This is a genomic window from Pseudomonas sp. 01L34 (genome assembly GCF_056400265.1).
The window spans coordinates 506,167-560,861 of the sequence record NZ_JBFTSX010000005.1 but is presented as its reverse complement, the minus strand read 5'-3'; the positions used below and the strand labels follow the sequence as shown (position 1 = coordinate 560,861).

Sequence of the window (54,695 nt, the reverse complement as noted above, 5' to 3'; positions counted from 1 at the left end):
AAGGTGAGAGGGCTGGCGGAGGGGGGTGTTCTGTTATCAAGGGCATCGTTGAAGTGATGCAGAGTTCAATACCGGTTGTATCAATGAGGGTTTAAGTGACGTTTTTCGGCAGGTGGCAAGGTGAACGATCGCATCTGGACGGGCATGCTGTCGTCCTGACATCATGTAGCTCTCAGAATGCAGGGAAGCTCATCATGTCAGTAAAACGTCCTATAGGAATCATCCTCGCTCTCGGGCTCGCATTCCTTGTCATTAAGGGCATTGCTAACAGTCCATCGTCCGTCCCTAGCAAGCCTACAGCAGAACCTGATTACCCAATCAGTACCGCCACGTACGCGCAAGTGAATGCCGATGTAGGTTGCAAGAGCAAATTTAGCGACGAGAAGAAAGACGATATCTTCGATGCCAAATACAAGAACCACTGGATGACTTGGCAGGGAGAAGCAGTGATCCTTGAGGCCGATAAAGTCGCTCTAAACGTCGACGGTATTGGAACCCAAGACGTCAGCGTTTCCTTCATGCGTAAAGGAGATGGCTACGATCTTGCGAAGGGCAGCGTGATGAAAGTTCGATTCTTGATGAAGTCGATGGGAGGTTGCTTCCTTCCGTTTGGTGGCATTCAAGCGTTGCTTACGAAGTAGTTCACCGATGCGTCGACCTACTTTAGTCACCTGGGGTTGGCAGCTTCGATAGTGCTGCCCATTGCCTATAAGAGTCGAATGTGAACGTTTGCGTGCTGGCGTTATCGAGAAGTCTTATACCTTCTAGGCGATGGTTCAGAAGCTCATTCCCACTCAACATGGCGCCGCCACTCACCAGCACCCTAGTCAGTACGACCGCTGCCAGTTTCATGTATTCATGAGGCGTCGTTTGTAGGCCATGTATCTAGACAGTCGCTGGCTTCGGCCCCTAACAGAAGAGCGTGAAGCGCCTCTTTCGCTGCCCACGCCTCTGTCAGCCCACCGATATGCACCGAGCTATCGCCACATATTGATCGAGCGGTGACCATTCCTCGGCTGACGCTATAGCTCGCCTGATACGTCTTTCCCTTGAATATGACTTCGACCTTACTCTTCGTCTTCATCATCGTCGTCATCATTTGATGAAGCGGTCCCTGAAGTTGTCCCGCTGTTTTCATCGATGTACGACTGGCACCCTTCGTTGAAAGAGGCAGATGGAGTGCTGCAAGACGACTCATCGTCTACATCGTTCTGCTCAGCCCAGTCATACCCCGCTTGATGCCCTGAACAGTCGCCCTTGCATTGATAGCCATCGAACGTAGCAGCGGTAGCTGTTGTGCTGCCCAGTACTGATACCAGTAGCGTCTTTGCAAATAACATCTTCATGATGGTGAGCCTCCTTGTGCGTCACCCGATCCTACTCCTTCAGCGTGTCCTGTCTTCACTCATTCACCCTGAAGATGCTTCCTGATGGATTTGTATTGGACTGACGGGGCATGGGATTCTGTGGAAAGCGACTCTAACCACTATCAGGATGAAGACATGACAACGCCTCACGCATGGAAGCTTTCGATAGCGGATGCCTACGCCAATCGATACGGAGACGTGGCACAGGATTTCCTGACACTAGTGGTTGAGCCAGCACTAGCCGCCTTAGATAAGAAGGCTGTCGAACTTGCCAACGATCCAGACTCAGCAGTTGCCGCGTTCCAAGGATTCGACCACGCCAATCTGATTGTCAAAACGACGATGGCGCTCTGCCTGGGTATTCAGTCCGTGTGGGAACAGCAATTGTCTAGGTACTTGAGGAACTGTGCCCAATCCTTGGAGTTAGGCGATGACATTCAAGAGCGCTTAGAAAAGGTCACATGGGGCGTCTCCATGAACAGCTTGTTCCTCGACATACGCGGCCTCGACTTTCAACGCTTCGATTCCTACAAGCGCCTTGACCTTCTCCAGACGCTTGGCAACGTATGCCGTCACGGCGAAGGCAAGTCGGCGATGAAGCTGCGTAAGGAATACACCGAACTGTGGCCGCATTGGGCAGATACCAGCAAGCACCCAGAAATACCGTTGATCTACCGTGCCCCGGTGACTGGCATTCGAATTCCGGTTTCACTTCTTCGAGATTTGGTTAACGCCGTGGTGCTGTTTTGGATGGACATGCAGCGCCTTGGGTTGGAGTCTCTGAGTGACCAGCCAGCGGTGGATACCGAGATTGCACGGCTACAAGAGCGTCGGATTCCCTTGCTTGCCATCACGTCACACCTTCCCCAGGAGCTGGAAATCAATCCTCCTTGAATCCCGGCAAGCCTTGAGCAGCACGCCATTCCCTCACTACACGCGTAACGTCTTCTGCTGATCCGCTTGACCCGTCCTCTGGGTAGTAGATGAGATCGGTGCCGTCTGGGTGACCAGTCATTTCGCAGAATTGGTCTAGCAGGACATCTAACACGTCATCAGTTTCTGCTTTGTTTTCAGCCAGCAGCTTGTGCATGAAGCTGATGAATTCGTCTTCGGTGTAGTCGGTGATATCGTTTTTCATTACCAGTGTCATCCGTTTCTATGAATGTCGATGTGGTGCTTGGGGGTCACGACGTTCAGGTTATCGACATCGTAGACTTTCCCACCCTTGGCTACTTCGTCTGCATGGTGCAGCTCGAATGATCCACGCTTTCCCGCTCGGTCTCTGTAACGTGCCTTCGGTGCTTTGCCTTCCCGCATACGGTCAACGTTATTGTCTGTGAATTGTTCCACTAGTCCAGTGCTGGCTACCGCCTTCCAGAGTGCCTGCCTGAAACTGTCGAAGGTGCCGAAGCTTTTGCCTCGTAGTTGGTTAGCAATTTCAGTTGGTATCGGTGCACCGAGTCCAGAGGTAGCTCCAGCAAGCCAGATGCCTGTCACATCCTTTCCTTGTCCCGTAACGGTGCCGGGATCAAGCCGGACATTCATCACGATATACAGGGGCTGAATGCCAGAGCCATCAGGGAAAACGAGAATAAAATCCTTGTAAGTGTCGGGGTATATAGGGCTGACGATGATGTTATCTGCCTGTTCTGTAGGCGGATAAATCCAAATCTGAGGTGCTTGGGGTGCACCTTCTAGCGGAGGAATCCCCGACGTGCTGGACGGGTCAATGGCTGGCGTCCATATAAGTGTTACACCATCGCCAAAGTCCGCCACTCGCTGTGAGCCTTGCTCGTTGAATTGCACCACCGGAATCATCTCCCAGTCGGTGCGCTTCTGGGTGTTGTACCCGTAGCCCTTCAAGGTGCCATCCGCCTGCTGTTCGACATGTATCCGAACCCGTGTGCGGCCTTTCTTGAGGGATTGAAGTTGTTCCTCTGTGTACAGGCTGCTATCACCCAAGCTGGACGGCCACAGCAGTGCAACAAAACCAGCCAACGCACCAGCAGCAACGCCGGTAGTGAGAACCCCGCCAGCAGCACCAGCACCAGCACCAGCGCTCGCACCCGTTGCAGCACTTCCACCAGCTACAGCAGCGCCAGCAGTACACAAGCCACCGCAAGACACGCCAGCAGCCGTAGCAGCTCCGCCCAAGAGAAGCGTTCCGAGTGTTGCCGGTATCGCACCGCTAACTTTCTTGAGGGGGATGTTCCCGTCTGCATCCGTTTCACGACCACCAAGAATGGCGAACTCACCATAGTTGGCCACCTTCTCGACAGGGATAAACCCTGCTGGTTTCTTGTGGTCAATCACGCCGTCTGGAAGGTCACAGCTCTTTGCGAACACACAGCCTACGGCGTTGGGCTTGTCTTCTAGCTTCGGAGGGAGGTCTTTGTATTCAGCCCAACGCTGGGCATTAATATCAACAGGCTCTACGCCGTTGTTGGGGCTAGTCGCATTGGGCAAAGCTGGTTTGGGCACATAACCGGACATGCAGCTTCCTTTCGTCCTTGGGGAATTCCAGCCTGTAGCTGGGCAGCATCGACCTTACCGGGAAGCTCAAGCGCTGGCTGTAGGGCAAATCCCAAAAGCCATACCGAAAATTCCCTGATCCATTTCATTTGCTGGGGTGTGGAGGATATCGGGTTGGAGCCGGGCGTTGAATGATGGCAAATGGCCGCACACCTCAACACTATAGAAATCGAATTCGGCTTGATAGCATCACCGAAACGCGAACGTCGCTCGGGGTTAATGATCAACGCATGAAGAATGTGAACCCACATCAAGCGGCCATACAGCCCCACCTGCTGGCTTGCCTCTACAACAAACTGAATACCTTCCAGTCAGTAGCTGATTGCCTTAACTCCAAAGGCTTGCGTACCGCTCGTGGTAGCGAGTTCACACCTACGGCAGTGCGTCGCCTCATGCTTGCCTTCAACGTCTCGCTCTGAAGCTGTGGGAACTTCAAGCGGGCTAGCTTTATTTTGAGATTTATCAGGTTTCTATATCGACTCTGTGCGTTTTGTTAAGCGCCTGGGCCATGCCGACCGCTTTCCAGAATGCAGGGGGGGTACCTTCCAAACTCGGAGCCATTATTTTTGGCGGGATTTTGGGAAATTCAGTCAGAAGTGCTATCCCTATTTTCGCGGGATTTGGAAATTTAACCCGGAATACTCCCTACCATCATTCAACTGTCTTCGCAGGCCACCCTTCCAAGAACCGCTCAGCTCTAGGTCTGAAAGAAGCACCGCTAGCCCTGCTCTGCGGCACGAGGGATTAGACTTGAGTGCAATAAAAACGAACACTAAGATTTAATTAAAATAGAAGCCTGGGTAGGATTGACCGAATAGACATAGCCAAAAATCCCATCCTTCTTATTTTCGCTAGTCGCATTTTTATAATTCACTAAAAACTCACTGAATCGCGAATCACTAATCAAAACTAAATTAGATGATAGATCAATATTGAATGCCGTGATACTTTCGGCCGGACCTTTAAGCTTATTCTTATTAAGTACAAGCCCCGATCTATCCGCACTCTCTTGTATCATGGAAAGCGCAAAATCTGCCTTCTCTAAACTTTGCGTTGAAATAATAATATTATCCACATAAACACTAACCTTTATACCGTCAGTATTATCTAAATTTTGTATTACTTTTCCAAGCCTGCTTTTATGAAGACACAACGAAGCTATGATCGTAGATTGAACAAAGCCAAAGGGCAATGCAAAGACCTGACCTGAATCCACCGGTATTGAAACAGTTGATTCCATTGCGATACTTCTTGCTTTATCGTATCCAAAATACGGCTTTAATTCACGAGTTATTCTGCTTCGATTAATACTATTGAAAAACTTTCGAAGATCGGCATGAATAAAAAACCTACCTCCAAGATGATACTTTATGGCATCAACATGACCACCACTCCTTAAATGATAGTAGTTCTCAGGAGGGCGCCACTTGAATTCAATTAGACCTTTGAAAAGTTTACCCTCAGCAACAGTTTCTGAAGTTGGGATGTAAACCCAAGTATCAGATTTCAACCGGAACCTGCTGGTCCATTTATGAGAGTTCTGCATCGGATGGATGCTCGAAATAGTTAAAAGCCACGCTCAAAAGCGGGAGAGCTACTGACACAAGGATCAAAATGGCCGTAACCAGTTCGATGACCTTGGTAGCAAACTCAATACGCTTCTGAGCTTGGCCGTAATCAAATTTCTTCATGATCACGTACCTCATCTAAATTCCTGGCTGACCGAGCGCAAAGCGCATGGCTTTACAACCAACGAGGAGACCAATGAAAACACGTAACGAGTCGTCAAGGATTTCCCAGAGATCACATAGTGACGCGATGAGGGACACGCCGCGAGGCAGCCTGTCGCCAGGAAGATTGGATCCTATCACCTGCCATGCGTAGGCTGCAACGCCGCAGCATTGATGCATACTTGCGGATGTAACGCATCGCTCGAACCGCTTCAGCCCCTTATCAGGGCATGAGGGTATTGGAGCCACCGAAACCCAGCTGGCAGGCCGCTCGAAGGGATAAAGTGGTCGCTGGCACCAACCTCAGGAAGAACGCCCATAGCGCCGCACAGAGGCATCAGATGGTAGTACAATCGAGTAGTACAATCGAAAAACAAAAAAGCCCCGTAACTCATTGAATTACGGGGCTTTTCTATGTATGGCGGAGAGATAGGGATTCGAACCCTAGGTACCGGTGAAGGTACAACGGATTTCGAATCCGTCCCATTCGGCCACTCTGGCATCTCTCCAACGGCGCGCATCATAACAGCACAATCGCCGGAAGCGAACCCCCTTTAGCGATTTTTTTCCGTGCTATCAGATGCTTGCGTCGATTAAAGCGGTACGCCCAGACGGTTGGCGACTTCTTCGTAGGCTTCGATGACGTCACCGAGGCCCTGACGGAAGCGGTCCTTGTCCATTTTCTTCTTGGTGGCCTTGTCCCACAGACGGCAGCCGTCCGGGCTGAATTCGTCGCCCAGAACGATGGAGCCGTCGGAGGACACGCCAAATTCGAGTTTGAAGTCGACCAGCAGCAGGCCGGCGTCGTCGAACAGTTTGCTCAGTACTTCGTTGACCTTGAGCGACAGTTCTTTCATGCGAACCAGTTGCTCGGCGGTGCCCCAACCGAATGCCACGACGTGGGATTCGTTGATGAACGGGTCGCCTTTGGCGTCGTCCTTCAGGAACAGTTCGAAGGTGTAAGGGTTGAGCTTCATACCCTCTTCAACACCCAGGCGCTTGACCAGGCTGCCGGCGGCGTAGTTACGCACAACGCATTCGACCGGGATCATGTCGAGTTTTTTCACCAGGCATTCGTTGTCGCCCAGCAGTTTGTCGAATTGAGTCGGCACGCCGGCTGCTTCGAGTTTCTGCATGATGAAGGCGTTGAACTTGTTGTTCACCATGCCTTTGCGGTCGAGCTGCTCGATACGCTTGCCGTCGAACGCCGAGGTGTCGTTGCGAAACAGCAGGATCAAGCGGTCAGCGTCGTCGGTCTTGTAAACCGATTTGGCTTTGCCGCGGTAGAGTTCTTCACGTTTTTCCATGATGGGCTCCGCTTGCTAAGTAGGTGGGCTAGGCGATGTGTCGCCAGTCGAGCCCTGAATCTTGATCGGCCAGTTGCAGCCAGTCCGGGTCGCACCCGAGGGTGTCGACAAAACATTGCCGGGCCAGCTGCGGCAGGTTGTTCTTGCTGCTCAGATGGGCCAGGACCAGGTGTTGCAGGCCTTGCCAGCCCAACTCGGCCACCAGGAATGCCGCCTGATGGTTGTTCAAATGTCCCAATTCACCGCCCACCCGCTGCTTGAGAAAGTACGGGTAGTGACCGCGAGCCAGCATGTCACGGCAATGGTTGGCCTCGATCATCAACGCATCGAGGTCCCGATAGCCGTCCAGCACCTTGTTGCAGTATGAGCCCAGGTCGGTCAACAGGCCGAAACGCCGCTGACCGTCGCTGAAAACATACTGCGTCGGCTCCTGTGCATCATGGGCCACGGCAATGACGCCGATGCTCAGAGGGCCGATTTGCAGTTGCTCGCCGCCAGCCAGAAAGCCTGCGGGTTCAATCGGTTTGCGCATCCCGCGCAGGGTCCCGCGACTGAGGTAGACAGGCAGATTGTAACGCCGAGACAGTAAACCCACGCCATGCACGTGATCGGCATGTTCGTGGGTCACAAGTATCGCGCTCAACTGCGCAGGGTTCACCCCAAGGCGCAGCAGGCGTTTTTCGGTTTCCCGCAAGGAGAAACCACAATCCACCAGCACATACGTGTCATCGCTGGCTACCAGCGTGCCGTTCCCTTGGCTACCGCTGCCGAGAACGGCAAAACGCATGCGATCAGCCCAGGTTGTCCTGAATCACGGTCAACACTTTGCGCGCCACGTCTGCTGGCGCCACGGTGTTGATGTTTTTCTCGACGGTAACTTGTACGTTCTCGCCGACCTTGCTCAGGCGAACCTGATAACGCTCGGCACGGGCTTCAACTTCTTCCTTGTTCGGCTTGCTGCCGAACAGGCTGCCGAAGAAACCTGGCTGCTCATCCTTCTTCTCGGCCTTTTCGGCGAGGTTGATGTAGTACAGGCCCAGGCTGCGGTTGATGTCTTCAACACGCCATTCGCCCTGTTCCAGCGCACGACCGACGCTCGACCAGGCACGATCCAGGTCGGTACCGACGTTGAGCACCGGGTTGCCACTGCCATCCTCGGTCAGGCTGACACGGCTTGGCGTATCGAAATCACGCGAGGCCAGCATGGAGACCGAACCGCCCTTCTCCGAAGTACGGCTCATGCTCGCGAGCATGTCGTCGACCAATGCTGCGTCCAGGCCGGTATTGACCGAACGATTGGTGAAGTCGACGTTGGCGGTGCTGCCGGCAGGACGCTCGGCGCTGACCACATAGACTTCACTGGTGTTGCGCTGCACGCCTGGCTCGATACGCACCCGTACGCGGGTTTCGCTGTCGGCGCCGACACCGGCCGCGCTCAGGCGCTTGGCCATGGCTGCGGACAGTTCGTCGGAATGCTGCCAAGTGGTAGTGAACTCACCGGTTTGCGGGCGCTGTTCGTCCAGACGGAAACCGTTGTCCTGGAAGAACTGCACGGCCACTGGCCAGACTTCGGCCGGTGGGTTCTGAGCCATGATCCAACGCGAATCGCCGCTCTTCTGCAAGGAGTAGGCGCTGATATCAGCCGCTGCCGACAGCGGCTGCGGACGAGGCACGACATATTCGCCCTTGGCGGTATCGTCGGCCACATTGCGCGGGATCGGCAACAGTGGATCCAGACGCTTGGAGGTGCTGACGTTCGGTGGCAGTTGCATCGGTGCAGTCTGTTGCGCTTCCAGGTAATCGCTACCACGGTCACGGAAGTAACCTTCCGGGCCCCAGATCCATCCGCAGCCACTGGTGCTGGAGATAATCAAGGCAAGTGCGGAAAGTCCGGCCATTCGCTTCATGCGTAGTACTTCCTCAATTAAACCAGGACGCCGGACTGGCGCATGGCCTGCCGCAGCGGTTCGTGACAGGCAGCACTGAGCCAGGTGAGCGGCAGACGGATACCGTCCGGCATCAGGCCCATTTCATGCAGCGCCCATTTCACGGGGATAGGGTTGGATTCGATAAACAGGGTTTTATTGAGTGGCATCAGCTTTTCGTGGATCGCCCGGGCTTTGACGGCATCACCGGCCATCGCAGCGGCGCACAGCTCGCTCATGGCGCGCGGCGCAACGTTGGCGGTCACCGAAATGTTGCCCTTGCCACCGAGCAGCATCAGCTCGACCGCGGTCGCATCGTCACCGGAATAGACCAGGAAGTCGCTGCTCACGCCGGCCAGGATGTCCTTGGCGCGCTGCAGGTCGCCCGTGGCTTCCTTGATGCCGATGATGTTCTTCACGGTCGACAGGCGGATTACCGTCTCGGCCTGCATGTCGCACGCGGTACGACCCGGCACATTGTAAAGAATCTGCGGGATATCGACCGCTTCGGCGATGGCGCGGAAGTGCAGGTACAGGCCTTCTTGCGTCGGCTTGTTGTAATAAGGGGTTACCAGCAGGCACGCATCGGCGCCAGCGTTCTTCGCGTTGGTCGTCAGTTCGATCGCTTCACGCGTCGAATTGGCGCCCGTACCGGCGATCACCGGAATACGCCCTGCAACCTGGGCAACCACGCGACGAATCACTTCGATGTGCTCGTTCACGTCAAGCGTGGCCGACTCACCCGTAGTGCCGACCGCCACGATGGCGTTGGTGCCCTCTTGCAGGTGGAAGTCCACCAGTTTGCTCAGGCTGTCCCAGTCGAGACGACCCTGTGCATCCATGGGTGTGACCAGTGCCACCATACTGCCCGCAATCATGCAACCGCTCCTGCCGGAAAAAGAGAGCGGTAATGGTACTGGCGCCAAGATGCTTGTACAAGCGAAGTACTGCGCTGCCGCCATTCCCCTTGGCGCTGCTTTTCGCTACCCTTCAGACTTTGATCGGTACTGATAAGCTCGTACGCCGGTTTCCAGCCTCCATTTTCGGCATCACAAGCCCCGATCCAGCGTTGCCACCCCTCGCTCTTGCCATACTGGAGCACGTTGCAACCTTCGGCTGGGGGTTTGTGAATTCGCATCCGCAGGCTCGTCCCGGCAAAAAAGCCCATAAACAGTATCGACCGCTCATCGCTTTAGGAATGCTGCATGTCCACCCCCACAGTTCGCGAACAATTCCTTGTCATCAGTGCCCTCGGCGCCAACCCCATGGAGCTGACTAACGTCCTGTGCCGCGCCAGCCATGAAAACCGCTGCGCCGTGGTCACCTCTCGCCTGACGCGTCATGGCGAATGCAGCGCGCTGATCCTTGAGATCTCCGGCAGCTGGGACGCCCTGGCGCGCCTCGAAGGCAGTCTGCCAGTACTGGCCAAACGACACGCTTTCACTGTCAACGTGGTGCGCAGCGCAGCCCTGGAGAACCGTCCCCAGGCCTTGCCGTACGTCGCCTACGTCAGCTCGGCCTACCGCCCGGACATCATCAACGAGCTGTGCCAGTTCTTCATGGACCACAACGTCGAGCTGGAGAATCTGACCTGCGACACCTATCAGGCTCCGCAGACCGGCGGCACCATGCTCAACGCCACGTTTACCGTGACCTTGCCGGCCGGCACCCAGATCAGCTGGCTGCGCGACCAGTTCCTGGATTTCGCCGACGCCATGAACCTGGACGCACTGATTGAACCGTGGCGCCCACAAAACCCAATGTAAGGAAGCTTTCATGGCCGTAGCCATCGACCAACCGGTTGCCGACTTCGAAGCACCCGCCACCAGCGGGCAGACCGTCAGCCTCGCGGCCCTCAAAGGCAAGCAAGTGGTGATTTACTTCTACCCGAAGGACAGCACGCCGGGCTGCACCACCGAAGGCCAGGGTTTTCGCGACCAGTACGCGGCGTTCAAGGCGGCCAACACCGAGGTGTTCGGCCTATCTCGCGACAGCCTGAAGTCTCACGAAAACTTCAAGTGCAAGCAGGAGTTCCCCTTCGAGCTGATCAGCGACAAGGACGAAGCCATCTGTCAGCTGTTCGACGTGATCAAGCTTAAAAAGCTCTACGGCAAGGAATATATGGGTGTTGATCGCAGCACGTTCCTGATCGACAAGGATGGCGTGCTGCGTCAGGAATGGCGCGGCGTGAAGGTGCCGGGGCATGTGGATGCGGTTTTGGCGGCTGCTCAGGCGCTGAACAAGGCCTGATTTTTTGGGCGTCTATTCGGACGCCTTCGCGGGCAAGCCCGCTCCCATAGGGATGGTATGAACCCTGTGGGAGCGGGCTTGCCCGCAAAGAGGCCCTCAAATCGACGATCAAAGCAGCGGCGACACCTCCGGCTCCTTGCGCGGCCAGGCATCCAGCACGGCTTTGAACAACGTCGCCAGGGGAATCGCAAAGAACACGCCCCAAAAGCCCCACAACCCGCCAAACAGCAGCACCGCGCAGATGATCGCCACCGGGTGCAGGTTGACCGCCTCCGAGAACAGCAGCGGCACCAGCACGTTACCGTCCAGCGTCTGGATGATCCCGTAGACCGCCATCAAATAGATGAACTGATCGCTCCAGCCCCATTGGAACAGCGCAATCAGCAGCACCGGCACGGTCACCACCACCGCCCCGACATAGGGCACCACTACCGACACACCCACCAACAACGCCAGCAGCGCCGCATAGTTGAGCCCCAGCGCCACGAAAGCGATGTAGGTCACGCCCCCACAAATGAAGATTTCGATGACCTTACCACGAATGTAATTGGCAATCTGCCGGTTCATTTCCTGGGCGACTCGAGTGATCAGCGCTCGCTCCCGCGGCAGGTAACCACGCACCCACTGGCCGATCATCTCCCGGTCCTTGAGGAAGAAGAACACCAGGATCGGCACCAGCACCAGGTAGATCATGATGTTCACCAGCAGCGGCAAGCTCGACAACGAGAACGTCAGCGCCCACTGGCCGAATTTGCCGATCTCGCCCCGCGCCACTTCGATTGCCTGTAGCACTTGCTCATCCGACACCAGATGCGGATAACGCTCGGGCAGCAGCAATAGCAGTGATTGCCACTTGGCGAGCATGCCGGGCAATTCGTTGAACAGCGTGATCAACTGATGCCAAAGCAATGGCACCACGACGAGGATGAATACCAGCAGCCCCCCCATGAACAACGCGAAGACCAGCCCCACCGCCGCGGCCCCCGGCAGACGCAGGCGCTCGAGGATCACCACCAACCCCTGCATCAGATACGCCAGCACCATCCCGGCCAGCACTGGCGCAAGCATTCCACCCAGGGTGAGTACGGCGGTAAATGCCAGAAACAGCAGCACCGCCAGCACCACGGCCTCTTCATCCGAGAAATAGCGCTGAATCCAGTCGCGTAACACTTTGAACATCAATAATCCTTAGGAACGAACGCCGCAGGTTTCAGGCTTTTTTCAACCAATAGCGGTAAACGCCCGCCTCATCTTCTTCACGAAGCAGCGTATGACCGGCCAATCGGGCAAAGGTGCGAAAATCGCGCTGAGAGCCCGCATCGGTGGCAATCACCTTGAGCACCGCCCCGCTGGCCAGTCGGTTGAGTTCCATCTTGGCCTTGAGCAACGGCAGCGGACAATTCAGACCGCTGGCGTCCAGCTCGGCGTCGTGGGTTACAGCGTCAGTCATCGAATCACTCCGGGGCAGGGGTTGAGTCGCTTAGAATATCTGGTCCCAAGCGTAGTGTCCGGCTACAGTAACGTCTTTGTCGACTAAGGCTTTGTGCATGACTTTTTTGCGCCCTACCCTGCTGACGCTCGCTTGCCTGCTCGCCTCACCGGGCTTCGCCGACGACTTGCCGTCACTCGGTGACGCCAGTTCTGCCATCGTCTCGCCGCAACAGGAATACCAACTGGGCCGTGCGTGGCTGGCGATGCTGCGCAGCCAGGTGTCGCAACTCAACGATCCGCAACTCAAGGATTACGTCGAGTCCAGCGTCTACCGGCTTGTGGAGACCAGCCAGGTCAATGACCGGCGCCTGGAGTTCATCCTGATCAACAGCCCACTGCTCAACGCTTTCGCCGCGCCGGGTGGGATCGTCGGCGTCAACGGGGGCTTGTTCCTCAACGCCCAGACCGAAGGCGAATATGCCTCGGTCCTGGCCCACGAACTGGCCCACTTGTCGCAGCGTCACTTCGCCCGTGGTGTCGAAGCCTCGCAACGCATGCAAGTTCCTATGATGGCTGCATTGCTGGCCGGGATCGTGATTGCCGCTGCCGGCGCAGGCGATGCCGGGATCGCAACCATTGCCGGCACCCAGGCGGCGGCGATGCAGGAACAACGACGGTTCTCGCGCCAGAACGAACAGGAAGCCGACCGTATCGGCATCATGAATCTGGAGAAGGCCGGTTACGATCCGCGCTCGATGCCGACCATGTTCGAACGGCTGATGCGCCAGTACCGCTACGATGCCAAGCCGCCGGAATTCCTGCTGACTCACCCGGTGACCGAATCGCGTATCGCCGACACCCGCAACCGTGCCGAACAGGCCAAACCGGGCGGTATCGAAGACAGCATGCGTTATCAGCTGATTCGTGCACGCGTGCAGCTGATCTATGAAGAAACCCCAGGCTTGGGTGCCAAGCGCTTCCGCGCCCAACTCGATGAAAACCCGAAAAACGACGTCGCGCGCTATGGCCTGGCAATCGCCCAGATCAAGGGCGGCCAGCTGAATGAAGCTCGCGAGAACCTCAAGCAGCTGCTGACCAAGTCGCCGAACGAGATCATCTACAACCTGGCGCAGGTCGATCTGGACATCACCAATAATCGTCTGCCCGATGCTCAGTCACGGGTTGACCGGATGCTGACTCAGTATCCGGGCAACTACCCACTGAATCAGGTGCGTGTCGATCTGCTGCTCAAGCAGAATCGAGCAGCCGATGCGGAAAAAGCGCTGGAGAACCTGCTCAAGACCCGCCCCGAAGATCCGGACGTCTGGTACCTGGTGGCCGAGACTCGCGGCCTGTCGGGCAACATCATCGGCCTGCATCAAGCTCGTGCAGAGTACTTCGCACTGATCGGCGATTATCGCCAGGCGATCCAGCAACTGGACTTCGCCAAACGCAAGGCGGGCAGCAACTTCCCGCTGTCATCGCGGATCGACGCACGGCAACGCGAGCTGATGGAGCAGGAACGCATGGTCAAGGACATGATGGGCTGACCGCTTCGAGGTCAAAATTCAGGTACAAAAAACCGCCTCTTTCGAGGCGGTTTTTTATTCAGCCGACAACCGGTTTATTCAGCCAGCTTGAAGGTGATGAAGCTGGCGCGACCCTGGCGCAGAACCCGCATCGACACCGAGCGGTTCTTCGGCAACGCCTTGGCAATCTCGGTGAACTCCTTGGTGGAGCCGATCGCCTGGTTGTTCAGGTGAGTGATCACATCACCAGGCTGCAAGCCGATCAGGGCAGCAGGACCGTCCTGCACGTCCTTGATTACCACACCACCTTTAAGGTCGTAGGCTTTCTTCTGCTCATCGGTCAATTCGGCCACGGAAACACCCAGGCGATTGCTGCTGCGCTCCGCGCCAGATTTAGGCTGGGCGTCCAGCTCTTTGCCTTCTTCAGGGATAGCGCCGACGGTCAGCTCGACATTCTTGCGTTTGCCTTCGCGGATCACCTCAAGATTGGCTTTCGAGCCTGCCTTCAGCGCACCCACCAAGTGCGGCAGATCGGCGGACATGACGATCGGTTGACCGTTCATGCTCAGGATCACGTCGCCCACTTGCAGGCCACCCTTGGCAGCCGGACCGTCATCCTGGATCTGAGCCACCAGCGCACCGGCCGGTTTCTCAAGACCGAACGACTCGGCCAGATCTTTGCTCACTTCCTGGATCACCACACCCAACCAGCCACGGCTGACTTTACCGCCGCTTTTCAGCTGATTGGAAACGTCCATCGCCACATCGATAGGGATCGCGAACGACACGCCCATGAAGCCGCCGGAACGGGTGTAGATCTGCGAGTTGATGCCGACCACTTCACCGGCCAGGTTGAACAGCGGACCACCGGAGTTACCCGGGTTGATCGGCACGTCGGTCTGGATGAACGGCACATAGTTTTCGTTCGGCAGGCTGCGACCAATGGCACTGACGATGCCTTGGGTCACTGTGTGATCAAAGCCGAACGGCGAGCCGATGGCCACGACCCACTGACCGGCCTTCAGGTCCTGCGATTTGCCGAGCTTCAGAACCGGCAGGTTCTTGCCTTCGATTTTCAGCAAGGCGACGTCGGAACGCGGATCGGTACCGATCAGCTTGGCTTTCAACTCACTGCGATCGGCGAGGCGCACGAGAATCTCGTCGGCATCGGCGATCACATGGTTGTTTGTCAGGATGTAGCCGTCAGGCGAAATGATGAAACCCGATCCCAGGGACTGCGCTTCGCGCTGGCGATCGCCACGAGGTGAGCGTGGCTGCTGCGGCATACCACGTTCAAAGAACTCGCGCAGCATCGGCGGCAAGCCTTCAAGATCAGGCATTTGCTCGCTGGACACTTTGCGTTCCGGCAACTTCTGGGTAGTACTGATATTCACCACCGCGGGCGAGGCCTGCTCGACCAGTTGCGTGAAGTCAGGCAAGTCGGCCGCTTGCGCAGTGACCGCCTGACCGAGCACCAGCACGGTGGCAAAAATGGAGAGATAAGACTTCAAGCGTGGTATCGACATACGGCTCCCGTTACGACGAGCATGGTTAAGCGATATGGAGCAAGGAACACCGGAAACGATACGCCGGTATTTTTGTTCCGGGAACAACAAACAAGGCCAGAGCCGAGGGGCTCTGACCTATAAAAAATTTTCGGGATATTTGCAAATGAAAATGCTCGGCAAAACATTTCGAGGCCTCAACGACGGGGTAGCCATTGCCAACCTCCCGCACCCTACAGCCCCGATTGATGAGCATGACTGATCAGCTCACTGCTTGTTGGTAGCCGCGGCATCGTTGCGCATGGACAGCGCAATCCGTTCGGCGGTACCAATCGGTATTTCACCGACCACGGTCACCATTATTTCGCCTTGCGGAGTGGTCAAGCGACGGGACACAGCGACTGTTGGCCCCAGCTGGGTACGGGTGTCGGTGACTGTTGCCCCATTCAATGGCTCAAGGAACACCGAGAATCGGGCCAGACCGTCGTCGAACATCAGACTGTTGACCTGGACTTTGGTATCCGGATCCTTGTGAGAGTTACTGCTGGTCAGTTCGAAACCTGGCGGCAACCAGTCAGAATGCCAGACCTGCGCAGTCTTGACGGCGGACGCCTTGTCACTGTCCAGGTTAATGGGCTTGCACTCGGAACCTGCCTGCAAATCGCTGTCGGAAGGCACCTCGGCAGTATCCAGCCGGGTGAACTGGAACCGTTCCAGCAGTTGCCCTTTGTCATTGAGCAACAATGACTTCAACGGCAAGCCTGTTTCCTTGTCCAGATGCAGTTCAAAACCATAGCGGTGCTGATCGCGAGGTGTCAACGAGACGATCACCGCCGAACGCCCGGCCACGCGCGACTTGCCGATGACGGCAAGGTCATACCAATTCTTTAGCTTTTGTGGATCGAGTGCACGAGCAGCGGAGTTGGGTGAGTCCCCCAGCCCTGCCATCAGGGTGCCGCTGACGCATTGAGTATGCCCATCAATGCGCACGACTTCCTGGGCCGAACCGTCGAGCTGAAGTAAACGCTCTTGGACTTTGCCATCCTGGACGCGATGCCAGATGTTATGGGTAGAAAAACTACCGTTACGCTCGTAGACGAAAGTACCGTGAAAGCTCTGCGTTTGCTCCGCCTGTCCCAGACGCTTCAGCCAGTCCTGGGCTTCATCGGCATGGGCTGGAACAATAAACCAGCCACTGAGCAGAAGCGTAAGTAGAGGTATGGCGCGCATGATCCTCCTTAACGGTTTTCCAGGCTTGCTGCACGAGCGTAAGGCAGAGCGCTCTCAGTACCTTTCAGTGCAGCCTGTTGAGCATGTTGGCGCAAGTAACCTGGCAGACGCTGATCGTGCCAGCCTGGCTGACCTTGCAATACACCGTTGGCCATAGGGCCAGTGGCGTCCGAACTCTCATTGTAGCCTGCCAATACAGCGGGACCCTTGACCTGAGGAGTGGTCAGACTTGGCTGATTAGAATGCTGAGCCAGTTCGACACCTGCGATCTCGTCCTGGTTGTACAGACGTACACCTGCCAGCACGGCAATGGTCACCGAAGCAGCGACTGCCAGACGACCCAGGCTGCGCCATGGACCACGAGAGGTTTTTGCCGGTACGGCTTCGTCAGCCAGCGCAGCAGAAACTGCTGCAGCGATGTCCAGACGAGGGAGCAGCAGGTCCTTGTGCATGACTGCCCGAGCGATCTGGTAACGAGCCCAGGTTTCGCGGGTTTCAACATCGTCGAAGGCATTCAACACCCGACGCAATTCCAGTTCGTCCGCTTCGTTATCCATCACTGCGGACAGCGATTCCTGCAGGGCTTCACGACTCATGGCGTTCCTCTCTTGGCTGTCGCCGCTGTCTCAGTTTTCCTGCAACAACGGCTGCAGGGCTTTATCGATGGCCTCCCGGGCGCGGAAGATCCGGGAGCGCACGGTACCCACCGGACACTGCATGACGCTGGCAATGTCCTCGTAACTCAGACCATCGAATTCACGTAAAGTTAAAGCCGTACGCAAATCTTCTGGCAGTTGCTGAATGGTTCGATGGACGGTGCCTTCGATCTCATCCCGCAGCAATGCACGTTCTGGCGACTCGAGATCCTTGAGGCCATGATCGCCATCATAGAACTCTGCATCCTCGGAACTGACATCGCTATCCGGCGGCCGACGGCCGCGTGAAACCAGATAGTTTTTCGCCGTGTTGATGGCGATACGGTAAAGCCACGTATAAAACGCGCTGTCTCCGCGAAAATTACCAAGTGCACGGTACGCCTTTATAAAGGCTTCCTGTGCGACATCCTGGGCTTCATGGGTGTCGTGCACGAAACGCACGATCAACCCGAGAATTTTGTGCTGGTATTTCAGCACTAGCAGATCGAAAGCTCGCTTGTCGCCGCGTTGAACGCGCTCGACCAGCTGCTGATCCTCTTCCTGGGTTAGCATGAACACTCCTCGATAAGCTCGAAGGAGGCTTGCATTACTGAACGACCAGACTTGCAAACATAGACTCGGGCTTTTCGCAAAAGTTCTCCCCCTCCAAGCAAGTTTCCTGCGGGCTCTGATTTGGCACGCACGAAAAGCGCAGCGCGGGAAACCCAGGCTGCGCGAATAATCTTGTCATCGGATTCGTCAGCAGGGACCTAACCGCAAGTCCCGCACCGAAACCGACACTGTCCTTTGTTCCAGGCAACCGTCTATTGATCTTGAGCCTTTGGCAAAAGTTCCATATTTATAGCCGCCTGAAACCGACATTGTGCAACCGTGAAACGAAAAAGACTGTTAAATCCACGATACAGTCGCCTTATCGCCAACACAGTCAAAAAAACTTCCGACGAAGAGTCCAGTCTTTTCCGTCACAGTAGTTTCACAATGCCATGTGGGCCCGGCTATTGTGCCGCTCCCCCCCTCTATATACTAGTGGGCTGTGTGGCTGTCCTGACTCGCCGATCCAGCTGTCTTGCGCCACCCCCGACCCGGGTCGCTTTGAGCGGAATCCTGAAATGAGCCAACAGTTTCAACACGATGTTCTGGTAATTGGCAGCGGTGCTGCCGGCTTGAGTCTTGCGCTGACCTTGCCCGGTCATTTGCGCATCGCCGTATTGAGCAAAGGCGACCTCGCCAATGGCTCGACCTTCTGGGCCCAGGGCGGTGTCGCCGCCGTCCTGGATGACACCGATACTGTCGAGTCCCACGTCGACGATACCCTCAACGCCGGGGGTGGCCTGTGCCATGAAGACGCCGTGCGCTTTACCGTCGAGCACAGCAGAGAAGCGATTCAATGGCTGATCGACCAAGGCGTACCCTTTACCCGTGACGAACAGTCCGGCACCGAAGACGGCGGTTTCGAGTTTCACCTGACCCGCGAAGGCGGTCACAGCCATCGACGCATCATCCACGCCGCCGATGCGACGGGTGCGGCGATCTTCAGAACCCTGCTCGACCAGGCCATACAGCGGCCCAACATCGAGCTGCTGGAACAGCGGGTCGCAATCGATCTGATCACCGAAAAGCGCCTGGGCCTTGAAGGCGACCGCTGCCTCGGTGCCTACGTCCTCAACCGCAGCACGGGTGAAGTCGACACTTACGGTGCGCGCTTCGTGATCCTTGCGTCGGGCGGCGCAGCGAAGGTCTACCTCTATACCAGCAACCCTGATGGCGCCTGCGGTGATGGCATCGCCATGGCCTGGCGTTCGGGCTGCCGGGTGGCGAACCTGGAGTTCAACCAGTTCCACCCGACCTGCCTTTATCACCCGCAAGCCAAGAGTTTCCTGATAACCGAAGCCCTGCGCGGCGAAGGCGGACACTTGAAGCTGCCTAACGGCGAACGCTTCATGCAGCGCTTCGATCCACGGGCCGAACTGGCACCACGGGACATCGTCGCCCGCGCCATCGACCATGAGATGAAGCGCCTGGGTATCGACTGCGTTTACCTGGACATCAGCCACAAGCCTGAAGACTTCATCAAGACGCACTTCCCGACGGTCTATGAACGCTGCCTGGAATTCTCGATCGACATCACCAAACAACCGATTCCGGTGGTGCCGGCGGCGCACTACACCTGCGGCGGCGTGATGGTCGATCAGCGGGGCCGCACCGACGTGCCGGGCCTGTATGCGATTGGTGAAACCAGCTTCACCGGCCTGCATGGCGCCAACCGCATGGCCAGCAACTCGCTGCTGGAATGTTTCGTTTATGCCCGTTCGGCGGCGACGGACATTCTTGAGCAGTTGCCAGAGGTGTCGATTCCGACCGCCCTGCCCGTCTGGGATGCCAGCCAGGTCACCGACTCCGACGAAGACGTGATCATCGCGCACAACTGGGACGAACTGCGGCGATTCATGTGGGACTATGTGGGCATCGTGCGCACCAACAAGCGCCTGCAACGAGCCCAGCACCGAGTGCAATTATTGCTGGACGAAATCGACGAGTTCTACAGCAACTATAAAGTGAGCCGAGACCTGATCGAGCTGAGGAACCTGGCTCAGGTAGCAGACCTGATGATCCGGTCGGCCATGGAACGCAAGGAAAGTCGCGGCCTGCATTACACCCTCGACTACCCGAACCTGCTGCCGGTCGCCCTGGACACTATTCTGGTGCCGCCCACCTACGCCGACTGAACTTGAGCCGAACCCGCAGGCGTCGGTGCACATCCGCCGCCTGCGAATCCCGCGGCACGCATATCGCCCTGACACCTCGCTCGCCCCGCAGACGAAAGCGCAGCACCACAACCAACGGCAGCGCCAAGCTATCCGGTTTTAGCTGCACCGGTTGCCAGCCCTCTGCCTGATTCCACAACTGCCAGCCATCGGCATCGCGACGCAAGCCGCGAAAAGCCTGTGGGTGTGTCAGCAGAATCTGTCGCGGCAATACCCAAATGCTGTGAGCCACGCACAACGCTACGCCGAGCAGGTCGGCCCAGAGCGGTATCGAGAGAAGAAACAGCGAACCCAACGCGAACAGCTGGGCGAGAAGATAGGCCGCCAGCAACTGCCGTGAGGCATGCCAGCGGCATTCGAACGCGTTACTTGGGCTGGACACGATCCAGGATCATGCGAACCATGCGCTGCAGCTCCGGATCTTCCGATTCGGCGCGTTCCATGAACCAGCCGAACATGTCCTGATCCTCGCACTCCAGCAGGCGGACATACAGCGCGCGATCTACCTCGTTCAGATTCGCGTAAACCTCTTTCACGAACGGCACCAGAAGCACGTCAAGTTCCAGCATGCCGCGACGGCTGTGCCAAAAGAGGCGGTTCAGTTCAACGTTATCGACCATGGAGCGCTCCTCAAATAGGCCGCAAGTATACAGCCCCGAGGCGAGCCGAACAGTCGGCTTTGGTCGGCACTGACGATCCTTTGTGAACTACCCATTTCAAGGGCGCCCCCTTATGATGTCCCTCAGACTCTTTACCCTGCGATGACCCATGGCCGATTCTGCTTTTTTCTGCACCCTGTCTCACGAAGGCGTTCTCGCGGTACGCGGCTCGGATGCCAGCAAATTCCTGCAAGGCCAATTGACTTGCAACCTCAATTACCTGAGCGAAACCCAGGCCAGCCTTGGCGCGCGTTGCACGCAGAAAGGCCGGATGCAGTCGAGTTTCCGCATTCTGCTGGAAGGCGACGGAGTGCTCATGGCGATGGCCAGCGAGCTGCTGGAGCCGCAATTGGCGGACCTGAAAAAGTACGCGGTGTTCTCCAAATCGAAACTGACCGACGAAAGTGCCGGCTGGGTTCGTTTTGGCCTTGAGCATGGCGATGCGGCACTGGCCAGCCTGGGCCTGGCGCTACCGGTCGACACCGACAGCGTCGTGCGTAATGACGGCCTGATCGCCCTTCGCGTCTCGCCTGAGCGCGCTGAACTCTGGGTGAACGCCGATCAAGCCGACACCATCAAGGGCAAGCTGTCCGCCCTGCTGGCCGAAGGCGATCTGAATCAATGGTTGCTGGGCCAGATCCGCGCTGGGATCGGCCAGGTCATGCCCAGCACCCGCGAGCTGTTCATCCCGCAGATGCTCAATTTGCAAGCCGTCGGCGGCGTGAGCTTCAAGAAGGGTTGCTACACTGGCCAGGAAATCGTTGCGCGCATGCAATACCTGGGCAAACTCAAGCGTCGTCTGTATCGCTTGCAACTGGAGGGTAGTGAACTGCCTGAACCCGGCACCCCACTGTTCTCCCCGACTCACGGCAGTTCGATTGGTGAAGTGGTGATCGCTGCTCGCACCGAGCAAAACATTGAACTCCTGGCCGTGCTGCAAGCCGAAGCTGCAGAAGATGGCAACCTGCACCTTGGCGCACTCGAAGGTCCCGGCCTGCATTTGCTCGACCTGCCTTACCAACTGGATCGTGATCGCGAAATCCAGCGTTAACAGCAGCACTTGTCGCAATACCCTAGAGAAAAGAAATGAGTGAGCTGGCGGATAAGGTCCAACAGGATTTGGTTGAGGCCATCGATAATGATGACCTGGTTCTGCCAACATTACCGGAAGTGGCCCTGCAGATTCGCAAGGCCGCCGAAGACCCGGAAATCAGTGTCAGCACCCTGAGCAAAGTGATCGGCCGTGACACCGCGCTGTCGGCGCGCCTGATCAAAGTGGTCAATAGCCCGTTGCTGCGCGCGACCCAGGAAGTGACTGACTTGCACACGGCCATCACCCGGCTGGGCGTCAATTACAGCAGCAACCTGGCCATCGGCCTGGTGATGGAACAGATTTTCAATGCCCGTTCCGAAGTGGTGGAACAGAAAATGCGCGAGGTCTGGCGCAAAAGCCTGGAAATCGCCGGCGTCAGCTATGCGTTGTGCCGCAGCTACACACAACTCAAGCCTGATCAAGCGGCGCTCGGCGGGCTGGTGCATCAGATTGGCGTGTTGCCGATCCTGACCTACGCCGAAGATCACTATGAATTGCTGTCAGACCCGGTCAGCCTCAACCATGTGATCGAACGCATCCATCCGCTGCTCGGCGATAAATTGCTCAGGGTCTGGGATTTTCCGGAAATGCTGGTGCAATTGCCGGGGCTGTATCTGGATTTCAAGCGGCAATCGGCGCGGGTCGACTATGTCGATCTGGTGCAAGTGGCCAGCCTGTATTGCCACAAGGACACCGACCATCCTCTGGCTCGCATCGACCCGGTCAGTGTGCCTGCCTTCGAGAAGCTGGGGATCGATCCGGAGAACGAAGCGATGTGCAAGGATCTGGAAGAGTCGCGGTCGATGTTTTACTGATTTTTGTGGCGAGGGAGCTTGCTCCCTCGCCACAAAAAGCCTCTCTCCGCAGGTATGAGTGTGTTCACTCCCCCGCAATAAAACTTACCCGCACTTTCAGCCCCGCCAACTCGCCATCGTGCAGGCTGATCTGCGCCAGATGGGCGCGGCAGATCTCGCCGACAATCGCCAGCCCCAATCCCGATCCCGCCACCTGCTGGTTGCGCCGGTAAAAACGCTCGAACACCCGCTCCCGCTCTTCAAGGGGAATTCCCGGACCATCGTCCTCGACCTCCAGCACCGCCGGCGCCGTGACCCGCAGAATCACATTGCCGCCCGGTGGCGTGTGGGCCAGTGCGTTGTCCACCAGATTGCTCAACAGCTCGTTCAGCAGCGTCGGCTCACCACGCATCCACACCGGCTCGTCAGCTTCCAGCGCCAGTGCCACGCCACGTGCATGGGCCAGCGGCGCCATGGCCATGCCCAGTTCACGGGCCAACTGACTGAGGTCGAGCAATTGCGCACCGCCCTCGGCGATGGCCCGGGCGCCATTCTCGACCCGTGCCAGCGAGAGCAATTGATTGGCCAGATGGGTCAGGCGATCCGTACCCTGGGCGGCAGCTTCCAGGGTGCTGCGCCAGATTTCGGGTTCGTTCGAGCGCAAGCCCAGTTCGAGTCGTGCCTTGAGCGCCGCCAGCGGCGTGCGCAGTTCATGGGCGGCATCGGCGATGAATTGCGCCTGGCGCTCGAACTGCCCGCGCAACCGCTCGGTAAAGTGATTGAGCGCTCGCACCAGCGGCCCCAGCTCGTGCTGCACTTCCACCAGTGGCAAGGGGCGCAAGTCATCGGGCTGCCGCTCTTCCACCGCCGTGCGCAAGCGCTCCAGTGGACGCAGCGCCGCACTGACCGCAAACCACACCAGCAACAACGCACCGATCGCCAGCATGCCCAGCCGCAACAAGGTGTCGGCCATCAGGCTGCGCGCCATGCGGACCCGCGCCTCATCGGTTTCCGCCACGCGGATCTCCGCCATGCCGTTCATGTTCGGTTCGCTGACCGCTTTGAGCAGGCTGACCACCCGCACGTTCTGCCCTTGATAGGTAGCATTGTAGAAACGCGCCAGCGCCGGATAGTCATCAGTGCGCGGCGTTCCCGGTGGTGGTGGCGGCAGGTTTTCGTAGCCCGAAATCAGCTTCTGATTGATGTCGTTGACCAGGTAAAAAATCCGCCCGGCGCTGTCGTAGGCGAACGTGTCGAGGGCCACGTAAGGCACGTTGGCGCTGAGGCTGCCGTCGCGCTGGGACAGGCCGGCGGCGATGGTCCGCGCCGAGGCCAGCAAGGTCCGGTCATACGCGGTGTCGGCGGCTTCGCGACCGTTCCAGTACGCACTCAAACCACTGGCGAGCATCAACACCACCAGCAGCAGCGCGAGGTTCCACAGCAACCGCCAACGCAGGCTGCTGAGCTTATGCATCGCGGCTTTCCAGCAAATAGCCAAGGCCACGGAAGGTCACGATGGCCACCGGTTGGCCGTCGAGTTTTTTGCGCAAGCGGTGGACGTAGATCTCGATGGCATCGGGACTGGCCTCCTCATCCAGGCCGAAGACCTGAGCCGCCAATTGCTCCTTGCTCATCACCCGGCCGGGACGGGCGATCAGGGCTTCGAGCACTGCCTGCTCGCGGGAGGTCAGGGTCAGCAATTCTTCGCCGAGGGTGAAGCGCCGGGTGTCCAGATCGTAAGCCAGCACGCCACAGCGTTGCTGGCGTTCACCGCCGAGCACACTGCGGCGCAGCAAGGCTTTGACCCGGGCTTCGAGTTCGGTCAGTTCGAAAGGTTTGGCCAGGTAATCGTCAGCCCCCAGGTTCAGGCCATGGACCCGGTCCTTGACGTCGCTGCGGGCGGTCAGCATCAGCACCGGCAGGTTCTTGCCCCGGGCCCGCAAGCGCGCCAGCACTTCGAAACCGTCCATGCGCGGCAGGCCGACATCGAGGATCGCCATGGCGTATTCCTCGCTGCTCAAGGCCAGGTCGGCCGCCACACCGTCGTGGAGCACATCCACGGTCAGCCCGGTGCTCTTGAGCGCCTGGGCGACACTTTCGGCAAGCTGCAGATGGTCTTCGACGAGCAGAACACGCATGGATCTTTACCTCATTCAGGGATGGTCGACGCCATTCTTTGGCGCGGAGTTTACAGCCGCATCCGTCGCTGTGAAGCCCGAAAACCGTGAAAGTCAGCTGAAAGGTTAGCGAAAGGTTGGCCGGTTAGAGTCCCGCTACGGACAGCTTTCACTGCCGTAGTCAGAGCACATAGCGATACGAAAAACGCCCCGAAGCGTTTTCGCCAATAAGAATAATAAACGGAGTATGTCACCATGCTGTCCATGCAGCTTCAGGCTCGCCCGCCTGTTCGTTTTTCCCGCCTCAACCACACCGCCCTTGTCAGCGCCGCCGCCCTCGCCGGCTTTTCGCCGTTGAGCCAGGCTGCCTTCTTCGAAGACAGTAAGGCAACCTTCGAAACCCGCAACATGTATTTCAACCGCGACTTTCGCGATGGCACCAGCGCCCAGCAATCCAAGCGGGACGAATGGGCCCAGGGGTTCATGCTCAATCTGCAATCGGGTTACACCGACGGCACCGTGGGGTTTGGTGTCGATGCGCTGGGCATGCTGGGGGTAAAACTCGATTCGAGTCCGGACCGCACCGGTACCGGCCTGCTGCCAACCCATGACGACGGGCGCGCGGCGAACGAGTATTCCAAGCTCGGCCTGACCGGCAAAGTGAAGATCTCCGCCACGGAACTGAAAATCGGCAGCCTGATTCCGGAACTGCCGATCCTCAAGCCCAACGACGGCCGCATTCTGCCGCAGACCTTTGAAGGCGGGATGCTGACCTCCAAAGAGATCAAGAACCTGACCTTCACCGGCGGGCGTCTGGAGAAAGCCAAGGACCGCGACAGCACCGACTTCGAAGACATCGCCCTCAACAACAAGAACAGCCGCTTCGCCGGCACCGTGGCCGGCAAGCATTTTGATTTTGGCGGCGTGGACTACAAGTTCACCGACAAGATCACCGGCAGCTACCACTTCGCTCAACTCGACGAAGTCTACAACCAGCACTTCCTCGGCGTTGTCGCTTCGCAACCGGTCGGCCCCGGCACGTTCGGTACCGACCTGCGGTTTGCCATCAGTGACGATGAGGGCGCGGCCCGTGGCGGCAAGATCGACAACAAATCCCTGAACGGGCTGGTGAGCTACGCCTTGAGCGGGCATAAACTCAGCGCCGGCTATCAGCGCATGTCCGGTGACAGCGCCTTCCCCTACGTCGATGGCAGCGATCCGTACCTGGTCAACTTCGTGCAGATCAATGACTTTGCCGGCGCCGAAGAACACTCCTGGCAGGCACGTTACGACTATGATTTCGCCAAACTCGGCGTTCCCGGCCTGAGCTTCATGAGCCGTTACGTGAGCGGCGACAACATCAAGCTCAAGAACGGTGATGAAGGCAAAGAGTGGGAACGCAACACCGAGATCAAATACGTCGTACAAAGCGGCGCCCTCAAGGACGTTGCCGTACGCCTGCGCAATGCCACCTACCGTTCCAACTACTCCGCTCGCGATGCCGATGAAGTGCGTCTGCTGGTGAGCTATAGCGTTGCCCTTTGGTAATTCAGTACGTCCATAACAAAAACTCTTAAGGAGACTTGAATGAACCTGTCACTGCGTAAAGTTGCTCTGGCCACCGGCATCATGCTGTTCGCCGGCCAATTGCTGGCCGAACCCAAACGCCCGGAATGCATCGCCCCGGCCTCGCCGGGCGGCGGTTTCGACCTCACCTGCAAACTGGCGCAAAGCGCGCTGGTCAACGAAAAACTGCTGACCAAACCAATGCGCGTGACCTACATGCCCGGCGGTGTCGGCGCGGTGGCGTACAACGCTGTGGTCGCTCAGCGCCCGGCCGATGCCGGTACGCTGGTGGCCTGGTCCAGCGGTTCGCTGCTGAATCTGGCGCAAGGCAAATTCGGGCGTTTCGATGAAAGCGCCGTGCGCTGGTTGGCGGCGGTTGGCACCAGTTATGGCGCCATCGCGGTGAAAAGCGATTCGCCCTACAAGACCCTGGACGATCTGGTCAAAGCCCTGAAGAAAGACCCAAGCTCGGTGGTGATCGGTTCCGGCGGCACCGTCGGCAGCCAGGACTGGATGCAAACCGCCCTGATCGCCAAGGCAGCCGGGATCAACCCGCGCGACCTGCGTTACGTCGCCCTCGAAGGCGGCGGTGAAATCGCCACCGCCCTGCTCGGCGGCCACATCCAGGTTGGCAGCACCGACATCTCCGACTCCATGCCACACATCCTGAGCGGTGACATGCGTCTGCTGGCGGTGTTCTCCGAGAAGCGTCTGGACGAGCCGGAAATGAAAGACATTCCGACCGCTAAAGAGCAAGGCTACAACATCGTCTGGCCGGTGGTTCGCGGCTTCTACCTCGGGCCAAAAGTCAGCGACGAAGACTACGCCTGGTGGAAAAACGCCTTCGACAAACTGCTGGCCTCCGAGGATTTCGCCAAGCTGCGCGATCAGCGTGAACTGTTCCCGTTCGCCATGACCGGCCCGGAGCTGGACACCTACGTGAAGAAGCAGGTCGCGGACTACAAAGTGCTGGCCAAAGAGTTCGGCCTGATCCAGTGATCGCCTCTGTCTAGCGGCTGCGGCCCCGGTTCTCGGGGTCGTGGCCCAGGAGTTCCCCATGCTCATACAACGCATTTTTGCTTCGGTGCTGTTGCTGGCCTGTGTCGGCCTGGCGCTGATGGCGTGGCCGTATCAAGCGGCTTTTTCCTACGAACCGGTCGGGCCTCGCGCCTTCCCCCTGCTGATGCTCGGCCTGATGGGCCTGGCTTTGCTGTACATGGTGTTTCGGCCGGCGCCGATCGTGCACAGCGATGACGACCCGAAACTGGACCGCGAAACCCTGATCAAGATCGGCATCTGCGTGGCGCTGTTGCTGGTGTTCGCCGGGGCCTTCGAACCCCTTGGTTTCATCGTCGCCAGCATTCTGATCGGGGTTCCGATGGCACGCCTGTATGGCGGCCGCTGGCTGCCCAGCGCGGTGATCATCAGCCTGATGGCCATCGGTCTTTATCTGCTGTTCGACAAGTTGATGGACGTGCCACTGCCGTTGGGCGTGCTCGACGTTCTGGAGAACTGATATGGATACTCTTGGCTATTTGGGTCAGGGCTTCGGCGTTGCGCTGAGCCCGTACAACCTGGTGACCGCACTGTGCGGCACCTTGATCGGGACCGTCGTCGGGCTGCTGCCGGGGCTGGGGCCGATCAACGGCGTGGCGTTGCTGATTCCGATCGCGTTCGCCCTCGGCCTGCCACCGGAGTCGGCGTTGATCCTGCTGGCGGCGGTGTACCTGGGTTGCGAATACGGCGGCCGGATCAGCTCCATCCTGCTGAACATTCCGGGCGAAGCCTCTACCGTCATGACCACCCTCGACGGTTACCCGATGGCCCGCAAGGGTCTGGCCGGTGTAGCGCTGTCGCTGTCGGCGTGGAGTTCGTTCATCGGTGCCTTCATCGCGACTTGCGGCATGGTGCTGTTCGCCCCGTTGCTGGCGAAATGGGCGATTGCCTTCGGGCCGGCGGAGTATTTCGTGCTGATGGTGTTTGCGATTGTCTGTCTCGGCGGCATGGCCGGTGATCGACCGCTCAAGACCTTCATTGCAGCGCTGATCGGTCTGTTTCTGTCGAGCGTCGGCATCGATGCCAACAGCGGCGTATACCGCTTCACCGGGGACAACATTCATCTGACAGACGGCATTCAGTTCGTCGTGCTGGTATTGGGCCTGTTCTCCATCAGCGAAATCCTCTTGCTGCTGGAAAAAACCCACCGTGGCCAGGAAGCGGTGAAAGCCACCGGGCGCATGATGTTCAACTTCAAGGAAGCTTCGGCGGTGTTCGTGGTGAACGTCCGTTGCGGTTTGCTGGGCTTCATCATGGGCGTGTTGCCGGGTGCCGGCGCGACGCTGGCCAGCGCGGTGGCCTACATGACCGAGAAACGTATCGCCGGTGCCAAGGGCACTTTCGGCCAAGGCGACATGCGTGGCCTCGCGGCTCCGGAAACCGCCATCGGTGGCGCAGCCTGCGGTGCCCTGGTGCCGATGCTGACCCTCGGTGTTCCGGGCTCGGGGACCACGGCGGTGATGATCGGCGCACTGTCGCTGTACAACATCACCCCGGGCCCGCTGTTATTCCAGCAGCAGCCAGACATCGTCTGGGGCCTGATCGCGTCGTTGTTCGTCGCCAACGTGATGCTGGTGATCCTCAACATCCCGATGATCCGCATCTTCACCCGCATCCTCGCCGTGCCGAACTGGGCACTGGTGCCGGTGATCGCGATCATCACCGGGATCGGCGTCTACGCCGTACACGCCACCACCTTCGACCTGTTCCTGATGATCGGCATCGGCATCTTCGGCTACATCCTGCGCAAGCTGGACTTCCCGTTGTCGCCGGTACTGCTGGGCTTCATCCTCGGTGGTCTGATGGAACAGAACCTGCGTCGCGCGCTGTCGATTTCCAACGGTGCACTGGAAATCCTCTGGTCGAGCCCGATCACGTTCGGTTGCTGGGTGCTGACTGCCATCATGTTGCTGATGCCGCTGCTGCGCATCTGGCGCAAACGTTCGGTCGCCCGGCGCGCTATCGCCGATGCCTGATCGAACACCCTTCAAAGCCTGGTGGGGTACACCGCTGGTCGGTCTGCTGGGCGGTTACCTCGCCAGCCAGATCGGCTGGCCTCTACCGTGGATGGTCGGCTCGTTACTGGCGATCATCCTCGTGCGCTGCCTGACACCCTGGCAACTGGCGGAAATCCCTGGCGGGCGCAAGTGCGGCCAGTGGGTTGTCGGCATCGGCATCGGCCTGCACTTCACCCCGGTGGTGATGGAGCAGGTGCTGAGCCACTTCGGTCTGATCTTCTTCGGTGCGTTGGTCACCAGCCTGTCCGCGGTGGTCGGGGTCTGGTTGATGCGGCGTACCGGCGAAGATCGCGCCACGGCGTTCTTTTCCAGCATGCCCGGTGGCTCCGGGGAGATGGTCAACCTCGGCGCCCGCAATGGCGCGGTGCTCAGCCGTGTCGCGGCGGGACAAAGCTTGCGGGTGCTGGTGGTGGTGCTGTGTGTGCCAGCGGCGTTCAAGTATCTGTTGGGCGATGGTGCGCCGGCCTTGCATGCTGCGACCGTCAACTGGTGGTGGCTGGCCCTTCTGTTCCCGGCGGGCGCCCTGGCCGCCTGGATCTGGGAGCGCCTGCGGCAACCCAACCCCTGGCTGTTCGGGCCGTTACTGGTGAGTGCGGCAGTGAGCATTGGTTGGGACCTGCACATCGGCTTGCCCAACGGCGGCAGTCAGATCGGCCAGTGGCTGATCGGCAGCGGGTTGGGCTGCCACTTCAATCGACAGTTCTTCCGACGGGCACCGTCCTTCATGGGCCGGACCCTGATCGGCACGGTGTTGACCATGTTGATCGCCACGCTGGCGGCACTGGGGTTGAGTGTATTGACCCATCTGGATCTGCGTTCGCTGACGCTGGGCATGATGCCCGGCGGGATTGCCGAGATGAGTTTGACGGCTGAAACCCTGCAACTATCGGTACCGCTGGTGACGGCGATGCAGGTGATGCGGCTGTTGTTCGTGTTGTTTTTGGCGGAGCCGTTGTTCAGGTATTGGAACCGGGAGCCGGATTCTCCCTGATATGAGTCCTGTGGCGAGGGGGCCTGTCGGAACGCCGCATCGCCCCGTTCGGCTGCGAAGCTGTCGTAAAATCTGAGGACTTCGGTGTGGTTGGTTTTGGGGCCGCTGCGCGACCCAACGGGGGCAAGCCCCCTCGCCACAATCTTCACACCGGCGGCAACCGCCACTCGATCGGCGTCTCGCCATTCTGTTCCAGAAACTTGTTCGCCCGACTGAAATGCCCGCACCCGAGGAAGCCGCGATAAGCCGACAGCGGCGACGGGTGAACCGACGTCAATACCAAATGCTTGGTGGCGTCGATGAGTTTCTGCTTGCTCTGGGCATGCGCACCCCACAGCAGGAACACCAGATGCGGCTGGTGCTCGCTGACCACTTCGATAATCCGGTCGGTAAAGTGCTGCCAGCCCTTGCCCGCGTGGGCGTTGGCATTCGCCCGCTCCACGGTCATGGTGGTATTGAGCATCAACACGCCCTGCTCCGCCCAACTCTGCAGGTAGCCATGGTTGGGGATGTCGATGTTCAGGTCGCGTTTCAACTCTTTATAGATGTTCACCAGCGACGGCGGCGCCGGTACACCCGGCTGCACCGAGAAGCACAACCCATGGGCCTGGCCCGGACCGTGGTAAGGGTCCTGACCGAGGATAACCACCTTGACCTTGTCCAGCGGCGTGGAGTTGAGCGCGTTGAAAATCAACGGTCCCGGCGGATAGATCTCCTTGCCCGCCGCGCGCTCCTGTTGCAGGAATGTGCGCAACTCTGCCATGTAAGGCTGGTCGAATTCGGCACGGAGGGCCTCCTTCCAGCTCGGTTCGAGTTTGATACGGTCGTCAGCAGTCATGGTTACATCCGGCAAAAACAATGGGGCGAACCCTAGGAAAGCCCATCACGCTTGTCAATTGATCTGACGCAGATCCGGCATTTTCCTATAGAGCGATCATACTGAACGCTCAAATTCCCGATCGAGGTCATGATGAATCTGCACTTCGAAGAACTCACCGGCACCGACGGCGCACGCATCGGCATCGCCAGCCTGGATGCCGAAAAGTCCCTCAACGCCCTCTCCTTGCCGATGATCAACGCCTTGCGCGATCAACTGGACGCCTGGGCCAAGGAACCACAGATCGTTTGTGTACTGCTGCGCGGCAATGGCGACAAGGCCTTTTGCGCCGGCGGTGAAGTGCGCAGTCTGGTGGAAGCGTGTCGCGCCCATCCCGGAGAAGTACCGCCCTTGGCTGCGCACTTCTTCGCGGCAGAATATCGCCTCGACTTCAAGTTGCACACCTACCCGAAACCGTTGATCTGCTGGGGTCATGGTTACGTGTTGGGTGGCGGCATGGGGCTGCTGCAAGGGGCGAGCATTCGGGTTGTCACGCCGAGCAGCCGATTGGCGATGCCGGAGATCAGTATCGGTTTGTACCCGGACGTCGGCGCCAGCTGGTTTCTGTCGCGGTTGCCCGGCAAGCTCGGGTTGTTTCTCGGCCTGACCGGCGCCCGGATGAACGGTCGCGATGCTATCGATCTGGACCTCGCGGACCGCTTTTTGCTCGATCAACAACAGCCGGAGCTGATCGAAGGTTTGCTGCAATTGAACTGGCAGGAACAGACCGCCATGCAGCTCAACAGTCTGCTCAAGGCCTTGCAACAAGAAGCGCTCGTAAAAATGCCCGAAGCGCAGTGGCTGCCGCGACGCCAGCAGATCGACGAGTTGCTGGATGTCAGCGACGTTCGTTGTGCCTGGAAGGCCATCAGTGCGCTACGCGTTCATAAAGACCCGCTGCTCAGTCGTGCGGCCTGCACCATGATTGAAGGCTCGCCCCTGACCGCTCATCTGGTGTGGGAACAGATCGCCCGCGCCCGGCACCTGTCGCTGGCTCAAGTCTTTCAGATGGAATACACCATGAGCCTCAATTGCTGCCGTCATCCGGAACTCAGCGAGGGCGTGCGCGCGCGGTTGATCGACAAGGACCAGAAACCTCACTGGCACTGGCCGGATATCAACACGGTGCCGGAGGCGGCGGTGGAAGCGCATTTTCACAAGGTCTGGGAAGGTCGGCATCCGTTGGCCGATCTGTCGGAATACTGAAATCCAGGCAAAAAAAAGCGGCGCTTCATGCGCCGCTTTTGATTGAGGAGTTAGCGACGGCCGCCTCGGCCATCGTTGTCGCCATGATCGCCTCTTCCGCCATGGTGATCCCGTCCACTGTGGCCCCGGGAATCGTCGTTCCAGTTGCCGCGACTACGACCATCCCAACCGTCGCGACGACCATCCCAACCACCGCGGTCATGACGGTCCCATCCGCGACTCTGGTTGCCGCGGTAGTCGTAATAGCGCGGTGCCGGTTGATAAACCCGCGGCTGGTAGTAATAACGTGGCGATGGCTGGTAATACCGTGCAGGCGGCGAGTAATACCTGCGCGGAGCTGTGTAGTAACCACCATCGGAGTAATACGGCGCTGGGGACGTGTAGACATCCGAGCGGTAGTAGCTGTCGCCATCGGAATAGGGCACGCACGCACCAAGAAACAATCCCGATAGAACGATCAGCAGAATATGGCGGAGCTGTTTTCGACAGAGCATGGCGGCCTCCTGGACCGCGAGTGAGCCACGCCAGCGACGCTGGCAGGCGACAGTCAATTGTTCGGCGACTGTCGAAAGATCAGACAGTGAAATCGGGATCTGGTGCGTTTCTGTAACACGCCGAAACAAGTAGCCGATGAAAGGTTTTTCATCCTGCGCAAAAGAAAACGGCGCCTGCGTAAGCCGCAGGCGCCGTTGTGCTCATGAGCCGTTTAGCGATGCCCGCGATCGTGATCACCATGGTAATAGCGAGGCCCACTGAAATAGTAGTAACGATAACCCCCGTAAAAGCGTGGGCCACCGTAGTAGTAAGGTGAGTAGTAATAGCCGGGGTAGTAATAAGGTGCCGGATAAACATCGGCGCCCCCTACATAGTAGTAACACCCGGACAGACCCAAACCAAAAAACACACTGAGCAGTATTTGGCGGAGCTTTTTCTGACAGAACATGGAGGCCTCCTGAAAGACCTGCAACGGCAGTCGAGTCACACCTGTTTTGACTTTAAAACAGGCACCGAGTGCCTGATCGCATCGACCTTCAGATCAGCGGCTAGCTGTCCTTCTACGGTGCATACCCATGCGCTGCGCACCATGACAAGGCAAAGCGCCCTCCCCTGTTTGTCTCGCCCTCCCTTCCATGCCCCCAGCCAGAGCGCTCAAGTCAACTTGGCACGGCTCTCGCTTAACCAAAGACGTGCAGGAGTCATCACAGGTTCGCGGCACCACAATTTGCAATGGCTGACTAGGGTTCCGGCTCGCAATCGCGAGTGACTGGTCCGAGAGTTGGCGACCTCCAGTTGAGGTTACACGGCGGGACAAAAGCCCGGGAGACAAGCCACCGTTCGCGGTGCCGCTGCCTTCCTGTCCGCCCTTGATCAACTGGAGAACCATCCCATGTCCCGACTTCGTTTACCCGCCCTGCTCGCCGCTGCTTTTGCAGCCCTCGTGAGCGTCTCGTCCCACGCCGCACAGAAAGACCATTTCAGCGTCTGCTGGACTATCTACGCCGGCTGGATGCCCTGGGAATATGCCGGCAGCCAGGGCATCGTCGACAAATGGGCGAAAAAGTACGGCATCAAGATCGATGTGGTGCAGCTCAACGACTACGTCGAATCCATCAACCAATACACCGCCGGCCAGTTCGACGGCTGCACCATGACCAACATGGACGCGCTGACCATTCCGGCTGCCGGTGGCGTCGACAGCACAGCGCTGATCGTCAGCGACTTCTCCAACGGCAACGACGGCATCGTGCTCAAAGGCGAAGGCAAGAAAGTCACCGACCTCAAGGGCATGGACGTCAATCTGGTGGAGCTGTCCGTCTCCCATTATCTGTTGGCCCGTGCTCTGGACTCGGTAGACCTTACCGAGAAAGACCTGAAAGTAATCAACACCTCCGATGCCGATATCTCGGCTGCCTTCAACACCGAACAGGTTCACGCCGTCACCACCTGGAACCCGATGCTCTCGGACATCAAGGCCAAGCCTGCGGTGACCGAAGTGTTCAATTCCAGCCAGATCCCCGGCGAAATCATGGACATGATGGTGGTCAACAGCGCCACCCTCAAAGACAACCCGGCCCTGGGCAAAGCCCTGACCGGCGCCTGGTTCGAAGTGGTCGCGTTGATGAACGCGAAAAACGCCACCAGCCAGGCCGCCCTCGAACATATGGCCAAAGCTTCGGGCACCGACCTGGCCGGTTTCCAGGCGCAACTCGACACCACCAAACTGTTCGCCACGCCCAAAGAAGCCCTGGCGTTCTCCACCAGCAAGCAACTGCCCGACACCATGCGCAAGGTCGCCGAGTTCTCGTTCCAGCACGGCTTGCTGGGTGAAGGCGCCAAAGACACCAGCGCCATCGGCATGGCCTTCGCCAATGGCGTGACCAGCGGCGACAAAGGCAACCTCAAGCTGCGCTTCGACCCGACTTACGTGCAGATGGCCGCCGACGCCAAGCTGTAAGACAGGAGGAGCTGGCCATGCGCCTGATCAATCGCCACCCGGATCGCCCGAGTCGCCTGCTGTTGGTGATCCTGCCGTTCGCCCTGGTGCTGTTCGCCTACTTCATGGGCTCGGCCGAACGGCTGATGGACAACCCCAACGACAAACTGCTGCCCAGTGCCGTGCAGATGACCGACGCGGTGAAACGCCTGGCCTTCACCGCCGACGCCCGCACTGGTGAATACCTGCTCTGGCAAGACACCACCTCCAGCCTGCGGCGGTTGACCATCGGCCTCGGCATCAGTGCGTTGGCCGGGCTGTGCCTGGGCATCGCCGCCGGTACGCTACCGCTGTTTGGCACACCGTTATCGCCCGTGCTGACAGTGCTGTCGATGGTGCCGCCGCTGGCGATCCTGCCGATTCTGTTCATCGTGTTCGGGTTGGGGGAGTTGTCGAAAGTGATGCTGATCGTGATCGGCATCACCCCATGCCTGGCCCGTGATCTGGAACAGCGCGCCCGGGAAATTCCGCTGGAATTGCTGATCAAGGCGCAGACCCTCGGTGCTTCAACCTGGACTCTGATGCTGCGCGTGGTGCTGCCGCAATTGCTGCCGCGCCTGCTGATCTCGTTGCGACTGATGCTCGGCTCGGCGTGGTTGTTTTTGATCGCCGCCGAAGCCATCGCCTCCACGGACGGTTTGGGTTACCGGATCTTCCTGGTGCGCCGCTACTTGGCGATGGACGTGATTCTGCCCTACGTGGCGTGGATCACCCTGCTCGCCTGGCTGATGGACTGGGGCCTCAAGCACCTGACCCAACGGGCCTTTCCCTGGCACCAAGGTGCCTCCAAATGAGTTATGAAGGGGCGCGGGCATGAGCTTCATCACAGTGAAAAACGTCTGGCAGCAATACGCCGATCAGGTGGTGCTTGAAGGGCTGAACCTGAGCGTCAACGAAGGTGAGTTCTGCACCTTGGTCGGCGCGTCGGGTTGCGGCAAATCGACCTTCCTGCGGCTATTGCTCGGCCAGGAACGCGCCAGTCGTGGCGAGATTCTGTTGGACGGTCAGGCATTGGCTGGCGAACCGGATTCGAGCCGTGGCGTGGTGTTCCAGCGCTATTCGGTGTTCCCGCACCTGACCGTGCTGGACAACGTCGCCCTCGGCCTCGAACTGCCGCGCTCGCCATTACTGGGGCGGTTGTTCGGCAGCACTAAGCAAGAGGCACGCGATCACGCCTCGGTGTTGCTGCACAAAGTCGGCCTTGGCCATTCACTGGACAAGTACCCGGCGCAGCTCTCAGGTGGTATGCAGCAACGACTGGCGATTGCCCAGGCGCTGATCATGAAACCCCGCGTGTTGCTCCTCGACGAACCGTTCGGCGCCCTCGATCCGGGCATCCGCAAAGACATGCACAGCCTGCTGCTGGAGCTGTGGCGCGAGACGCAACTGACGGTGTTCATGGTCACCCACGACCTGTCCGAAGGTTTCAGTCTCGGCACCCGCTTGCTGGTGTTCGACAAGGTCCGTGTCGACCCGCACGCCCCCGGCGCCTATGGCGCACGCATCACCTACGACATCCCTTTGAACAGCGACCGCCGCGCCAACCGCGCCGCCGTCGACGCCCTGCCGGCAACACTGGCAGGCACGCTTCGTATCGCTTAGAGGAATCTGCACATGACCGATTCGACCCAACTGTTCCCGCCGTTCGCCGAAGAAATGCTCCCCGGCGGCGGCCATCGTTCATTCGTCCTCAGACGCGGCCAATTGCTGCGCCTGACCGACCTGCGCGGCGGTGCCAACGTCAGCCTGACGTTGCTCAACGCCAACGAAAAAACCGAACGCCTGAATCTGCCCGACAGCCTCAAATGCCAACACACCGCCAAGCTCACCACCGGCCATTGCCTGTACTCGGACATGGGCCGCGTGCTGGCGGCCATCACCGCCGACACCTGTGGCTGGAGCGACAGCCTCGGCGGCGTGCTCTGCGCTGAAGAAGTCGCACAAAAATATGGCCAGGGCCGCTATCAGGAACTGCGCAACGGTTTCTTCCGCAACGGCACCGACAACTTGTTGGTGGAGCTGGGCAAGTGGGGACTGGGCCTGTCCGACCTGCTGATGACGCTCAATCTATTCAGCCGTGTGAACGTCGATGAGGCCGGCCGTTTCCACTTCGTCGAAGGCAATTCCAAGGCTGGCGATTACATCGAACTGTACGCACCGATGGACACTCTGGTGGTGCTCACTGCCCTGCAACACCCGATGGATCCGTCGCCGGAATACGCACCGAAACCGCTGAAGCTGAGCTGGATGAACGCCGATGCCAGCGTCGCCGAACACTGCCGCACCTCGCGCCCGGAAAACGAGCGCGGCTTCATCAACACCGACCGTCTGTTCGCCTGAGGATCGCTGCCATGTCACTCGCTATCGCCACCGCCCACAAGCAACCGGAAACAGCGGTCTACCGCGCCACCATCGCCGCCGGTGAACCCTGGCTGATGGAGGTCAAGGCCGGCCAGACCCTGCGTATCCTCGACCTGGAAGGCAATCAGGCGGTCGACACCTTGTTCTACAGCCTTGCCAATCCCAAGGAACGCTATGACGTGCAACGCACGTTGCGTCGGCAGAACAGCGTCTACCTGAGCACCGGCAGCGTGCTCTATTCCAACCTCGGCAAGCCAATGCTGACCATCGTCGAAGACACCTGCGGGCGTCACGACACCCTCGGCGGTGCCTGCGCGCAAGAGAGCAACACCGTGCGTTACGCCCTGGAAAAACGCTACATGCACAGCTGCCGCGACAACTACCTGCGCGCCTGCGCCCACGACGGGCGCCTGGGCAAGGGCGACATCGGGCCGAACATCAATTTTTTCATGAATGTGCCGGTGACGGCCGATGGCGGGCTGACGTTTGAAGACGGGATTTCAGCGCCCGGCAAATACGTCGACCTGCGCGCCGAGATGGACGTGATCGTGCTGATCTCCAACTGCCCGCAACTGAACAACCCGTGCAACGCCTACAACCCCACGCCTGCGGAGCTTTTGGTATGGAACTGAAACTTGCGCGTTTGCGGCGGTGGTTGTTTGCCCTGTGTCAGGCCCGCTCCGGACAGTGCCTCAAAAAGTAAAAACACCACAAATACCAATGTGGGAGCGGTGGTGTTTTGAAGTGAACTGATTCTGCCGTCGGGGACGACCCCGGCGCTCATCGAAAAACTGCGGGACGGCCCGCATCCCAGGTCGAGGCTGATGCGCTATCGCCTCCAGGGGTTATGCCATGTTCGAAAAAGTCCTCATCGCCAACCGTGGCGCCATTGCCTGCCGCATTCTGCGGACCCTGCGAGAGTTGCAGGTCAAGGGCGTCGCCGTTTACTCCGAAGCCGACGCCGCCAGCCTGCATATCCTGCACGCCGATGAAGCTCACAGCCTGGGCGAAGGCGCGGCGACCGGCACTTACCTTGCCGTGGACAAAATCCTCGCCATCGCCAAATCCACCGGCGCTACGGCGATCCATCCCGGCTACGGATTCCTCTCGGAAAACGCCGCGTTCGCCGAGGCCTGCGAAGCAGCCGATATCGCCTTCATCGGCCCCACGCCTGAGCAACTGCGCGTGTTTGGCCTCAAACACACCGCCCGCGCCCTGGCCAAACAACACGGTGTGCCGATGCTCGAAGGCACCGAACTGCTCGACAGCCTTGACGCGGCATTGATCGCCGGCGAACAGGTCGGCTACCCGGTGATGCTCAAAAGCACCGCCGGCGGTGGCGGCATCGGTATGCGCGTGTGCCGCAGCGCCGCCGAATTGGGCGAATCCTTCGAAGCGGTCAAACGCCTCGGGCAGAATAACTTCAGCGACGCCGGTGTGTTCATCGAGAAGTACATCCAGCGCGCGCGACATCTGGAAGTGCAGGTGTTCGGCGACGGCCAGGGCGAGGTGATTGCCCTCGGCGTGCGCGACTGTTCGGTGCAGCGGCGCAACCAGAAAGTCCTTGAAGAAACCCCGGCACCCAACCTGCCCGACGGCATGGCCGAAGCGCTCTGCCTTGCCGCGATCAAACTCGCCAAGGCAGTGAATTACCGCAGCGCCGGCACCGTGGAGTTCGTCTTCGACAGTGACGCCCAGCGTTTCTATTTTCTTGAAGTGAACACCCGTTTGCAGGTGGAGCACGGTGTCACCGAGCAAGTGTGGGGCGTGGATCTGGTGCGCTGGATGGTGGAACTGGCGGCCGGAGATTTACCGCCATTGAACGCATTGAGCCAAGGCTTGAAAGCCAACGGCCACGCGATCCAGGCAAGGCTCTACGCCGAAGATCCGGGGCGCGATTTTCAACCGAGCCCCGGCCTGCTGACGGCGGTAAGTTTCCCCGTCGCCGATGGCAAACACCTGCGCATCGACACGTGGGTCGAGGCCGGTTGCGAGATCCCGCCGTACTTCGACCCGATGATTGCCAAGGTCATCCGCTGGGCGCCGACTCGCGAAGAAGCCCGCGCTGACCTGCTCCAAACCTTGGGCGACAGCCTGTTGTACGGCCTGGAAACCAACCGCGATTACCTGCGACAGATTCTGCTCGATGCGCCCTTTGCCAGCGGCCAGCCATGGACCCGTTGTCTGGAAGCGCTGGTCTACCAGGCCAACACCTTCGAGGTGATCAGCGCCGGCACCCAGACCAGCGTTCAGGACTATCCGGGGCGTCTTGGTTACTGGGCGGTGGGCGTGCCGCCGTCGGGGCCGATGGACAGTCGTGCATTGCGTTTGGGTAATCTTTTACTGGGTAACGATGAAGGCGCAGCGGCCCTGGAAATCACCATGAGCGGGCCGATGCTGCGCTTCAATTGTGATGCGGTTGTGGCGGTGATCGGTGCGCAGATTCCATTGACGCTGAACGGCGAAGCGGCACCGATGAACACTGCGCTGCTGATTCCGGCCGGGGCCACAGTACATCTCGGCACAATCGCCGGTGCAGGCGCTCGCAGCTATCTGTGCCTGCGCGGCGGCCTGCAAGTACCGGATTACCTGGGCAGCAAAAGTACCTTCACCCTCGGTCAGTTCGGTGGCCATGGCGGTCGTGCGTTGCGTGCCGGGGACGTGTTGCATGTGCCAGCCTTGATCGACCGTAGCGCGGGTGTTCAATTGCCTGATGAGCAGGTCACCGAGTTGCCGGCCGTGCGGCAAATTCGGGTGATCTACGGCCCCCATGGCGCGCCGGAATACTTCACCGAACACTACATCGGCACCTTCTTCGCCACTCAATGGGAAGTGCATTTCAACTCCAGCCGCACCGGTGTGCGGCTGATCGGGCCGAAGCCGGAATGGGTACGGGCCGACGGTGGCGAAGCCGGGTTGCATCCCTCGAATATTCACGACAATCCGTACGCCATTGGCGCGGTGGATTTCACCGGTGATATGCCGGTAATCCTCGGTCCCGATGGTCCGAGCCTCGGTGGGTTCGTCTGCCCGGTGACGGTGATCGAAGCGGATCTTTGGCAGCTCGGGCAGCTCAAGGCTGGAGACAAGGTGCAGTTTTTGCCGGTCGATCTGAAAACCGCTCGCTCTCTGGCAATGCAGAACCATTGTGGCGAGGGGGCTTGTCGGAACGCCGCATCGCCCCGTTCGACTGCGAAGCAGTCGCCAATCAGTCAACTCGATACATCTGATGCTGCGCGATTGCAGGTATTGGGGGCGCTTCGCGACCCAACGGGGGCAAGCCCCCTCGCCACAGGTAATGTGTTCCCACAGGGGATTGTGTCGCCTGTGGTGCTGGATATCGGGCAGGACGATACGCGGCTGGTTGCACGCCTTTCGGGCGACACGCATTTGCTGCTGGAAATCGGCGCACCGGAACTGGACCTGGTACTGCGCTTCCGCGCCCACGCGCTGATGCAGGCATTGGAAAGCAAACAGCTGCATGGGGTGATCGACCTGACGCCGGGCATCCGTTCGCTGCAGGTGCATTACCAACCGGAGCAACTGCCGCTTGCCGATCTGCTGGGCATCGTCGCCGGTGAGTGGGACGCCGTGTGCGCCGCCAAAGACTTGCAGGTTCCCTCACGCATCGTGCACCTGCCGCTGTCGTGGGATGACCCGGCCTGCCAGTTGGCCATCGAGAAATACATGACCACCGTGCGCAAGGACGCCCCATGGTGCCCGAGCAACCTGGAGTTCATCCGCCGCATCAACGACCTGCCGAACCTCGACGAAGTGCAGCGCACGGTGTTCGACGCCAGCTATCTGGTGATGGGGCTCGGCGATGTCTACCTCGGCGCTCCGGTCGCCACCCCGCTCGACCCACGGCATCGTCTGGTCACCACCAAATACAACCCGGCCCGCACCTGGACCGCTGAAAACTCGGTGGGCATTGGTGGCGCCTATATGTGCGTATACGGCATGGAAGGCCCCGGTGGTTATCAATTCGTCGGCCGGACCTTGCAGATGTGGAATCGCTACCGCGAGGTCGCCGCGTTCGATGGCAAACCGTGGCTGCTGCGGTTCTTCGATCAAATCCGCTTCTACCCGGTAAGCGCCGATGAACTGCTGCGCATTCGACGGGATTTCCCGCTCGGGCGCTTCGCGCTGAACATCGAGCACAGTCAGTTGAACCTGGCGGATTACCAGGCGTTTCTGGCGAAGGAAGCCAACAGCATTGCGGCGTTTCGAGATCAGCAAAAAGGTGCGTTCAACGCCGAGCGCGAGCGCTGGATCGCCAGCGGTCAGGCGCATTTCGACAGTGAAGAACCGACGCCGCAAGTGACCGAAGAGGCGCTGTTGGCCGACGGTCTGCAGAGCATCGACAGCCACATCGCCGGCAACCTCTGGCAGGTTCAGGTGGAGGTCGGCAGCCAAGTGGTCGCCGGTGATGTGCTGGTGATTCTGGAGTCGATGAAGATGGAAATCCCGCTGCTCGCGCCCATGGCCGGTGTGGTGCGCGAGATTCGTGTGCAACCGGGCTCGCCAGTGCGCGCCGGACAGCGCGTCGTGGTGCTGGAACTCGACTGAAGCCATTTCAACAAGGATCTGAACCATGAACATCAATCTGCAACTCGACGCCCTGCGCAACGCTTACCGTGATGGCCACATCACGCCTCGGCAACTGCTGCCGAGCCTGCGGGAAAAAGCCGCGGCGCTGAACCCGGACTATCACTTGTTCATCCATTTACTCAGCGCCGAGGAACTGGAACCGTACCTCGCCGCCCTCGATGGTCGTGACCCAGGCAGCCTGCCGCTGTACGGCGTGCCGTTCGCGATCAAGGACAATATCGATCTGGCGGGCATTCCGACCACGGCGGCGTGCCCGGTGTTTGCCTACGTGCCGGAGCGTTCGGCGACCATCGTCGAGCAACTGCTGGCGCTGGGCGCGATCCCGCTGGGCAAGACCAATCTCGACCAGTTCGCCACCGGCCTCAACGGCAGCCGCTCCCCGTATGGCGCTTGCCCGAACAGCGTGTTGCCGGAATATCCGTCGGGCGGTTCCAGCGCCGGCTCTTCACTGGCGGTGGCGCTCGGCGTGGCGAGTTTTGCCTTGGGCACCGACACCGCAGGTTCCGGGCGCGTACCGGCGGCGCTGAACAATCTGGTCGGTTTGAAAGCCACCAAAGGGCTGATCTCAACGGCCGGGGTGGTTCCGGCCTGTCGCACGCTCGATTGCGTCACGACCTTTACGGCCACGGCTCGGGAAGCCAGTCAGTTGTTGGCACTGACCGCTCATCTCGACCCACGGGATGAATACAGTCGCAGCAATCCGCTGTGGAATGACGGCTCGGCCTTCGGCACGCCGCGCGCGTTTCGTTTCGGTGTGCCCCGTGCGCAGGACCTGGCGTTCTTCGGCTGCCCTGAAGGCCCGTTGTTGTTTGGCGACGCCATCGACCAACTCAAAGCCCTGGGCGGTGAAGCGGTCGAACTGGATTTGTCGCCCTTCCTGGAAGCGGCGCGGTTGCTCTACGAAGGGCCATGGGTGGCCGAGCGTTACAGCGTGGCCGGCAAATTGATGGAGCAAAATCCTCAAGCCGTGTTGCCAGTGATTCGTGCCGTGCTGGCCAAGGCCCCGGCGGTGACCGGCGTGCAAACCTTCCGCGCCCACTACCGACTGCAAGCCTTGAAGGCGCTGTGCGACAGAGCATTGGTGGGCCTCGACTGCGTGCTGACGCCAACCATTGGCCGTCCGGTGACATTGGCGGAACTTGCCGCCGAACCGGTACTGCGCAACTCGGAACTGGGCTACTACACCAACTTCATGAACCTGCTCGATTACGCTGCCGTCGCCGTGCCCAGCGGATTGATGGGCAATGGTTTGCCATGGGGCGTGACCTTGTTTGGTCGCGCGTTTACCGATCAGTATCTGTTGAGCGTGGCAGATGCCCTGCAACGTCAGCAGGGCCTGGCGTCACCCGCACCGGCCGCCATCGCGCGCAATGACCGGGCACGACTGGTGGTCTGCGGCGCGCACCTGGAGGGGCTGGCGCTGAACTGGCAACTCAAACAGCGTGGAGCGCGGCTGGTAGAAACAACTCAGAGTTCTCCCGATTATCAGCTGTATGCCTTGGCCGGCGGCCCACCGTATCGCCCCGGCATGGTCCGCGTTAAAGAGGGCGGCGTGGCGATTGCGGTGGAAGTATGGGAATTGCCTAGCAGTGAGCTGGGGTCGTTCCTCACCGGGATTCCTGCTCCACTGGGACTGGGCAAGGTGCAACTGGCGGATGGGCGTTGGGAGAGCGGGTTTATCTGTGAGCCGTATGGGCTGGACGGGGCGGTGGAAATCAGTCATTTGGGCGGGTGGCGGGCGTATTTGAAAAGCCTGGGTTGATCGCCTGATCACCGGCAAGACTCCTTCAGGAATGTGCGAGCGTTAGCTTGCACATGGCGGCTTGCGGGACGATCATGCGCAGCTCGGGCCAAGCAAACCGGCCATTACCAAATGACCCTTTCATGAATAAGCCAGACCTCTGCCCGGCCTGTGGCGCTTCCAACGACTGCAGCCTGGCCGACCCTCGAACCGTCGATCGTGCCTGCTGGTGCTACGGCGTCAGCATCGACCCGGCGGTGTTCGAAACGCTGCCGGCCGAGCTGCGCGACAAGTCCTGCCTGTGCCCGGCCTGCGCCCGGGTCGAGGCGCAGTTGCAAGCAGCCGCCTGGCCGATCACGTAACATACGCAGCCCTTTTCCCACCGATCCCTGGCCATGCGCGTTGACCGTTTCCTCAGCAACCTGCCCCGCTTCAACCGCAAGCAGGTACGCCTGTTGCTGGTGGAAAAGCGCGTCAGGGTCGACGGAACTATCGTCAGCGACCCTCACGCCGAGGTTCTCGAGTTCAGCCGCGTGGAAGTCGACGACGAAGTGCTGCAGGTCGGTAAACCGGCCCGCTACTTCATGCTGTACAAACCGCCCGGCTGCGTCAGTGCGACCCGCGACCCGCAACACCCGACGGTGCTCGACCTGATCCATGAAGCGGACAAGGATGACCTGCACATCGCCGGTCGCCTGGACTTCAACACCACCGGCCTGATGCTGATCACCAACGACGGCACCTGGTCGCGACGCCTGACCCAGCCACAGACCAAACTGCCCAAGGTGTACTACGTCGAGACGGAGCAGGAGATCACTGCCGACTACGCGATCACGTTCGCCAAAGGCCTGTACTTCGCCTTCGAAGACCTCACAACCCAACCTGCCGAACTGGTCTTGCTCGGGGCAAAATCGGCGCGCCTGAGCATCGTCGAGGGCCGTTATCATCAGGTAAAACGGATGTTCGGCCACTTCGACAACAAGGTATTGCGCCTGCACCGCGAACGCATGGGGCCGCTGCTGCTCGACGACGCGCTGAAGCCCGGCGAATACCGGCCGTTGAGCATCGAAGAGATCCGATTGATCTAAGCCGACGACCGCTCAGCAGAAGTTGTCGAACATTTTTCGAAAGATACTTGCGCGATGACGTGACCCCTGCTTGAATCAGGACGTCGGCGCAAAATGTGACCGACGAGTCACCAAAACTACTCTAAGAAACTTTTTGCCGGCAGAGAACCCTCAGGTTCCGCCTTCCCCCGGCAAACTGCCCGCTTATAACAATACCCGTCGACCGGCGTGCAATGGATCGACATGGGCCTTCAAAAATTCCAGGCGTATGCCTACCTGTCACAAAGCTCGTGCAATCTGATTTGCGCGCATACCCGCTTGCCAGGAGTCTTATGTCATGAGGCCAGAAATCGCTGTGCTGGATATACAGGGTCAGTATCGGGTTTACACGGAGTTCTATCGCGCAGACGCCGCAGAAAAGACCATCATTCTGGTCAACGGCTCGATGTCCACGACTGCGTCGTTTGCCCAAACCGTGAAAAACCTTTATCCGCAGTTCAATGTGGTGTGCTACGACCAGCCCTACGCGGGCAAGTCCAAGGCTCACAACCTGCATGAGAAAATGCTGACCAAGGAAATCGAAGGGCAGATCCTCCTGGAGCTGATCGACCACTTCGCCGCCGAACACGTGCTGTCGTTCTCCTTTGGTGGCGCCGCCACGCTCGTCGCCCTCGCCCACCGGCCACGGCGCATCGAAAAGGCTGTGATCAGTTCGTTCTCGCCAGTGGTCAACGAGCACATGCTCGACTACCTTCAGCGCGGTGTCGATTACCTCGGCAACCGGGACGGTGACCGCGTCGGCCATCTGGTGAACAGCACCATCGGCAAACACCTGCCTTCGCTGTTCAAGCGCTTCAACCACCGTCACGTCAGTTCGTTGGCCGAACACGAATACGGGCAGATGCACTTCCACATCAGCGACGTGCTCAACAGCGACCGCAACTGCTACCTGAACGCGGCAAAGAAAATCAATGTGCCAGTGCTGTTCATGAACGGCGAATGGGACGAGTACACCGCCCCCGCCGATGCCAGGCTGTTCGCCGGCCATGTACAACACAGCACCTTCAGCACCCTTCAGGCCACCGGCCACTTCCTCGACATGGAACACAAAACCGCTTGCCAAGACAGCCGTAACGCACTGCTGGGCTTCCTGAAACCGACGCAACTCGAAAGCCGACCGCGTTACCAGTACGTCCAGGACCACCATGCATTTGCAATCTGAAACAGAGTCATCGCGAGCAAGTCCCGCCCTACTGTGTTGAACGCACTCCCGTAGGCGCGAGGCTTGCCCGCGAATGACCGCCAAGCGGTCCCTGTTTGTGTTTCACCCGGCGCTAAAGCCATCGCGCATAAAGAAAAACTTCAAATCCGCGCTCACATCTGGTACAAAGTCAGCCGCTCTGAGCGGGTGTCGTATAATGGCATTACTCCAGCTTCCCAAGCTGATAACGAGGGTTCGATTCCCTTCACCCGCTCCAATCAGATTTCAGTCTCACGTCGTTTCTTGACGGGGGATGCAAGTAAAGAAAAAACCGGCCTTGATGGCCGGTTTTTTTGTGCCTGGGATTTGGGGGCCCTCCAGTCCTTGACACCTCCGGCCCCGCATACTAGCGAATGCTATACTTCCTACGGATTGCATGAAGTGTGCAACGTTCCCCACGGGCGCAGATACCGACTGCAAATCTCAGTTTACGGCTGCGGGACAGAGGAGGCCTACGGCCAACACGAGATGGGAGGTGTGGCATGAACCGACACTATTACATCAGTGACAATCTCGACGATCTCGAAGCCCTTGAAACCGAACTGGAAGCCAACGGCATCAATACCGAACAAATTCATGTGCTCAGCGAACAAGTGGCTGATGTTGAAGAACATCATCTCCACGAGGTCAACTCGTTGATGAAACAGGATGTTGTTCACTCTGGCGAGATTGGTGCAGTGGTTGGTGTGCCACTCGCAGCGCTGATCCTTGGCGGTGCCTATTGGCTGGGCTGGACCGAAACCGCCGCAGGCTGGGTACCTTTTATCTTCCTTGCCATTGTTATATTTGGCTTCTGCATCTGGGAAGGCGGCTTTTTTGGTATTCAGGTACCTAACGCGCACTTCCGCAACTTTAAACAGATGGTGGAAGACGGCAAACATATCTTCTTCGTGGATGTTGATCCGAATCAGGAGCCGGTATTGGATCGGGTCATTGAACATCATCCAAAACTGAAGATCGCCGGCACGGGTACGGCATCCCCTCACTGGACAGTCGCCTGGCTGCACAAATGGCATCAGTTCAAGCGAACGATATAACGCCATTTATTGCGGGTTGACCCCGGAGGCTCAAAGCCGTCCGTTGGCTGCTTATTGACCGAAGAAAACGACCCGACTGAGGAAAACATAATCCGCCTCGGTGGCCATCAGCCCGACGAGCACCAGCAAACACAACGGTGGCACCAATATGGCGTAGACCATGGCCAACCGTTCCCAGGCCATGTGCATGAAGATGGAGACAATTAAACCTGCCTTCAACAACATGAACGTGATAATCAGGGCCCACCGAAGGTAGCCATGGAAGTGAAAATAGTCGACCAGATACGACATCGTGCTGAGGACGAATAACAGCCCCCAGATTTTCAGGTACAAACTGATTGGATGTTGCTGACCCTGAGCATGCGCCATCACCCGTGCTCCTCTACCATAAATAGAAGAAAGCAAAAATAAACACCCACACCAAGTCCACGAAGTGCCAGTAAAGCCCGGCTATTTCGACGTTCTGATAGTTTCCGGAGCGCTCATAATCTCCTCGCATGACTTTCATCGCCACAATGCTGAGGTAGATGGCGCCGATTGACACATGCAGTCCGTGAAAACCGGTAATCATGAAGAAGCTGGCCCCAAATTGCGCCGCGCCCATGGGGTTCCCCCAGGGACGCACGCCTTCGGCGATAAGCTTGCTCCATTCAAATGCCTGCATGCTGACGAAGGTCACGCCCAAGGCCGCGGTCGCCAGCATCAGGGCCGTGGTTTTCGCGCGATCACGGCGATAGGCGAAGTTAACGGCCATGGCCATGGTGCCGCTGCTGCTGATCAGCACAAAGGTCATGATGGCAATCAGAATAAGCGGGATTTCTCTGCCGCCGATCGTCAATGCGAACACTTCACTGGGGTTCGGCCAAGGGGCGGTGATGGTCATGCGGACCGACATGTAGCCGGTTAAAAAACAGGTGAATATAAACGTGTCGCTGAGCAGGAATATCCACATCATCGCCTTGCCCCAGGGGACCTGCCTGAAAGCCTCCCTATCCGAGGCCCAGTCGCTGGCGATACCCTGCCATCCCGGGGCAGGCGGCGGGCTTGGTGGATTGGATGAACTTGACTCGGCCGGTGCTAATGGGTGCGATGCCATGGCTTTTCACCTCAGGCCGCAGAATCTGGCGATGGCTTCATAGGTTTGCGGCGTGCTGGTCAGCAGTGCGAAGAGCACGAACCAAAGACCCAATAAGTAGTGCCAATAGGTGGTACAGAGCTCTACGCTGACGCGCAGTTGCGGCAACGGCACGTGACGCAGGAATTTAACGACGGTTATGCCCCAGGCAATCAACCCGCCCAGCAGGTGAAGGCCATGCACACCGGTCAACAGGTAGAAAAAACTGTTGGCCGGATTGCTGGCGACAAAGTAGCCCCAGGCGACAAACTGCTGCCAGACCCAGACTTGTCCCGTCAGAAAAGCAATTGCAAATACCCCCCCCACCACAAAGCCCATGACCGTTGCGTCCAGTCGAGCCTGTCGGGCGGCCATGCGCGACCACTGCAGTGCGATGCAACTCAGTACCAGAAAAGCCGAATTCACCCACAACGGCCATGGGTTGGCTAAAGGCGCCAAGGGGTCTGTCAGGGGGAGCCAGTCGGCCATTTGTGAGCGGGCAATGAAGGCGAGCAGGAAGAGAAAGAATAACGAACTCACCACAGCCAGAAACAAGCGCAGGCCTACCTTTGCGGTTTGGCTTCTATCGGCGGCGGTCTGAATACCTTCAGGATCGCGATTCCAGCTGCCGCCGGGGTCAGCGTCGTCGGCATTTCTCAATAGCAGTCTGTTCATGTTTTAACGTCCGCTATCTTGGTTCCGGCACTGAGTTGCCGCATTTGCTCCAGCTCCTCGGCAGAGACCGTTTGCGGCACGAAATCCTGCTCTATCCCCGGCACGCTGTAGTCATAGGCCCAGCGATGCACCACCGGCAGTTTCGCTCCCCAGTTACCATGTACCGGTGGGGTGTTCGGCGTTTGCCATTCCAGACTGGCCGCCCCCCAAGGGTTACTGCCCGCGGGTTTGCCTTTAAATACACTCCAGGCCATGTTGAACACGAACAGCAACTGGGAAACGCCGACGGTCAATGCGACCACCGTAATGAAGGCATTCAACTCTTGCGCCGACTGCGGGATGAACGCGTAGTTTTCATAGGCGTAGTAACGGCGCGGCATACCCTGGAAACCCAAGTAGTGCATGGGGAAGAAAATGGCGTAGGTACCCAGAAAGGTAATCCAGAAATGCAGCTTGCCCAGGGTGTCGTTAAACATGCGCCCGGTGACTTTCGGGAACCAATGATAGATGCCGCCGAACACCACCAGTACCGGTGCGACCCCCATGACCATATGGAAATGGGCGACGACGAAATAGGTGTCCGAGAGCGGAATGTCCACGATCACATTGCCGAGAAACAACCCGGTCAGACCGCCCACCAGGAAGGTGACAATAAAGGCCAGGGCAAACAGCATCGGCACGGTCAGATGAATGTCGCCCCGCCACAGGGTCAACACCCAGTTATAGACTTTCAGTGCAGTCGGCACTGCGATGATCAAGGTGGTGACGGCGAAGAAAAAGCCAAAGTACGGGTTCATCCCGCTGACATACATATGGTGCGCCCAGACCACAAAGCTGAGCACGCCAATCGCAATAATCGCCCACACCATCATTCGGTAGCCGAAGATATTTTTACGCGCATGGGTGCTGATCAAGTCGGAGACCAGACCAAATGCAGGAAGAGCCACGATGTAGACTTCCGGGTGGCCGAAGAACCAGAACAGGTGCTGGAATAATATCGGGCTGCCGCCCTGATGATTGAGCTGCTGCCCCAGCGAGATGATCGCCGGCATAAAGAAGCTGGTGCCCAATAGTTTGTCGAACAGCATCATGACCGCACTGACAAACAACGCCGGGAAGGCCAGCAAGGCCATGATCGAGGCCATGAATATTCCCCATACGGAGAGCGGCATGCGAAACAATGTCATGCCGTGCGTGCGCGCCTGCAACACCGTGGTGACGTAGTTCAGCCCGCCCATGGTGGCGGCGACAATAAAAATCGCCAGAGAGACGAGCATCAGGACAATGCCCCATTCGACCCCGGGTGTCCCCTTGGTGATGGACTGCGGCGGATAGAGCGTCCAGCCCGAACCGGTGGGACCGCCCGGCACAAAGAAACCGGCGAGCAATACCAGTACCGCCACCAGGTAGAACCAGTAGCTCAGCATGTTGACGTAGGGAAAGACCATGTCGCGGGCGCCCACCATCAGTGGGATCAGATAGTTACCGAAGCCACCCAGAAACAGGGCCGTCAGCAAATAAATGACCATGATCATGCCGTGCATGGTCATCGCCTGATAGTAAGTATTGGCGTCCATGAACGCCAAACTGCCGGGGAAGCCTATCTGTAAGCGCATCAAGTCGGACAACACCACGGCGATAAGCCCCACGAACAGAGCCGTCAAGGAATATTGAATGGCTATGACCTTGTGGTCCTGACTCCAGATGTATTTGGTCAGGAAACTTTTAGGCTCGTGCAGCGCTTCTGTTTCGGCTTGCTCCGCATAGGCCATCACGTCATCCTCCTGTCGAAGTTTCGGTGTACTGCTGGCTGCTTACGGCTATTTCCCTGGCTGCGCCTTGCTCGTATCAGCGTCGGCATTCGCTTTGGATTTGATAAAGGCGATCAGTGCATTCAACTCCTTATCGCTGGGAGCAAAGACCGGCATGACGGGTGCATACCCCTTGACGATTTTGGCAGCGGGATTTAGAACCGAGTCTTTTATATAGCCCTCATCGACCTTGATGCTCGTACCGTCGGCAAGGGTTTCGGTCTTGCCGTACAGACCCTGCCAGCTGGGACCGATGCCCTTGCTGCCATCGACACTGTGGCAGGCCAGGCAGCCGAGCGATTCAGCCAACTGCTGTCCCTGCGCCGCCAGGTCCTCACCTGGGCCCGGCGCTTGGCCGGCAGCAGATTCGTCGCCTTGTCGCGCAGCACCCAGTGATTTGATCAGGGCGATGAGTGCACCCAGTTCATCGTCATTGAGAGTATAGGTCACCATGACCGGCGGGTAGCCTTGTACCAGGCGGGCCTTCGGATCGAGGATCGACTCTTTCAGGTAAGCCTCATCGACCTGCACACTGCTGCCATCGGCAAGCTGTTCAGTGCGGCCATACAAGCCCTTCCATCCCGGGCCGAGACTGGCACTGCCATCCTGGCTATGGCAGGTCCCGCAACCGTATTTTTCGACCAACTGGCGGCCTTTTTCCAGCACGCTGTCCTGACTGGGCTTGGCAGCCGTGGCTAATGTCTGTGCAAACGTCGGTTGGCTTTTCAGCCATTGATCGAAGGCACCCTGCTCTTCCACGATCATCTGGCCGCGCATGTTGTAATGACCGACACCACAATATTCAGCGCAAAGAATTTCATACTTTCCGGTTTTGGTCGGAGTAAACCAAAAGTACGACACCATCCCCGGCACCATGTCCATCTTGCTGCGGATTTGCGGAACATAGAAATCGTGCAGTACATCTTTGGATCGCAGTAAAACTTTCACCGGTTTATCGAGCGGAAGACGAACTTCATTGCTTTTTATCAGTACATCGTCCTGCCCGGCAGGATCATTGGGATCAAGGCCGAGGGGGTTGGTGGAATCAACAAATTTGATATCTGACTTACCCAACTTCCCGTCTTGGCCAGGGAAGCGAAAGGCCCACTGCCACTGCTGGGCGATCACTTCAAGTTCATAGGCATTTTTCGGCACCCGGATAAAATCATCGTAAACAACCAGGCCTGGCGCCAGCATGGCGACAATACCTACCGAAGTAACGATAATTAACCATAGTTCCAGTTTTTTACTTTCTGGTTGGTAGTGCGCCCTGGATCCCTCCTTGTGACGATAACGCATCACCGCCACCGCCATAAAAACCGTGATGGCGATGAAGAATATTCCGCTAATGATCAGGGTGATAAACAGGGTGGTGTCTATGGATCCCCAGTTGGAAGCTGCCGGTGTTGCATGCCAAGGCGCGAGTATATGGAAGAGTACTGATGCAATAACGATTAGTATCAAGATAATTGCTATTGCCATGTTCTCTTCATCCTGTTCCTGTTGCTCATTGGTTATGCCAAAGCATCGCCACTGACGTCCAAGCAGGGCAGACAACTACCACCCATCCCGGTGGCAAAGCCAGTAAGAAGTATAGAGCCATCGGGCTGTACCGTGAGGCGGGCAAGCGAGGCCCGGTTGCCAGCTATACTCAATTTCAGATTACGGACGGCAGGGATCGGCCAGCAGCGGCCGAAAAGACGAACCCTGCCTGTGCGTAGCGGTCAGATAAGTGATGGTATTGAGAACAACAGCCACAAAATCCAGCAGTCCACGACGGAGGTTTCGTCATGAGTGCCCTGACGATCGAAGGCTGGTGCAAGCCCAGCCCCGACCAGAAGTCCATCCCGATCGGTGAGATCCATTTTTACGTCGACGGCCCCCTCCACCTGCGTCTGGAGGAAGCTGAAGAACGCCTGCAGAAAAACCATGAGCCCGAAGCCATGGTCGATGTCGACATGAGCACAATGGAGTTGGTCTTGCCTGAGGGATATGCCCCCTTGTCCGATTGCCAGATGCGCGTCTACTTGCAGCACGGGCGCGGTCAGTTCCATTTGGTGGGGCATCGAGCGAGCGATGGAAGCATGATCTACACCAACGCGGTTTTGATTGATCAGTTGCTTTAGCAGTTACTGCGTGATTCTCGAGAACACAAGAACCGGTCCGAAATGGCCGGTTTTTTGTACGTGAAATTTTAGCGCCCCTCCCCCTTAAGCCTCGCGGTAAAACCCTGCAATACAGAAAACGGGTTCTACCCAAACCATCGCGACATGCCCTCCTAGACTCGTTTCATGCAGCTCTTCCATCCGTATCCAGGGTGCGTTGGTGGTTATAGTGTTGATTAGTGATTTTCAGTAGGTATAGTAACCATAAGCACACCACAGGGAGGTGATGTGAATAGCCGGTTTTTGATAAGCCAAATCGTCGCGGACGGCTGGTATCTGGTACGAATCAGGGGGAGTCATCACCACTTCAAGCATCCGACCAAGCCTGGACTGGTGACGGTTCCTCACCCGAAAAAGGACCTGCTCAAGAAAACGGCCATTAGTATTTTGCAACAGGCGCTGCTCTGACGAACCGATGGACTGCGCCCTCGGAGGATAACGAACATGCTTTACCCCATCGCGATTTCCATGGGTGATGACGAACACGCCTGGGGCGTAGAAGTTCCGGATATTCCGGGTTGCTTCTCCGCCGGTGAAGATCTGGATGACGCCATGGCCATGGCTCGCGAAGCCATCGAAGGTCATTTCGAGATTCTGGCCGAAGACGGATCACCGATTCCGCCCGCCAACAAAGTGACCCTGCATGCGGCTAATCCACAGTACGCAGGGTGCACGTGGGCCGTGGTGGATATCGATGTCACCAAATACCTGGGCAAGGCGCAGAAACTCAACATCACCCTGCCCGGCTATCTGCTCAACCGCATCGATGAGTACGTATTGCACCATCCGGAAGAGAAAAGTCGCTCCGGGTTTCTGGCCTCGGCGGCGCTCAAGGTCTTGCAGCAAACTTGATAGCCTGAAAATCGGATCAATCAAGGGGACGAATGTGTCCCCTTTGATTCGTCAGCGCGTTGCCACCATGAACAACCGCGGAAACGGCAGCAGCACCGAACCATCACTCAGCGCCGGATAGGCCTGCTCGATTGCCGCCTGATACTGCTTGAGATAGTGCGCCCGTTCCACGTCATCCAATGGTTCGAGAAAAGGCCGCAAACCGGAGCCTTTGAACCACTCGACCACGCCCGATGCGCCGTCCGCGAGCGGATGATAGTAAGTGGTGCGCCATACATCGACGCGAGTGCAGTGGCCACGCAGCATTGAGTAGTAGCCGCTTGCACCCTCCATTTCCGTTCGCAGGCCGGCAGCCCTTGCCAGCTTGTCAGCCCAAGGTCCGTTCGCTGCGACCTCGCGCATCAACCGGTGCGACGGTTCGTTGAGGTTATCGGGCATCTGGATCGCCAGGCTGCCGCCGGGCGTGAGCCTGTTTACCAGCGACGGCAGCAGCCTGGCGTGATCCGGCACCCACTGCAGCACCGCATTGGCGAAGATCACGTCAAACGGGCCGGTGTCGCTCCAGGTATCAATGTCAGCGACGTCGAAACGTACCTGAGGTAAACGCTTGCGGGCGGCCTCGATCATATCGGTCGAACTGTCCAACCCACGCACCGCGGCATCGGGAAAACGCTGCACCAGCAACTCGGTCGAATTGCCGGGGCCGCAACCGATGTCGATGGCCGAACGGACGTCCACCGCTGGGATGGCGGCCAGCAAGTCACGCGCCGGGCGCGTGCGCTCATCTTCGAAAGCTACGTATTGTTTGGCGGACCAACTCATATCGCTCTCCTGTCGGGTGCATTGTTGTCGCCAGAGGCAGACAACCGGTTGGCTACGATACATCGTCCGCGTCAGTTAAC

General features: G+C 58.5%; 57 protein-coding genes, 2 tRNA genes and 1 riboswitch (1 of these 60 running past the window's edge). Of the genes, 29 read left to right on the top strand and 30 right to left on the bottom strand.

Translation table 11 applies throughout. The annotated features are described in order from the left end of the window. Window positions 1-194 precede the first annotated feature (194 nt). The gene (locus tag AC1DQM_RS18255; protein ID WP_477746624.1) at window positions 195-641 is read left to right on the top strand and encodes a hypothetical protein; all 447 of its coding nucleotides are present in this window, start codon (window positions 195-197) and stop codon (window positions 639-641) included. A gap of 426 nt (window positions 642-1,067) precedes the next feature. Here AC1DQM_RS18255 and AC1DQM_RS18250 read toward each other — a convergent pair whose 3' ends face one another. Beyond that, the gene (locus AC1DQM_RS18250) at window positions 1,068-1,346 is read right to left on the bottom strand and encodes a hypothetical protein (protein ID WP_477746623.1); all 279 of its coding nucleotides are present in this window, start codon (window positions 1,344-1,346) and stop codon (window positions 1,068-1,070) included. Window positions 1,347-1,502: 156 nt separating this feature from the next. Here AC1DQM_RS18250 and AC1DQM_RS18245 point away from each other — a divergent pair, with 156 nt between their 5' ends. Continuing rightward, complete coding sequence (locus AC1DQM_RS18245; RefSeq protein WP_477746622.1) at window positions 1,503-2,261, top strand: hypothetical protein; 759 nt, start codon at window positions 1,503-1,505, stop codon at window positions 2,259-2,261. Here AC1DQM_RS18245 and AC1DQM_RS18240 read toward each other — a convergent pair. From AC1DQM_RS18240 to dapA, 9 genes are all read right to left on the bottom strand, one after another. Beyond that, the gene (locus AC1DQM_RS18240) at window positions 2,248-2,505 is read right to left on the bottom strand and encodes a bacteriocin immunity protein (RefSeq protein ID WP_477746621.1); all 258 of its coding nucleotides are present in this window, start codon (window positions 2,503-2,505) and stop codon (window positions 2,248-2,250) included. The two genes, AC1DQM_RS18245 and AC1DQM_RS18240, sit on opposite strands and share 14 nt — an antisense overlap. An 8-nt stretch (window positions 2,506-2,513) precedes the next feature. Continuing rightward, window positions 2,514-3,860, bottom strand: coding sequence for an S-type pyocin domain-containing protein (locus AC1DQM_RS18235; RefSeq protein WP_477746620.1), 1,347 nt, complete (start codon window positions 3,858-3,860; stop codon window positions 2,514-2,516). An 811-nt stretch (window positions 3,861-4,671) separates the two neighbouring features. Next, window positions 4,672-5,409 (bottom strand): reverse transcriptase domain-containing protein, encoded by a 738-nt coding sequence (locus tag AC1DQM_RS18230; RefSeq protein ID WP_477746619.1) that lies wholly within the window; start codon window positions 5,407-5,409, stop codon window positions 4,672-4,674. 19 nt (window positions 5,410-5,428) lie between these two features. Continuing rightward, window positions 5,429-5,590 (bottom strand): hypothetical protein, encoded by a 162-nt coding sequence (locus tag AC1DQM_RS18225; RefSeq protein ID WP_477746618.1) that lies wholly within the window; start codon window positions 5,588-5,590, stop codon window positions 5,429-5,431. Window positions 5,591-6,048: 458 nt separating this feature from the next. Continuing rightward, window positions 6,049-6,138: transfer RNA gene (locus AC1DQM_RS18220), tRNA-Ser, on the bottom strand. An 84-nt stretch (window positions 6,139-6,222) separates the two neighbouring features. Next, the gene (gene purC / locus AC1DQM_RS18215; protein ID WP_477746617.1) at window positions 6,223-6,936 is read right to left on the bottom strand and encodes a phosphoribosylaminoimidazolesuccinocarboxamide synthase; all 714 of its coding nucleotides are present in this window, start codon (window positions 6,934-6,936) and stop codon (window positions 6,223-6,225) included. 28 nt (window positions 6,937-6,964) lie between these two features. Continuing rightward, window positions 6,965-7,723: an MBL fold metallo-hydrolase gene (locus tag AC1DQM_RS18210; RefSeq protein ID WP_019580834.1), complete on the bottom strand. Its 759-nt coding sequence runs from the start codon at window positions 7,721-7,723 to the stop codon at window positions 6,965-6,967. A gap of 4 nt (window positions 7,724-7,727) precedes the next feature. Further along, window positions 7,728-8,843 (bottom strand): outer membrane protein assembly factor BamC, encoded by a 1,116-nt coding sequence (gene bamC / locus AC1DQM_RS18205; protein ID WP_018926776.1) that lies wholly within the window; start codon window positions 8,841-8,843, stop codon window positions 7,728-7,730. A gap of 17 nt (window positions 8,844-8,860) precedes the next feature. After that, window positions 8,861-9,739, bottom strand: a complete 879-nt coding sequence (gene dapA, locus AC1DQM_RS18200) for a 4-hydroxy-tetrahydrodipicolinate synthase (RefSeq protein WP_007941448.1) — start codon at window positions 9,737-9,739, stop codon at window positions 8,861-8,863. Between the two features lie 327 nt (window positions 9,740-10,066). On the opposite strand from dapA, the gene AC1DQM_RS18195 reads away from it, so the two are divergent. Both AC1DQM_RS18195 and AC1DQM_RS18190 read left to right on the top strand, forming a co-directional pair. After that, window positions 10,067-10,627 (top strand): glycine cleavage system transcriptional repressor, encoded by a 561-nt coding sequence (locus tag AC1DQM_RS18195; RefSeq protein WP_007898662.1) that lies wholly within the window; start codon window positions 10,067-10,069, stop codon window positions 10,625-10,627. Window positions 10,628-10,637: 10 nt separating this feature from the next. Beyond that, the gene (locus AC1DQM_RS18190) at window positions 10,638-11,111 is read left to right on the top strand and encodes a peroxiredoxin (protein ID WP_018926778.1); all 474 of its coding nucleotides are present in this window, start codon (window positions 10,638-10,640) and stop codon (window positions 11,109-11,111) included. A gap of 108 nt (window positions 11,112-11,219) precedes the next feature. On the opposite strand, the gene AC1DQM_RS18185 is transcribed toward AC1DQM_RS18190, so the two are convergent. Together AC1DQM_RS18185 and AC1DQM_RS18180 are read right to left on the bottom strand one after the other, a co-directional pair. After that, window positions 11,220-12,290, bottom strand: coding sequence for an AI-2E family transporter (locus tag AC1DQM_RS18185; RefSeq protein ID WP_018926779.1), 1,071 nt, complete (start codon window positions 12,288-12,290; stop codon window positions 11,220-11,222). 31 nt (window positions 12,291-12,321) lie between these two features. After that, window positions 12,322-12,561, bottom strand: coding sequence for a sulfurtransferase TusA family protein (locus AC1DQM_RS18180; RefSeq protein WP_007941445.1), 240 nt, complete (start codon window positions 12,559-12,561; stop codon window positions 12,322-12,324). Window positions 12,562-12,658: 97 nt separating this feature from the next. On the opposite strand from AC1DQM_RS18180, the gene AC1DQM_RS18175 reads away from it, so the two are divergent. Then, window positions 12,659-14,092, top strand: coding sequence for a M48 family metalloprotease (locus AC1DQM_RS18175; RefSeq protein ID WP_477746616.1), 1,434 nt, complete (start codon window positions 12,659-12,661; stop codon window positions 14,090-14,092). A gap of 74 nt (window positions 14,093-14,166) precedes the next feature. On the opposite strand, the gene AC1DQM_RS18170 is transcribed toward AC1DQM_RS18175, so the two are convergent. The 4 genes from AC1DQM_RS18170 to rpoE form a co-directional block, all read right to left on the bottom strand. Further along, window positions 14,167-15,597, bottom strand: a complete 1,431-nt coding sequence (locus AC1DQM_RS18170) for a DegQ family serine endoprotease (protein WP_019647985.1) — start codon at window positions 15,595-15,597, stop codon at window positions 14,167-14,169. A 246-nt stretch (window positions 15,598-15,843) separates the two neighbouring features. Continuing rightward, a complete protein-coding gene (locus tag AC1DQM_RS18165) occupies window positions 15,844-16,806 on the bottom strand; it encodes a MucB/RseB C-terminal domain-containing protein (protein WP_064619726.1) in 963 nt (320 codons plus the stop codon). Window positions 16,807-16,814: 8 nt separating this feature from the next. Beyond that, a complete protein-coding gene (locus AC1DQM_RS18160; protein ID WP_086944833.1) occupies window positions 16,815-17,402 on the bottom strand; it encodes a sigma-E factor negative regulatory protein in 588 nt (195 codons plus the stop codon). 30 nt (window positions 17,403-17,432) lie between these two features. Further along, window positions 17,433-18,014, bottom strand: coding sequence for an RNA polymerase sigma factor RpoE/AlgU (gene rpoE, locus AC1DQM_RS18155; protein ID WP_003172477.1), 582 nt, complete (start codon window positions 18,012-18,014; stop codon window positions 17,433-17,435). 557 nt (window positions 18,015-18,571) lie between these two features. On the opposite strand from rpoE, the gene nadB reads away from it, so the two are divergent. After that, on the top strand, window positions 18,572-20,188 hold the full coding sequence (gene nadB, locus AC1DQM_RS18150; protein ID WP_018926784.1) for an L-aspartate oxidase: 1,617 nt from the start codon (window positions 18,572-18,574) through the stop codon (window positions 20,186-20,188). On the opposite strand, the gene AC1DQM_RS18145 is transcribed toward nadB, so the two are convergent. Both AC1DQM_RS18145 and AC1DQM_RS18140 read right to left on the bottom strand, forming a co-directional pair. Continuing rightward, a complete protein-coding gene (locus tag AC1DQM_RS18145) occupies window positions 20,157-20,609 on the bottom strand; it encodes a protein YgfX (protein WP_258612577.1) in 453 nt (150 codons plus the stop codon). The two genes, nadB and AC1DQM_RS18145, sit on opposite strands and share 32 nt — an antisense overlap. After that, a complete protein-coding gene (locus AC1DQM_RS18140; protein ID WP_007941436.1) occupies window positions 20,593-20,847 on the bottom strand; it encodes an FAD assembly factor SdhE in 255 nt (84 codons plus the stop codon). Before AC1DQM_RS18140 ends, AC1DQM_RS18145 begins: the two co-directional genes overlap by 17 nt. 148 nt (window positions 20,848-20,995) lie before the next feature. On the opposite strand from AC1DQM_RS18140, the gene ygfZ reads away from it, so the two are divergent. After that, window positions 20,996-21,937 carry a CAF17-like 4Fe-4S cluster assembly/insertion protein YgfZ gene (ygfZ, locus tag AC1DQM_RS18135; RefSeq protein WP_477746615.1) on the top strand — a complete coding sequence of 314 codons (942 nt, stop codon included), beginning with the start codon at window positions 20,996-20,998 and terminating at the stop codon, window positions 21,935-21,937. A 35-nt stretch (window positions 21,938-21,972) separates the two neighbouring features. Further along, window positions 21,973-22,794, top strand: a complete 822-nt coding sequence (locus tag AC1DQM_RS18130) for an HDOD domain-containing protein (RefSeq protein WP_086944831.1) — start codon at window positions 21,973-21,975, stop codon at window positions 22,792-22,794. 64 nt (window positions 22,795-22,858) lie between these two features. On the opposite strand, the gene AC1DQM_RS18125 is transcribed toward AC1DQM_RS18130, so the two are convergent. Together AC1DQM_RS18125 and AC1DQM_RS18120 are read right to left on the bottom strand one after the other, a co-directional pair. Continuing rightward, on the bottom strand, window positions 22,859-24,247 hold the full coding sequence (locus tag AC1DQM_RS18125) for a sensor histidine kinase (protein WP_018926788.1): 1,389 nt from the start codon (window positions 24,245-24,247) through the stop codon (window positions 22,859-22,861). Beyond that, window positions 24,240-24,911 carry a response regulator gene (locus tag AC1DQM_RS18120; RefSeq protein WP_007941432.1) on the bottom strand — a complete coding sequence of 224 codons (672 nt, stop codon included), beginning with the start codon at window positions 24,909-24,911 and terminating at the stop codon, window positions 24,240-24,242. The genes AC1DQM_RS18125 and AC1DQM_RS18120 overlap by 8 nt, the downstream gene beginning before the upstream one ends. A 234-nt stretch (window positions 24,912-25,145) precedes the next feature. On the opposite strand from AC1DQM_RS18120, the gene AC1DQM_RS18115 reads away from it, so the two are divergent. From AC1DQM_RS18115 to AC1DQM_RS18095, 5 genes are read left to right on the top strand one after another with little or no spacing between them, the layout of a single operon-like run. Then, window positions 25,146-26,438: an OprD family porin gene (locus AC1DQM_RS18115; RefSeq protein ID WP_477746614.1), complete on the top strand. Its 1,293-nt coding sequence runs from the start codon at window positions 25,146-25,148 to the stop codon at window positions 26,436-26,438. 39 nt (window positions 26,439-26,477) lie between these two features. Then, a complete protein-coding gene (locus AC1DQM_RS18110; protein ID WP_018926791.1) occupies window positions 26,478-27,455 on the top strand; it encodes a Bug family tripartite tricarboxylate transporter substrate binding protein in 978 nt (325 codons plus the stop codon). Between the two features lie 58 nt (window positions 27,456-27,513). Continuing rightward, window positions 27,514-27,972, top strand: a complete 459-nt coding sequence (locus AC1DQM_RS18105) for a tripartite tricarboxylate transporter TctB family protein (protein ID WP_018926792.1) — start codon at window positions 27,514-27,516, stop codon at window positions 27,970-27,972. A gap of 1 nt (window position 27,973) precedes the next feature. Beyond that, entirely contained in the window at window positions 27,974-29,488 is a 1,515-nt protein-coding gene (locus tag AC1DQM_RS18100; protein ID WP_064619745.1) for a tripartite tricarboxylate transporter permease, read from the top strand. After that, window positions 29,481-30,521 (top strand): AbrB family transcriptional regulator, encoded by a 1,041-nt coding sequence (locus tag AC1DQM_RS18095; protein WP_258612578.1) that lies wholly within the window; start codon window positions 29,481-29,483, stop codon window positions 30,519-30,521. The genes AC1DQM_RS18100 and AC1DQM_RS18095 overlap by 8 nt, the downstream gene beginning before the upstream one ends. A 145-nt stretch (window positions 30,522-30,666) precedes the next feature. On the opposite strand, the gene ung is transcribed toward AC1DQM_RS18095, so the two are convergent. Beyond that, window positions 30,667-31,359 (bottom strand): uracil-DNA glycosylase, encoded by a 693-nt coding sequence (ung, locus tag AC1DQM_RS18090; protein WP_019580851.1) that lies wholly within the window; start codon window positions 31,357-31,359, stop codon window positions 30,667-30,669. Between the two features lie 132 nt (window positions 31,360-31,491). On the opposite strand from ung, the gene AC1DQM_RS18085 reads away from it, so the two are divergent. Continuing rightward, window positions 31,492-32,604: an enoyl-CoA hydratase/isomerase family protein gene (locus AC1DQM_RS18085; protein ID WP_477746681.1), complete on the top strand. Its 1,113-nt coding sequence runs from the start codon at window positions 31,492-31,494 to the stop codon at window positions 32,602-32,604. A 50-nt stretch (window positions 32,605-32,654) separates the two neighbouring features. Here AC1DQM_RS18085 and AC1DQM_RS18080 read toward each other — a convergent pair whose 3' ends face one another. Together AC1DQM_RS18080 and AC1DQM_RS18075 are read right to left on the bottom strand one after the other, a co-directional pair. Then, window positions 32,655-33,098, bottom strand: a complete 444-nt coding sequence (locus AC1DQM_RS18080) for a hypothetical protein (RefSeq protein ID WP_082920899.1) — start codon at window positions 33,096-33,098, stop codon at window positions 32,655-32,657. A 212-nt stretch (window positions 33,099-33,310) separates the two neighbouring features. Beyond that, on the bottom strand, window positions 33,311-33,547 hold the full coding sequence (locus tag AC1DQM_RS18075) for a hypothetical protein (protein ID WP_018926798.1): 237 nt from the start codon (window positions 33,545-33,547) through the stop codon (window positions 33,311-33,313). A 281-nt stretch (window positions 33,548-33,828) separates the two neighbouring features. After that, window positions 33,829-33,929: riboswitch (guanidine-I (ykkC/yxkD leader) on the top strand. 62 nt (window positions 33,930-33,991) lie between these two features. Here AC1DQM_RS18075 and AC1DQM_RS18070 point away from each other — a divergent pair. The 12 genes from AC1DQM_RS18070 to AC1DQM_RS18015 all read left to right on the top strand — a co-directional run bounded on the left by AC1DQM_RS18070 (window position 33,992) and on the right by AC1DQM_RS18015 (window position 47,176). Next, window positions 33,992-35,059 (top strand): putative urea ABC transporter substrate-binding protein, encoded by a 1,068-nt coding sequence (locus AC1DQM_RS18070; protein WP_018926799.1) that lies wholly within the window; start codon window positions 33,992-33,994, stop codon window positions 35,057-35,059. Window positions 35,060-35,076: 17 nt separating this feature from the next. Next, window positions 35,077-35,892: an ABC transporter permease gene (locus AC1DQM_RS18065; protein WP_477746613.1), complete on the top strand. Its 816-nt coding sequence runs from the start codon at window positions 35,077-35,079 to the stop codon at window positions 35,890-35,892. Window positions 35,893-35,911: 19 nt separating this feature from the next. Continuing rightward, a complete protein-coding gene (locus AC1DQM_RS18060) occupies window positions 35,912-36,700 on the top strand; it encodes an ABC transporter ATP-binding protein (protein ID WP_477746612.1) in 789 nt (262 codons plus the stop codon). 12 nt (window positions 36,701-36,712) lie between these two features. After that, window positions 36,713-37,438 carry an urea amidolyase associated protein UAAP1 gene (locus tag AC1DQM_RS18055; RefSeq protein WP_064619763.1) on the top strand — a complete coding sequence of 242 codons (726 nt, stop codon included), beginning with the start codon at window positions 36,713-36,715 and terminating at the stop codon, window positions 37,436-37,438. Window positions 37,439-37,449: 11 nt separating this feature from the next. Beyond that, entirely contained in the window at window positions 37,450-38,091 is a 642-nt protein-coding gene (locus AC1DQM_RS18050; RefSeq protein ID WP_018926803.1) for an urea amidolyase associated protein UAAP2, read from the top strand. Window positions 38,092-38,311: 220 nt separating this feature from the next. After that, window positions 38,312-42,028, top strand: a complete 3,717-nt coding sequence (uca, locus tag AC1DQM_RS18045) for an urea carboxylase (RefSeq protein ID WP_477746611.1) — start codon at window positions 38,312-38,314, stop codon at window positions 42,026-42,028. A gap of 25 nt (window positions 42,029-42,053) precedes the next feature. Next, window positions 42,054-43,832, top strand: coding sequence for an allophanate hydrolase (gene atzF / locus AC1DQM_RS18040; RefSeq protein ID WP_477746610.1), 1,779 nt, complete (start codon window positions 42,054-42,056; stop codon window positions 43,830-43,832). Window positions 43,833-43,954: 122 nt separating this feature from the next. Continuing rightward, on the top strand, window positions 43,955-44,173 hold the full coding sequence (locus AC1DQM_RS18035) for a cysteine-rich CWC family protein (RefSeq protein ID WP_019580865.1): 219 nt from the start codon (window positions 43,955-43,957) through the stop codon (window positions 44,171-44,173). Window positions 44,174-44,206: 33 nt separating this feature from the next. Next, on the top strand, window positions 44,207-44,899 hold the full coding sequence (locus AC1DQM_RS18030) for a pseudouridine synthase (protein ID WP_477746609.1): 693 nt from the start codon (window positions 44,207-44,209) through the stop codon (window positions 44,897-44,899). 316 nt (window positions 44,900-45,215) lie between these two features. Then, window positions 45,216-46,100: an alpha/beta fold hydrolase gene (locus tag AC1DQM_RS18025; protein ID WP_018926808.1), complete on the top strand. Its 885-nt coding sequence runs from the start codon at window positions 45,216-45,218 to the stop codon at window positions 46,098-46,100. Between the two features lie 182 nt (window positions 46,101-46,282). Then, window positions 46,283-46,356 (top strand) — tRNA-Gly (locus AC1DQM_RS18020). Window positions 46,357-46,621: 265 nt separating this feature from the next. Further along, window positions 46,622-47,176 (top strand): hypothetical protein, encoded by a 555-nt coding sequence (locus tag AC1DQM_RS18015; RefSeq protein WP_018926809.1) that lies wholly within the window; start codon window positions 46,622-46,624, stop codon window positions 47,174-47,176. 51 nt (window positions 47,177-47,227) lie between these two features. Here AC1DQM_RS18015 and AC1DQM_RS18010 read toward each other — a convergent pair whose 3' ends face one another. Genes AC1DQM_RS18010 through AC1DQM_RS17990 form a run of 5 tightly spaced genes read right to left on the bottom strand, consistent with a single transcriptional unit; the run spans window position 47,228 to window position 52,258 of the window. Beyond that, window positions 47,228-47,545: a cytochrome C oxidase subunit IV family protein gene (locus AC1DQM_RS18010; RefSeq protein WP_028939289.1), complete on the bottom strand. Its 318-nt coding sequence runs from the start codon at window positions 47,543-47,545 to the stop codon at window positions 47,228-47,230. A 13-nt stretch (window positions 47,546-47,558) separates the two neighbouring features. After that, window positions 47,559-48,272 carry a heme-copper oxidase subunit III family protein gene (locus AC1DQM_RS18005; protein WP_026286474.1) on the bottom strand — a complete coding sequence of 238 codons (714 nt, stop codon included), beginning with the start codon at window positions 48,270-48,272 and terminating at the stop codon, window positions 47,559-47,561. Between the two features lie 6 nt (window positions 48,273-48,278). Further along, the gene (locus AC1DQM_RS18000) at window positions 48,279-48,965 is read right to left on the bottom strand and encodes a cytochrome c oxidase subunit 3 (protein ID WP_111454831.1); all 687 of its coding nucleotides are present in this window, start codon (window positions 48,963-48,965) and stop codon (window positions 48,279-48,281) included. Further along, window positions 48,962-50,737, bottom strand: coding sequence for a cytochrome c oxidase subunit I (ctaD, locus tag AC1DQM_RS17995; RefSeq protein WP_086944823.1), 1,776 nt, complete (start codon window positions 50,735-50,737; stop codon window positions 48,962-48,964). Before ctaD ends, AC1DQM_RS18000 begins: the two co-directional genes overlap by 4 nt. Window positions 50,738-50,785: 48 nt before the next feature. Next, entirely contained in the window at window positions 50,786-52,258 is a 1,473-nt protein-coding gene (locus tag AC1DQM_RS17990) for a c-type cytochrome (protein WP_477746680.1), read from the bottom strand. A 308-nt stretch (window positions 52,259-52,566) separates the two neighbouring features. On the opposite strand from AC1DQM_RS17990, the gene AC1DQM_RS17985 reads away from it, so the two are divergent. The 3 genes from AC1DQM_RS17985 to AC1DQM_RS17975 all read left to right on the top strand — a co-directional run bounded on the left by AC1DQM_RS17985 (window position 52,567) and on the right by AC1DQM_RS17975 (window position 53,793). Continuing rightward, entirely contained in the window at window positions 52,567-52,902 is a 336-nt protein-coding gene (locus AC1DQM_RS17985; protein ID WP_477746608.1) for a hypothetical protein, read from the top strand. A gap of 267 nt (window positions 52,903-53,169) precedes the next feature. Continuing rightward, window positions 53,170-53,349: a type II toxin-antitoxin system HicA family toxin gene (locus tag AC1DQM_RS17980; RefSeq protein ID WP_007984690.1), complete on the top strand. Its 180-nt coding sequence runs from the start codon at window positions 53,170-53,172 to the stop codon at window positions 53,347-53,349. A 36-nt stretch (window positions 53,350-53,385) separates the two neighbouring features. Then, the gene (locus AC1DQM_RS17975) at window positions 53,386-53,793 is read left to right on the top strand and encodes a type II toxin-antitoxin system HicB family antitoxin (protein ID WP_477746607.1); all 408 of its coding nucleotides are present in this window, start codon (window positions 53,386-53,388) and stop codon (window positions 53,791-53,793) included. 51 nt (window positions 53,794-53,844) lie between these two features. Here the strand turns inward: AC1DQM_RS17975 and tam are convergent, their stop codons facing one another. Both tam and AC1DQM_RS17965 read right to left on the bottom strand, forming a co-directional pair. After that, window positions 53,845-54,615 carry a trans-aconitate 2-methyltransferase gene (tam, locus tag AC1DQM_RS17970; RefSeq protein ID WP_086944822.1) on the bottom strand — a complete coding sequence of 257 codons (771 nt, stop codon included), beginning with the start codon at window positions 54,613-54,615 and terminating at the stop codon, window positions 53,845-53,847. 71 nt (window positions 54,616-54,686) lie between these two features. After that, window positions 54,687-54,695, bottom strand: the 3' portion of a protein-coding gene (locus tag AC1DQM_RS17965; protein WP_477746606.1) for a YXWGXW repeat-containing protein. It continues 321 nt past the right edge of the window; 9 of the gene's 330 nt are visible here — the last part of the coding sequence; its start codon lies beyond the right edge, outside the window — the gene reads right to left on this strand; the stop codon is at window positions 54,687-54,689.

What these genes read in the sequence shown, in the direction of transcription:
- AC1DQM_RS18065 (WP_477746613.1), top strand. Translation starts at nt 35,077, where the DNA reads ATGCGCCTGATCAATCGCCACCCGGATCGCCCGAGTCGCCTGCTGTTG.
- AC1DQM_RS18080 (WP_082920899.1), bottom strand. Translation starts at nt 33,098, where the DNA reads ATGCTCTGTCGAAAACAGCTCCGCCATATTCTGCTGATCGTTCTATCG.
- rpoE (WP_003172477.1), bottom strand. Translation starts at nt 18,014, where the DNA reads ATGCTAACCCAGGAAGAGGATCAGCAGCTGGTCGAGCGCGTTCAACGC.
- AC1DQM_RS18185 (WP_018926779.1), bottom strand. Translation starts at nt 12,290, where the DNA reads ATGTTCAAAGTGTTACGCGACTGGATTCAGCGCTATTTCTCGGATGAA.
- AC1DQM_RS18190 (WP_018926778.1), top strand. Translation starts at nt 10,638, where the DNA reads ATGGCCGTAGCCATCGACCAACCGGTTGCCGACTTCGAAGCACCCGCC.
- AC1DQM_RS18050 (WP_018926803.1), top strand. Translation starts at nt 37,450, where the DNA reads ATGTCACTCGCTATCGCCACCGCCCACAAGCAACCGGAAACAGCGGTC.
- AC1DQM_RS18235 (WP_477746620.1), bottom strand. Translation starts at nt 3,860, where the DNA reads ATGTCCGGTTATGTGCCCAAACCAGCTTTGCCCAATGCGACTAGCCCC.
- AC1DQM_RS18175 (WP_477746616.1), top strand. Translation starts at nt 12,659, where the DNA reads ATGACTTTTTTGCGCCCTACCCTGCTGACGCTCGCTTGCCTGCTCGCC.
- AC1DQM_RS18195 (WP_007898662.1), top strand. Translation starts at nt 10,067, where the DNA reads ATGTCCACCCCCACAGTTCGCGAACAATTCCTTGTCATCAGTGCCCTC.
- AC1DQM_RS18035 (WP_019580865.1), top strand. Translation starts at nt 43,955, where the DNA reads ATGAATAAGCCAGACCTCTGCCCGGCCTGTGGCGCTTCCAACGACTGC.
- atzF (WP_477746610.1), top strand. Translation starts at nt 42,054, where the DNA reads ATGAACATCAATCTGCAACTCGACGCCCTGCGCAACGCTTACCGTGAT.
- AC1DQM_RS17975 (WP_477746607.1), top strand. Translation starts at nt 53,386, where the DNA reads ATGCTTTACCCCATCGCGATTTCCATGGGTGATGACGAACACGCCTGG.
- AC1DQM_RS18125 (WP_018926788.1), bottom strand. Translation starts at nt 24,247, where the DNA reads ATGCATAAGCTCAGCAGCCTGCGTTGGCGGTTGCTGTGGAACCTCGCG.
- AC1DQM_RS18245 (WP_477746622.1), top strand. Translation starts at nt 1,503, where the DNA reads ATGACAACGCCTCACGCATGGAAGCTTTCGATAGCGGATGCCTACGCC.
- AC1DQM_RS18240 (WP_477746621.1), bottom strand. Translation starts at nt 2,505, where the DNA reads ATGAAAAACGATATCACCGACTACACCGAAGACGAATTCATCAGCTTC.
- uca (WP_477746611.1), top strand. Translation starts at nt 38,312, where the DNA reads ATGTTCGAAAAAGTCCTCATCGCCAACCGTGGCGCCATTGCCTGCCGC.
- ung (WP_019580851.1), bottom strand. Translation starts at nt 31,359, where the DNA reads ATGACTGCTGACGACCGTATCAAACTCGAACCGAGCTGGAAGGAGGCC.
- AC1DQM_RS18015 (WP_018926809.1), top strand. Translation starts at nt 46,622, where the DNA reads ATGAACCGACACTATTACATCAGTGACAATCTCGACGATCTCGAAGCC.
- AC1DQM_RS18255 (WP_477746624.1), top strand. Translation starts at nt 195, where the DNA reads ATGTCAGTAAAACGTCCTATAGGAATCATCCTCGCTCTCGGGCTCGCA.
- AC1DQM_RS18100 (WP_064619745.1), top strand. Translation starts at nt 27,974, where the DNA reads ATGGATACTCTTGGCTATTTGGGTCAGGGCTTCGGCGTTGCGCTGAGC.
- AC1DQM_RS18115 (WP_477746614.1), top strand. Translation starts at nt 25,146, where the DNA reads ATGCTGTCCATGCAGCTTCAGGCTCGCCCGCCTGTTCGTTTTTCCCGC.
- AC1DQM_RS18085 (WP_477746681.1), top strand. Translation starts at nt 31,492, where the DNA reads ATGAATCTGCACTTCGAAGAACTCACCGGCACCGACGGCGCACGCATC.
- AC1DQM_RS18060 (WP_477746612.1), top strand. Translation starts at nt 35,912, where the DNA reads ATGAGCTTCATCACAGTGAAAAACGTCTGGCAGCAATACGCCGATCAG.
- AC1DQM_RS18000 (WP_111454831.1), bottom strand. Translation starts at nt 48,965, where the DNA reads ATGAACAGACTGCTATTGAGAAATGCCGACGACGCTGACCCCGGCGGC.
- AC1DQM_RS18075 (WP_018926798.1), bottom strand. Translation starts at nt 33,547, where the DNA reads ATGTTCTGTCAGAAAAAGCTCCGCCAAATACTGCTCAGTGTGTTTTTT.
- AC1DQM_RS18130 (WP_086944831.1), top strand. Translation starts at nt 21,973, where the DNA reads ATGAGTGAGCTGGCGGATAAGGTCCAACAGGATTTGGTTGAGGCCATC.
- AC1DQM_RS18005 (WP_026286474.1), bottom strand. Translation starts at nt 48,272, where the DNA reads ATGGCATCGCACCCATTAGCACCGGCCGAGTCAAGTTCATCCAATCCA.
- ctaD (WP_086944823.1), bottom strand. Translation starts at nt 50,737, where the DNA reads ATGGCCTATGCGGAGCAAGCCGAAACAGAAGCGCTGCACGAGCCTAAA.
- AC1DQM_RS18110 (WP_018926791.1), top strand. Translation starts at nt 26,478, where the DNA reads ATGAACCTGTCACTGCGTAAAGTTGCTCTGGCCACCGGCATCATGCTG.
- bamC (WP_018926776.1), bottom strand. Translation starts at nt 8,843, where the DNA reads ATGAAGCGAATGGCCGGACTTTCCGCACTTGCCTTGATTATCTCCAGC.
- nadB (WP_018926784.1), top strand. Translation starts at nt 18,572, where the DNA reads ATGAGCCAACAGTTTCAACACGATGTTCTGGTAATTGGCAGCGGTGCT.
- ygfZ (WP_477746615.1), top strand. Translation starts at nt 20,996, where the DNA reads ATGGCCGATTCTGCTTTTTTCTGCACCCTGTCTCACGAAGGCGTTCTC.
- AC1DQM_RS18120 (WP_007941432.1), bottom strand. Translation starts at nt 24,911, where the DNA reads ATGCGTGTTCTGCTCGTCGAAGACCATCTGCAGCTTGCCGAAAGTGTC.
- AC1DQM_RS18070 (WP_018926799.1), top strand. Translation starts at nt 33,992, where the DNA reads ATGTCCCGACTTCGTTTACCCGCCCTGCTCGCCGCTGCTTTTGCAGCC.
- AC1DQM_RS18025 (WP_018926808.1), top strand. Translation starts at nt 45,216, where the DNA reads ATGAGGCCAGAAATCGCTGTGCTGGATATACAGGGTCAGTATCGGGTT.
- AC1DQM_RS18210 (WP_019580834.1), bottom strand. Translation starts at nt 7,723, where the DNA reads ATGCGTTTTGCCGTTCTCGGCAGCGGTAGCCAAGGGAACGGCACGCTG.
- AC1DQM_RS18010 (WP_028939289.1), bottom strand. Translation starts at nt 47,545, where the DNA reads ATGGCGCATGCTCAGGGTCAGCAACATCCAATCAGTTTGTACCTGAAA.
- AC1DQM_RS18160 (WP_086944833.1), bottom strand. Translation starts at nt 17,402, where the DNA reads ATGAGTCGTGAAGCCCTGCAGGAATCGCTGTCCGCAGTGATGGATAAC.
- AC1DQM_RS18055 (WP_064619763.1), top strand. Translation starts at nt 36,713, where the DNA reads ATGACCGATTCGACCCAACTGTTCCCGCCGTTCGCCGAAGAAATGCTC.
- AC1DQM_RS17990 (WP_477746680.1), bottom strand. Translation starts at nt 52,258, where the DNA reads ATGGCAATAGCAATTATCTTGATACTAATCGTTATTGCATCAGTACTC.
- AC1DQM_RS18105 (WP_018926792.1), top strand. Translation starts at nt 27,514, where the DNA reads ATGCTCATACAACGCATTTTTGCTTCGGTGCTGTTGCTGGCCTGTGTC.
- AC1DQM_RS17985 (WP_477746608.1), top strand. Translation starts at nt 52,567, where the DNA reads ATGAGTGCCCTGACGATCGAAGGCTGGTGCAAGCCCAGCCCCGACCAG.
- AC1DQM_RS18095 (WP_258612578.1), top strand. Translation starts at nt 29,481, where the DNA reads ATGCCTGATCGAACACCCTTCAAAGCCTGGTGGGGTACACCGCTGGTC.
- AC1DQM_RS18140 (WP_007941436.1), bottom strand. Translation starts at nt 20,847, where the DNA reads ATGGTCGATAACGTTGAACTGAACCGCCTCTTTTGGCACAGCCGTCGC.
- AC1DQM_RS18030 (WP_477746609.1), top strand. Translation starts at nt 44,207, where the DNA reads ATGCGCGTTGACCGTTTCCTCAGCAACCTGCCCCGCTTCAACCGCAAG.
- AC1DQM_RS18170 (WP_019647985.1), bottom strand. Translation starts at nt 15,597, where the DNA reads ATGTCGATACCACGCTTGAAGTCTTATCTCTCCATTTTTGCCACCGTG.
- tam (WP_086944822.1), bottom strand. Translation starts at nt 54,615, where the DNA reads ATGAGTTGGTCCGCCAAACAATACGTAGCTTTCGAAGATGAGCGCACG.
- AC1DQM_RS18250 (WP_477746623.1), bottom strand. Translation starts at nt 1,346, where the DNA reads ATGAAGATGTTATTTGCAAAGACGCTACTGGTATCAGTACTGGGCAGC.
- AC1DQM_RS18225 (WP_477746618.1), bottom strand. Translation starts at nt 5,590, where the DNA reads ATGAAGAAATTTGATTACGGCCAAGCTCAGAAGCGTATTGAGTTTGCT.
- AC1DQM_RS18165 (WP_064619726.1), bottom strand. Translation starts at nt 16,806, where the DNA reads ATGCGCGCCATACCTCTACTTACGCTTCTGCTCAGTGGCTGGTTTATT.
- dapA (WP_007941448.1), bottom strand. Translation starts at nt 9,739, where the DNA reads ATGATTGCGGGCAGTATGGTGGCACTGGTCACACCCATGGATGCACAG.
- AC1DQM_RS18180 (WP_007941445.1), bottom strand. Translation starts at nt 12,561, where the DNA reads ATGACTGACGCTGTAACCCACGACGCCGAGCTGGACGCCAGCGGTCTG.
- purC (WP_477746617.1), bottom strand. Translation starts at nt 6,936, where the DNA reads ATGGAAAAACGTGAAGAACTCTACCGCGGCAAAGCCAAATCGGTTTAC.